This is a genomic window from Ascidiimonas meishanensis (genome assembly GCF_037782385.1).
GTDB classification, from domain to species: domain Bacteria; phylum Bacteroidota; class Bacteroidia; order Flavobacteriales; family Flavobacteriaceae; genus Ascidiimonas; species Ascidiimonas meishanensis.
The window spans coordinates 1-57,671 of the sequence record NZ_JBBEXD010000010.1 but is presented as its reverse complement, the minus strand read 5'-3'; the positions used below and the strand labels follow the sequence as shown (position 1 = coordinate 57,671).

The 57,671-nt window shown below is 35.0% G+C and carries 48 protein-coding genes and 1 pseudogene; 5 read left to right on the top strand and 44 right to left on the bottom strand.

Annotated features, from left to right (window positions below; translation table 11 throughout):
• Positions 1-1,183 precede the first annotated feature (1,183 nt).
• The 9 genes from WBG07_RS15700 to WBG07_RS15660 all read right to left on the bottom strand — a co-directional run bounded on the left by WBG07_RS15700 (position 1,184) and on the right by WBG07_RS15660 (position 13,284).
• The gene (locus tag WBG07_RS15700; RefSeq protein ID WP_340202581.1) at positions 1,184-2,233 is read right to left on the bottom strand and encodes an anti-sigma factor domain-containing protein; all 1,050 of its coding nucleotides are present in this window, start codon (positions 2,231-2,233) and stop codon (positions 1,184-1,186) included.
• Between the two features lies 1 nt (position 2,234).
• On the bottom strand, positions 2,235-2,768 hold the full coding sequence (locus WBG07_RS15695; protein ID WP_340202579.1) for an RNA polymerase sigma factor: 534 nt from the start codon (positions 2,766-2,768) through the stop codon (positions 2,235-2,237).
• A gap of 99 nt (positions 2,769-2,867) precedes the next feature.
• Positions 2,868-3,458, bottom strand: coding sequence for a superoxide dismutase family protein (locus WBG07_RS15690; protein WP_340202577.1), 591 nt, complete (start codon positions 3,456-3,458; stop codon positions 2,868-2,870).
• 46 nt (positions 3,459-3,504) lie between these two features.
• Positions 3,505-4,083: a cysteine hydrolase family protein gene (locus WBG07_RS15685; protein ID WP_340202575.1), complete on the bottom strand. Its 579-nt coding sequence runs from the start codon at positions 4,081-4,083 to the stop codon at positions 3,505-3,507.
• A 3-nt stretch (positions 4,084-4,086) separates the two neighbouring features.
• Positions 4,087-5,301 (bottom strand): bifunctional alpha/beta hydrolase/OsmC family protein, encoded by a 1,215-nt coding sequence (locus WBG07_RS15680; protein WP_340202573.1) that lies wholly within the window; start codon positions 5,299-5,301, stop codon positions 4,087-4,089.
• Between the two features lie 104 nt (positions 5,302-5,405).
• Positions 5,406-6,107, bottom strand: a complete 702-nt coding sequence (locus tag WBG07_RS15675) for a DUF2490 domain-containing protein (protein ID WP_340202571.1) — start codon at positions 6,105-6,107, stop codon at positions 5,406-5,408.
• 60 nt (positions 6,108-6,167) lie between these two features.
• Positions 6,168-9,353, bottom strand: a complete 3,186-nt coding sequence (locus WBG07_RS15670) for a VPS10 domain-containing protein (RefSeq protein ID WP_340202569.1) — start codon at positions 9,351-9,353, stop codon at positions 6,168-6,170.
• Positions 9,354-9,651: 298 nt separating this feature from the next.
• The gene (locus WBG07_RS15665) at positions 9,652-10,599 is read right to left on the bottom strand and encodes a TerC family protein (RefSeq protein WP_340202567.1); all 948 of its coding nucleotides are present in this window, start codon (positions 10,597-10,599) and stop codon (positions 9,652-9,654) included.
• 249 nt (positions 10,600-10,848) lie between these two features.
• Positions 10,849-13,284, bottom strand: coding sequence for a TonB-dependent receptor domain-containing protein (locus tag WBG07_RS15660; protein ID WP_340202565.1), 2,436 nt, complete (start codon positions 13,282-13,284; stop codon positions 10,849-10,851).
• Positions 13,285-13,465: 181 nt separating this feature from the next.
• Here WBG07_RS15660 and WBG07_RS15655 point away from each other — a divergent pair, with 181 nt between their 5' ends.
• Positions 13,466-14,536, top strand: coding sequence for a sensor histidine kinase (locus tag WBG07_RS15655; protein WP_340202563.1), 1,071 nt, complete (start codon positions 13,466-13,468; stop codon positions 14,534-14,536).
• Entirely contained in the window at positions 14,537-15,265 is a 729-nt protein-coding gene (locus WBG07_RS15650; protein ID WP_340202561.1) for a LytR/AlgR family response regulator transcription factor, read from the top strand.
• A 1,501-nt stretch (positions 15,266-16,766) separates the two neighbouring features.
• On the opposite strand, the gene WBG07_RS15645 is transcribed toward WBG07_RS15650, so the two are convergent.
• From WBG07_RS15645 to WBG07_RS15545, 21 genes are all read right to left on the bottom strand, one after another.
• A complete protein-coding gene (locus WBG07_RS15645; protein WP_340202559.1) occupies positions 16,767-18,608 on the bottom strand; it encodes a PLP-dependent aminotransferase family protein in 1,842 nt (613 codons plus the stop codon).
• Between the two features lie 318 nt (positions 18,609-18,926).
• On the bottom strand, positions 18,927-19,646 hold the full coding sequence (locus WBG07_RS15640) for a fibrobacter succinogenes major paralogous domain-containing protein (protein ID WP_340202557.1): 720 nt from the start codon (positions 19,644-19,646) through the stop codon (positions 18,927-18,929).
• Between the two features lie 480 nt (positions 19,647-20,126).
• Complete coding sequence (locus tag WBG07_RS15635; RefSeq protein WP_340202555.1) at positions 20,127-20,468, bottom strand: n-acetylglutamate synthase; 342 nt, start codon at positions 20,466-20,468, stop codon at positions 20,127-20,129.
• A 57-nt stretch (positions 20,469-20,525) separates the two neighbouring features.
• Positions 20,526-21,056: a GNAT family N-acetyltransferase gene (locus WBG07_RS15630; protein WP_340202553.1), complete on the bottom strand. Its 531-nt coding sequence runs from the start codon at positions 21,054-21,056 to the stop codon at positions 20,526-20,528.
• Between the two features lie 76 nt (positions 21,057-21,132).
• Positions 21,133-21,795: a pyridoxamine 5'-phosphate oxidase family protein gene (locus tag WBG07_RS15625; protein WP_340202551.1), complete on the bottom strand. Its 663-nt coding sequence runs from the start codon at positions 21,793-21,795 to the stop codon at positions 21,133-21,135.
• Positions 21,796-21,843: 48 nt separating this feature from the next.
• A complete protein-coding gene (locus tag WBG07_RS15620) occupies positions 21,844-21,969 on the bottom strand; it encodes a Rossmann-fold NAD(P)-binding domain-containing protein (protein WP_340202549.1) in 126 nt (41 codons plus the stop codon).
• Positions 21,953-22,552: a hypothetical protein gene (locus WBG07_RS15615; RefSeq protein ID WP_340202547.1), complete on the bottom strand. Its 600-nt coding sequence runs from the start codon at positions 22,550-22,552 to the stop codon at positions 21,953-21,955. The genes WBG07_RS15620 and WBG07_RS15615 overlap by 17 nt, the downstream gene beginning before the upstream one ends.
• A gap of 381 nt (positions 22,553-22,933) precedes the next feature.
• On the bottom strand, positions 22,934-23,935 hold the full coding sequence (locus tag WBG07_RS15610) for a transglutaminase domain-containing protein (RefSeq protein ID WP_340202545.1): 1,002 nt from the start codon (positions 23,933-23,935) through the stop codon (positions 22,934-22,936).
• Between the two features lie 15 nt (positions 23,936-23,950).
• The gene (locus tag WBG07_RS15605) at positions 23,951-24,631 is read right to left on the bottom strand and encodes a carboxypeptidase-like regulatory domain-containing protein (RefSeq protein ID WP_340202544.1); all 681 of its coding nucleotides are present in this window, start codon (positions 24,629-24,631) and stop codon (positions 23,951-23,953) included.
• Between the two features lie 202 nt (positions 24,632-24,833).
• Positions 24,834-26,261: a S41 family peptidase gene (locus WBG07_RS15600; protein ID WP_340202542.1), complete on the bottom strand. Its 1,428-nt coding sequence runs from the start codon at positions 26,259-26,261 to the stop codon at positions 24,834-24,836.
• Between the two features lie 227 nt (positions 26,262-26,488).
• Positions 26,489-27,757 (bottom strand): serine hydrolase domain-containing protein, encoded by a 1,269-nt coding sequence (locus WBG07_RS15595; protein WP_340202540.1) that lies wholly within the window; start codon positions 27,755-27,757, stop codon positions 26,489-26,491.
• Between the two features lie 202 nt (positions 27,758-27,959).
• A complete protein-coding gene (locus WBG07_RS15590; protein WP_340202538.1) occupies positions 27,960-28,373 on the bottom strand; it encodes an EthD family reductase in 414 nt (137 codons plus the stop codon).
• Between the two features lie 603 nt (positions 28,374-28,976).
• Entirely contained in the window at positions 28,977-29,519 is a 543-nt protein-coding gene (locus tag WBG07_RS15585; RefSeq protein WP_340202536.1) for a DinB family protein, read from the bottom strand.
• Between the two features lie 346 nt (positions 29,520-29,865).
• On the bottom strand, positions 29,866-30,423 hold the full coding sequence (locus WBG07_RS15580) for a YbhB/YbcL family Raf kinase inhibitor-like protein (protein WP_340202534.1): 558 nt from the start codon (positions 30,421-30,423) through the stop codon (positions 29,866-29,868).
• 88 nt (positions 30,424-30,511) lie between these two features.
• Complete coding sequence (locus tag WBG07_RS15575; RefSeq protein ID WP_340202532.1) at positions 30,512-31,351, bottom strand: helix-turn-helix domain-containing protein; 840 nt, start codon at positions 31,349-31,351, stop codon at positions 30,512-30,514.
• A gap of 215 nt (positions 31,352-31,566) precedes the next feature.
• On the bottom strand, positions 31,567-31,989 hold the full coding sequence (locus tag WBG07_RS15570) for a type II toxin-antitoxin system VapC family toxin (RefSeq protein WP_340202530.1): 423 nt from the start codon (positions 31,987-31,989) through the stop codon (positions 31,567-31,569).
• The gene (locus WBG07_RS15565; protein WP_340202529.1) at positions 31,986-32,234 is read right to left on the bottom strand and encodes a DUF6364 family protein; all 249 of its coding nucleotides are present in this window, start codon (positions 32,232-32,234) and stop codon (positions 31,986-31,988) included. The genes WBG07_RS15570 and WBG07_RS15565 overlap by 4 nt, the downstream gene beginning before the upstream one ends.
• A gap of 333 nt (positions 32,235-32,567) precedes the next feature.
• The gene (locus WBG07_RS15560) at positions 32,568-32,996 is read right to left on the bottom strand and encodes a VOC family protein (protein ID WP_340202527.1); all 429 of its coding nucleotides are present in this window, start codon (positions 32,994-32,996) and stop codon (positions 32,568-32,570) included.
• A gap of 406 nt (positions 32,997-33,402) precedes the next feature.
• Entirely contained in the window at positions 33,403-34,458 is a 1,056-nt protein-coding gene (locus tag WBG07_RS15555) for a serine hydrolase domain-containing protein (RefSeq protein ID WP_340202525.1), read from the bottom strand.
• A gap of 408 nt (positions 34,459-34,866) precedes the next feature.
• Positions 34,867-35,475, bottom strand: coding sequence for a hypothetical protein (locus tag WBG07_RS15550; protein ID WP_340202523.1), 609 nt, complete (start codon positions 35,473-35,475; stop codon positions 34,867-34,869).
• Positions 35,472-35,810: a PadR family transcriptional regulator gene (locus tag WBG07_RS15545; protein ID WP_340202521.1), complete on the bottom strand. Its 339-nt coding sequence runs from the start codon at positions 35,808-35,810 to the stop codon at positions 35,472-35,474. The genes WBG07_RS15550 and WBG07_RS15545 overlap by 4 nt, the downstream gene beginning before the upstream one ends.
• A gap of 133 nt (positions 35,811-35,943) precedes the next feature.
• Between WBG07_RS15545 and WBG07_RS19520 the strand changes: the two are divergent.
• A pseudogene (locus WBG07_RS19520) lies at positions 35,944-36,184 on the top strand (hypothetical protein); the annotation flags it as partial.
• An 81-nt stretch (positions 36,185-36,265) separates the two neighbouring features.
• Here WBG07_RS19520 and WBG07_RS15540 read toward each other — a convergent pair.
• The 14 genes from WBG07_RS15540 to nagB form a co-directional block, all read right to left on the bottom strand.
• Positions 36,266-37,312, bottom strand: a complete 1,047-nt coding sequence (locus tag WBG07_RS15540; RefSeq protein ID WP_340202519.1) for a ligand-binding sensor domain-containing protein — start codon at positions 37,310-37,312, stop codon at positions 36,266-36,268.
• 508 nt (positions 37,313-37,820) lie between these two features.
• A complete protein-coding gene (locus tag WBG07_RS15535) occupies positions 37,821-38,708 on the bottom strand; it encodes a hypothetical protein (RefSeq protein WP_340202517.1) in 888 nt (295 codons plus the stop codon).
• Between the two features lie 427 nt (positions 38,709-39,135).
• Entirely contained in the window at positions 39,136-39,486 is a 351-nt protein-coding gene (locus WBG07_RS15530; protein WP_340202516.1) for a hypothetical protein, read from the bottom strand.
• A 510-nt stretch (positions 39,487-39,996) separates the two neighbouring features.
• Entirely contained in the window at positions 39,997-41,586 is a 1,590-nt protein-coding gene (locus WBG07_RS15525; RefSeq protein ID WP_340202515.1) for a toll/interleukin-1 receptor domain-containing protein, read from the bottom strand.
• A gap of 132 nt (positions 41,587-41,718) precedes the next feature.
• Positions 41,719-42,138, bottom strand: coding sequence for a hypothetical protein (locus WBG07_RS15520; protein ID WP_340202514.1), 420 nt, complete (start codon positions 42,136-42,138; stop codon positions 41,719-41,721).
• Between the two features lie 1,446 nt (positions 42,139-43,584).
• Complete coding sequence (gene scpA / locus WBG07_RS15515; RefSeq protein WP_340202513.1) at positions 43,585-45,717, bottom strand: methylmalonyl-CoA mutase; 2,133 nt, start codon at positions 45,715-45,717, stop codon at positions 43,585-43,587.
• A 78-nt stretch (positions 45,718-45,795) separates the two neighbouring features.
• Positions 45,796-47,181 carry a methylmalonyl-CoA mutase subunit beta gene (locus WBG07_RS15510; RefSeq protein ID WP_340202512.1) on the bottom strand — a complete coding sequence of 462 codons (1,386 nt, stop codon included), beginning with the start codon at positions 47,179-47,181 and terminating at the stop codon, positions 45,796-45,798.
• Positions 47,174-47,506 carry an FtsB family cell division protein gene (locus tag WBG07_RS15505; RefSeq protein WP_340202511.1) on the bottom strand — a complete coding sequence of 111 codons (333 nt, stop codon included), beginning with the start codon at positions 47,504-47,506 and terminating at the stop codon, positions 47,174-47,176. The genes WBG07_RS15510 and WBG07_RS15505 overlap by 8 nt, the downstream gene beginning before the upstream one ends.
• Before the next feature lies 1 nt (position 47,507).
• Complete coding sequence (udk, locus tag WBG07_RS15500; RefSeq protein WP_340202509.1) at positions 47,508-48,116, bottom strand: uridine kinase; 609 nt, start codon at positions 48,114-48,116, stop codon at positions 47,508-47,510.
• 59 nt (positions 48,117-48,175) lie between these two features.
• Entirely contained in the window at positions 48,176-49,252 is a 1,077-nt protein-coding gene (locus tag WBG07_RS15495; RefSeq protein WP_340202507.1) for an anhydro-N-acetylmuramic acid kinase, read from the bottom strand.
• A 133-nt stretch (positions 49,253-49,385) separates the two neighbouring features.
• The gene (locus WBG07_RS15490; RefSeq protein WP_340202505.1) at positions 49,386-50,651 is read right to left on the bottom strand and encodes an MFS transporter; all 1,266 of its coding nucleotides are present in this window, start codon (positions 50,649-50,651) and stop codon (positions 49,386-49,388) included.
• An 83-nt stretch (positions 50,652-50,734) separates the two neighbouring features.
• Complete coding sequence (locus WBG07_RS15485) at positions 50,735-52,288, bottom strand: glycoside hydrolase family 10 protein (RefSeq protein WP_340202503.1); 1,554 nt, start codon at positions 52,286-52,288, stop codon at positions 50,735-50,737.
• 306 nt (positions 52,289-52,594) lie between these two features.
• A complete protein-coding gene (locus tag WBG07_RS15480) occupies positions 52,595-53,191 on the bottom strand; it encodes an LURP-one-related/scramblase family protein (RefSeq protein ID WP_340202501.1) in 597 nt (198 codons plus the stop codon).
• Positions 53,192-53,584: 393 nt separating this feature from the next.
• Positions 53,585-55,546: a glucosamine-6-phosphate deaminase gene (gene nagB, locus WBG07_RS15475; RefSeq protein ID WP_340202499.1), complete on the bottom strand. Its 1,962-nt coding sequence runs from the start codon at positions 55,544-55,546 to the stop codon at positions 53,585-53,587.
• A gap of 156 nt (positions 55,547-55,702) precedes the next feature.
• Here nagB and WBG07_RS15470 point away from each other — a divergent pair, with 156 nt between their 5' ends.
• Both WBG07_RS15470 and murQ read left to right on the top strand, forming a co-directional pair.
• A complete protein-coding gene (locus WBG07_RS15470) occupies positions 55,703-56,452 on the top strand; it encodes a DeoR/GlpR family DNA-binding transcription regulator (protein ID WP_340202497.1) in 750 nt (249 codons plus the stop codon).
• 4 nt (positions 56,453-56,456) lie between these two features.
• The gene (murQ, locus tag WBG07_RS15465) at positions 56,457-57,272 is read left to right on the top strand and encodes an N-acetylmuramic acid 6-phosphate etherase (protein WP_340202495.1); all 816 of its coding nucleotides are present in this window, start codon (positions 56,457-56,459) and stop codon (positions 57,270-57,272) included.
• Positions 57,273-57,671 lie beyond the last annotated feature (399 nt).

The window sequence follows — 57,671 nt, the reverse complement described above, 5'->3', positions numbered from 1 at the left end:
GAAAGAACACTAGTTGGTTTTTGTTTGATTGTTTGTTTAAACAACCCTGTTTGCAATAATGGAAACAGGGTTTCTCTAATTAACTTAGTTAACTTGAGCTCAATCTAATTTCAATTTTACATTTTAATCTTAAATAGGGTCTTTGAATTATTAAAGTATGGTATATAAGTTACTTTCGTTCATTTTCTTTGCTTGTCCACCCATCAACTCCGTTCAAGGTTCAAAAACCAACCAAAAGAAAAGACACTTTTTAGTTCATGTCATTTCTATTTTTCATAATGGAATTCATGAATCTTCTATTTCCAGCGGTGTTTTTAGCCGAAAAGGCTAAAACCGCAAGGCTTTGCTAAATTTTAGTTCACTAAGGGCTATTTTCCGTAAAGGAGTTCATGAATTTACATTTCTCCCCCAAACGGTTGGGGCTTTGAAAATTCTTAAAGGAAAATCTTGTTATATTGAGGAAAAAGACAATTTCAAAATTGATTTTAATTCTTATTTAACGTGAATTCGATATAATCTCCATAAAATATAGTTTCAAAATTTTACACTATTTTAATCTAACAATCTTATTTTTAGATTATTACTTTCATTTTCTTTGCTCGCACAGGGGCGAACGTAAAGAAAACAGCTAGTAGCTGTTTTTAGTGAAGCAGCCAGGCGGCGTGGGGAAAACAAAAGAATCCCGAAGGAAGTCGGGAGCACTTTTAGTTCATGTCATTTCTATTTTCCTTGAAGGAATTCATGAATCTTCGATTTCCAGAGGTGTTTTTAGCTGAAAAGGCTAAAACCGCATTCATTTTCCTAAATTTTTTCCAAGGCTTCAAAAATTTTTAACGGAAAAGGCCTGCTACACTGCGGAAAAGAAAAAAATCCATAGAAAAAATAATTTTTTTTACATCGAACTCAGGTTATTTACGATGAACTTACGTTATTTAATTTTTTAAGAGGGTTTGTAATGAATAGAACTTTAAATTATTGAAAAAGGTGCTTTGTTTGTTCTGAATAGGGAGGATATGAAGTAAAATGAAATGTCTTTAGTTTTTATACTATCTTATAAATGGCATTCATTTTTACAATGAATTATCTATTAAAAATATAAATCCATATGTAAGTTCATACATATGGATTTATAGGTTGTATTAGACAGATACTATTTTATTTTTAAAAGATAGATTTTAAAGCCTTAAGTACTAAGAACACCTAGTGTATATAATTTATCCAAGGTTGGTTCTTCACTTCCTCCGGCTGGTTCCAGTGTAATTCCAAACCCTTCAGTAATCCTTGGATTACTATTCTCAATAATAAAAATTTTCTCAATATTATCGTCAAAGTTATCTAAAGTGCCAAGACTTGTAGGGGTGAGAGGATCTAGTTTTAGCGTCCACAACTGATATACTTTTCCTTCTGGGGGTTCAGGTAAACCTTGTACATCTAAATAAATCTTCTTTTCTTCTTTGTTCCAATATGCTTTGGCATAAGACCTAGGAGAAGCTTTTTGCCCAGTTAATGTAACCGTAGTTATTTTTTCATTTCTAATTGCCGTAAATATTTCTTGCCCTCGAAATTTACCAGTATTATCTTGAATAACTTTCTCTAGTTTTTGCTGTAATTTTGCCTCTCTAGCCTCAGACTCTTCAATTTGCTTCTGTAATGCTTCTTCCGCATCCACTATACGCTCATCTAAGATCATGTTTTGAACGCTAACAGCGTTCACTTCTCTATCATATTTTTCTTGCAAAGTAGAATTTTTCCCAACCATCCAGAAGAGTCCTATTGCAAATAAACCAGCTGCAGCCCAACCCATATAAGGAAGCATTGTTAGTACTTTTTTTAGATCTACGGGACTTTTTGGTTTGGTTTTACTTTTTACCTTTCTTTTCCCTTTCTCTTTACCTTCTGCTTTTGGCTGATCATCTGCTTTTGGCTGATCTTCTACTTTTGGTTGATCTTCTGCTTTTGCTCCGTTTTTAGATTTTTTTGGTTCCAATGGAATAAGTGTTTTATTTTCAGTAATAGTAATCTTTTCTTTGACAGATTCAAAGTTTGTTTTGCGATCTTTTGGACTAGTAGCTGCCGTTAGTTGCAAAATACTTGCTTCAATAGCTTCTACTTCTTCTTCAATTTCGGGATATTTATTGATAGTCTCTGCAACTTCTCTGTTTTCTTCTTCAGAAAGAGCTCCAGCAACATACAATTCTAGTATACCTGAGTTTATGTATTCTTTAATATCCATATTATGTATTTAAAACTACTTCTCTCAACTTAGAAATACAACTGCGATTACGAGTTTTTACAGTACCTATGGGTATCTCGAGCTTTTCAGCAGTTTCGCTATGCGTATAACCTTTAAAATAAATAAGATCTATAATTTCAATGCATTTATCTTTTAATTGTAAAACGTACTTTTTGATGCCTATTGCATCTGTCTTTCCATCTAAATTTTCATCATTCTCTATAGTACTTACGAATAAATCGGACGAAAGGTTTCGTTTTTGTGTATTAAATTTTTTTGAACGTGTATAATCAATAGCTGCGTTTCTAGAAATATTTAAGATCCAGGTAAAGAATCTCCCCTTAGAAGCATCGTAACTCCCTGCCTTATCCCATACTTTGATAAAAACATCTTGTAAAATTTCTTCCGAAGCTTCTTGATCTCTAATTACATTATATATGACACCTAGCATGCTTTCGGAAAACATATTATACAGTTTTTCAAAAGCATCAGCATCTTTTTCTTTTAGTTTAGCAATAAGTTGCTGTTGTTGCATATGTACTTAATTAATAAGACAATATTACTAAATTAACCGGAAAATAGGAATAAAAAAATACCTCCTTTTTATGATGTATTTTATTTTATAGGAAAATTACTATTCAATAATACCACCACAGCTTACACGGCCTCCTGCTGCCCCTGTTGGTTGGGTTACATAGTCATCTACACCAGCATGTACAATAATAGCTTTTCCTAAAATATTCTTAGTTTCATCTTCGCATCCAATACACCATTCATCTGTTGTGATACTAATAGCCCCATTACCTTCTGCATCTGCACTAAAATTACCAATGTCTCCCTTGTGATATTTACCATCTTCTGCACCCCATTTTCCATGATCTGTAAAGGTTGGGTTCCAATGACCTCCTGTAGATTTACCGTCTGGAGAACTACAATCTGCTTTTTCATGAATATGGATGGCATGCATACCTTCTTCAAGTCCCATAAGTGAAGCAGTCATAGTGACCATTTTATTTTCTTCGGTAAAAGTAACCATACCCTTAGCGGTACTGCCGCTTTTAGATTCTAGCGGAAAAGAAACCGTTTTTACCGTCACTACTTCTTCCACTGTATTATCTACTACTTTTTCAACTTCCTCTACCACCTCTTCTGTCTTCTTCTCTGCGTTTTTGCAGGCAGTAAAGGTTAGTAAAGAGAGTACGAAAACATATATTAATTTCTTCATTTTTTAGTTTTTTAATTATTCACGAAGTTACGCATACCATCAGAATTTAGCAACTATCTACTGCTCCTAACTGTTTTAATAATTCTTCGGTGCCAAGAACAACAGCAAACTCATCTTTTAAGCTGGCGATAGCAGTATCATGCATAAGTTTTGCCGGATAATTAGTGCCATCAATTCCCTTTTTATTGTAAGTAGCGGTTGCGTCTTCAATCAATAGGGTATGAAAACCAAGATTTCCGGCCATACGGGTAGTGGTTGAAATACAATGATCTGTAGTTAAGCCTACAATAATAAGCGTATGGATACGCTGCTCTTTTAGCTGTTCTTCTAAATTGGTGCCTATAAACGCACTGTTCACTTCTTTTTCTATAATAGATTCTCCCGGTTGGGGATTCACAAAATCTTGAAGTGCATTCCCAAAATTAGATTTGTGTAGTGGAGATGCCTTATTGGTAGAGCAATGTTTAATTATATAAACAGGAAGCTTTGCCGTTCTCCAATAATGTAGAATTTGTGCTATTTTCTTTTCGGCATCAAGGTTGTTACGTTCCTCTCCCCAATACCCTTGTTCTTCAAATCCTTTTTGTACATCAACAACCAATAATGCGGTACGTTCAAATATCATAAGTTAAGTAATAAGTTGAGTTTCTATATTAATCTCGCTATGCAGTGTTCTGTGTACGGGACATTTATTTGCAATTTCTAATAATTTTTGTCGTTGTTGCTCATCAAGATCTCCAGTTATTTTTATTTCTCTGGTAAAGGTATCAATCTTGGCAGTGCTCGATTCACAGTTTTCACAATCATGTGCATGTTTTTTATTGTAACTTGTATGAACTTCTACATTCTTTAGATCCCATTTTTTAAAGGATGCGTACATCTTAAGGGTCATAGCCGTACAGGCTGCCAATCCTCCAGAGACCAATTCATAAGGGGTAGGGCCAAAATTATTTCCACCAATACTTTCGGGTTCATCACTTGTAAAAGTATGATTCCCTAATTTCATTTGAGTGGTAAAACCATTTTCAGTATCCAAACTGGCTACTACTTGGTGGTTTGATTTTATTCCGTTTTCTTCTGGAATTTTAATGTAGCGTTTTGCCCAGCTCGCAATTACTTCACCTACATAAACGGAATCTTCTTTTTTCATCAATAAATGATCTGCACCGTCTAAAGAAACAAAGCTTTTAGGATGAAAGGCAGCATCATAAATTTCTTTTGCATTTGCAATTCCAACTGTATTATCTTGCGGAGAATGCATTACCAACAAAGATTTTCTCATTTCTTTAACTACTTCCGGGAGTGATTTGGTTTCTAAATCATCAACAAATTGTTTTTTAATAGTAAAATCTCTGCCAGCCAAATTAACCACTGCTTTTCCTTCTTCTTTAATTTTTTCTAAACTGCTTTTAAATAAATGGCTCACATGTTTAGGGTTAGAAGGGGCACCAACAGTTGCTATTGCTTCTATGCTTTCTATCTCTGCCGCTGCAAAAATGGCAGCAGCTCCACCCAAAGAATGGCCTACCATAAGGGAGGGTGATTTATAATTTTTATCAAGAAATGCTGCCGCCGCAAGAAGGTCTTCTACATTCCCTGAAAAATTGGTATCTGTAAAGTCGCCTTCGCTTTCACCTAATCCAGTAAAGTCAAAACGCAATACCCCAAAACCATTATCAGTAAGTGCACGGCTAATATTTCTAACAGCACCCAGATTTTTATTACAAGTGAAACAATGTGCAAAAATGGCAAAGTTATGTGGATGTTGATCTATGGGTAGTTCAAGCTTGCCAGATAAATTATACCCAGTTTTATTTTGGAATGTTACTTTTTCTGTACTCATAATTATAGGAATAAGAGGTCTTGCATATAAATTAATCACTCATGTTAATCACTGAGTCGGAATCTCATTAGGAAACTTTCAACGGGTCTCTTTAATTGAATTTGTTATTTGGAGACAGTTTTCTTGCGAAGATCTGTATTCCAAAATACCGCGAATTGGAGTCGGTCAAAATTACTATTGGTAAAATGATTTTTTAAGTATCCAAATTGAAGACTTAAATCTTCATTAAATTGATAACCCACTGCTCCATAGAGTCGGTTTTGACCAAAAATAGGCGCTTGTAAGTTTATAAAAACTTCGTCATACCAGTTAAGAAACCATTTTGCAGAAAGGGGGTAAGTAAGTTGTAATCTATATCTGGCTCTGTGTTGGGTGTCTGATGCTAAGCTCGTCTCAATAAAACGTTGTTCTAACCTATACCTGTGCTCTACTTTTAACCGTCCTAATTTTCCTTTCATAATTAATTGTTGAAAAATTCGGTGTTCTTTAACATCGTTTTCTACAAAAGGGCCATCTGCCAAAGTCAGATCTGTAAAAGTTGGGTCTGTGTCTATAAATGCATACCCCAACGTAATCATTGTTTTTTGATCAAAATCGTAATTTAATCCAGTACGTAACAACAGCTGATTAAAATTGGAGGTGGCTTCATAATATCTGAATTGGGCTTCTGTATGGATACTAAATTTTTCTGCAATTCTGTTAGAGCCAAAATACATATACCAAGCACCAAGATTATCTTCTCCTGTTTGTTGGGCCTTACTTGTAAAACAAAGTAAAAGAATAAAAACAATTGTATATTTCTTCATAATGAGTAGGATCATAAAATTATCAGGTTGCTATTTCTAAGATAACAACCTGATAAAATCTTATAACTTAAAAGTTTTGGTTTCTTTAAACTTAGACAACTCTATTTTTTCCATAGTTTCTTGGTAGACCTTCCAATTGGTAGTAAAGAAACTATTTGTTTTCTCAATAGCTTCCTTCAAGTTTTCTTCTGCATGTTTGATGAGTTGTCTCTCTGTATTAGTAATTCCTGTTTTTCTACTTTTAACATAGGAACTTGCGGTTTGAATGCGCTGATTCACATTAGGAGCTGGATTTCTGGTAATGCCCTGTCGCTTATCTTCTTTTCCTATATAAAGTGCGATGATGCTATCTATCTTTTTTGAAATGTCTTTAGATGCCTTAATGGCGTCTTTGTATTTCTCTTTGTCCTGTTCTTTTAAACTTCTTTCAAATTCAAGGGCTACTTGTTTGCTTTCAACTAGTTGTTTCACGGCATCGGCACTAGTTTGTTGAAGTTTTTGAACTTTTTTACCGTGTTCATACACTTCTGCAATGGCTGTTTGAGAAACTTTCAATCGCGGATCTGTTTTTACGGTAACTGTAGTTTCATCTGTTAAATCGCCAAATTGAATTTTCACCTTGTAGGTGCCGGGTTTAACTAAAACACCACCTTCTTCTTTTGGATTTTTGTTTTTAGAAAGTTTTCTAGAAGGTCTATCGGCTCCTTTTTCATTCATTCCCCAATAAAAATGATGTATTCCATTTTCTTTGGGTGTTTTTATTTTGAGGGTTCTAATAAGTCGTTCACCCTCATAAACAGTTAATTTTATGGAGTCTTTTGTGAGCTTTTGATTCTCTTTTTCATCTTCAGAGATTTCTGGTTTCTTCGGATCTTCTTTTTTATTCAAATAGAATGTTATTTTAGCGCCACGCTTTCTGTTTTCTCCATTAAAAATAGCATCTGCACCAAAACGGCTTCCCGTAGGTTGTTGATAAGCAGCTTGATATGCTATTGGAGGATCAAAGATTTTGATTTCTTTTGTTAAGATAGATTTATCTTTTGCAATGGCTCTTAACGGACGAATATCATCTAAAACCCAAGCGGCTCTTCCAAAAGTGCCAATCACCAAATCGTGTTCTCTGGGATGAATCACTAAATCTTTGGTAGATACAGTTGGAAAACCTTCCGTCCATTTGGTCCATTTCGTACCAGCATCCAGTGAAATATACAAACCATCATCAGTACCTAAAAATAGTAAGTTCTCATTTTCAGGATCTTCCACAATACTTAAAGCATAACTTTTAACATCTTTAGTGGCTACAATTCGCTCCCAGTTATTTCCATAATTGGTGGTTCTATATACGTAGGGGGTATAATTAAATCTTCTATAATCGTTCACTACCACTAAAGCTTCTCCTTTCTTTTTATTGGAGGCTTTTATTTGTGCTATCCAACTTCCTTTTGGAAATCCTTTGATTTTAGAAACCACATTGGTCCATGTTTTACCACCATCTCGGGTAATTTGAATATTACCATCGTCTGTACCTACCCATAGTACCTCTTTTTCTAAAGGAGAGGGTTCAATAACTAAAATAGTACAGTGATTTTCTGCTCCGGTGGCATCCATAGTGAGTCCGCCACTTTCACTTTGTTTTTGTTTATCAGGATCGTTGGTTGTTAAATCTGGGGAGATCACTTCCCATGTAAGCCCTTTATTGGTGCTTTTATGTACAAACTGACTTCCAAAATATACGGTAGAATTATCAAATGGATCTTGTCCAATCCCTGAATTCCAATTGAATCTTAGTTTGATATCAGGATCTGAATGGGTAGGACGAACAATATAATTATTTCCAGTTTTCCAATCGTATCGTGAAACAAAACCTTGCTGACTCATGGCGTATCCATATCTAGAATCATCTAAATCTGGAACTACATCAAACCCATCACCAAAAGCAATTTCCTGCCAGTAATCATTTCTAATACCTTGTGCTCTCCAAACATAGGCAGGACCTCTCCAAGAACCATTGTCCTGCATACCGCCGTATACGTTGTATGGAAATTCATTATCGGTACTAATATGATAAAACTGAGCTACCGGAAGGTTTCCAATAAAACGCCAACTGTTTCCACCGTCATAGGTAATATTCATACCTCCGTCATTCCCATCAATCATAAACGCTCCATTATTAGGATGAATCCACCAGGCATGATGATCTGGATGTACTCCCTTGTCTGTATTATAGGCAGGCATTAATTGCTTGAAATTCTTTCCGCCATCTTCAGAGACATTTACATAGGTAAAGACAGAGTATACTCGATTTTCATTTTCAGGATCAACAAAAATATCAGAATAGTAAAAAGGACGGTTACCGATATCTGATTTTTCATTGATTTTTTTCCACTTAAATCCGCCATCTTCAGATTTGTAGAGTGCATTCTTTTTAGCCTCTATAAGCGCATAAATAATATTAGGTTTGTTTGGGGCTATAGCAATTCCAATTCTACCTAACGCTCCTTTGGGCAATCCATCTTTTTCTGTGCGTTGCTCCCAGGTTTCCCCTTTGTCATGACTAATGTAAAGTCCGCTACCTTCACCACCAGATTTAAAGAACCAAGGGTCACGTTTATGTTCCCAAAGAGCGGCAATTAGTTTATTTGGATTTTTAGGATCTATTACCAAATCTGCTACTCCAGTTTTGTTATTAGCAAACAGCACTTTGCGCCATGTTTTACCACCATCAGTAGTTTTAAAAACCCCTCTTTCTGGGTGTACTCCCCAAGGAGATCCAATGGCGCCTACGTACACCGTGTTTGGATCTGTAGGGTCTATGATTACCCTGTGAATATGTCTGGTTTTTTCCAGTCCCATCAATTGCCAGTTCTTTCCACCATCTAAGGATTTGTAGACTCCGTAGCCGCCATTCAAGCTATTTCTAGGGTTTCCTTCTCCCGTTCCCACCCAAATAACACTTGGGTTTGATTGCTGAATTGCTACGGCACCAATAGAAGCTGTAGCCTCTTTTTCAAAGATGGGTTTCCAGGAAACCCCTCCAGATTCCGATTTCCAGAGACCGCCAGAAGCAGTTCCCACGTACATTACATTCGGGTTAGAAGTCACCACATCAATGGCAGTTACCCTACCGCTCATTCCTCCGGGTCCAATATTACGAGGTTTCATTCCTTTTATGGCCTCCATAGAGAAATCTTGGGCGAATACCCCCATACTTAAAAAGGCTATTAGGAAAGTGTAATAGTATTTCATAAAATTATTCTTTGATTAGCTATCGTTTTATTTGTTGTTCAAGATTTGTAAAAAAATGCACTTTTGGAAATTTTTTCGGCAAAGATTTTAAACCCACTGGCTTTATTAGTAAAAGTATTACAAACAGCTACAAGTATGTTTTAATTAGACATTTTTTTAAAAAGCAGTTTCCTTTTTGCGAACTATAGAGAACGCAAACCAGAAAGGGCGCTAAGTTCTTCATAGGGTGGTTTCCAAGAAGCTTAAAATTACACAAAACACATTTAGAATCTCTTAAAGGATTGTTAATGGGGGTGGGTTATGCTTTAGGAGGATCTTTTTTTAGATAGGAGTAGGCAATACCTGCTGTTAAAGATATAAATATAACTACTAAAGATACCCATTCTGGAAATTCTATGTGGTGGGAAAGAATCAATTTGATCCCTACAAAAGAGAGAATAACCACCAAACTATATTTTAAAGCTTCAAACTTTTGAAGCATATTTGCCAGAAAGAAATACATAGATCTAAGCCCCATAATGGCTAGAATATTAGAACTAAAGACTAAAAAAGGGTCTGTAGTGATACCAATTACGGCTGGGATGCTGTCTAGCGCAAAAAGAACATCGGTGATTTCAATAATAATTAATGTGATAAAAAGGGGTGTTGCTGCGGTTAAGTATTTTCGCTTCACAAAAAAATCTTGACTTTCTACCACATTTGTTACCGGAAATATTTTACGAATATTTCTATATACGAAAGAAGTCTTGGGGTCAAACTCTTCTTCCTCATTAGAGACCAACATTTTAAAAGCGGTGAATAGAAGAAATGCTCCAAAAATATAAATAATCCAACTAATACTATTTACCAGCGCTACTCCAAAAAAGATCATTGTGGCTCTAAAAATTATTGCACCTAATATTCCCCAAAACAAAACCCTATGTTGAAATTTCTGCGGTATTTTAAAGGAGGAAAAAATAACAGCGATCACAAAAATATTATCAACACTTAGTGATAGTTCTACCAGATAACCTGTAATATATTTAACTGCCGCATTAGAAGGAGTAAGTGCTTCCGGATTCTGAATCCATTCTTTGGAATAGATTACATATACCATGATGGAAAAGAGCAAGGCTAAAGAAACCCATACAGACGTCCAAATAGAAGCTTCTTTTACGCTAATAACATGTGCCTCTTTATTGAAAATACCTAGATCTATTAAAAGAAAGACAATAATGGTAGCAATAAATATGATCCAGACGGTCATAATAGTTTTAAATTTTCAATTGCGAATTTAAAACATTAGGTTGATTATTCTTACCCCTTTTGTTATAAGTGTTATTTATAAATTTTTTGAGCAGGAAAAATAAAGTCTAAAAAAATTCTTGAAAAACTAGCGTCTTATAAGGATCAAGAGACCTGTAAAGTTTAGTATTCTTATTACCCACTAAATCACAAGGTAATAAGTGTAGACTTCCCTTTTTAGGATACTGCTAAATTCAATAAAAGCTATCATTTAATCAATTCTATTCTTTTCATTCTCAATTCCAGTCTTTCTTTTTCGGGCGGCTTTTACTTCTTTTCTGCCAAAGTTATAGCTAATATTGATGCTAAACTGTCTACTATCATACCCCCCGTTTCCTCTGATAAATAAATCTCCAAACTGGGTATCGCCACGCCAGGGCGCTGTAAAAAAGAGATCGTTTGCAGCAAGGCGAACGGTAAATTTATTGTCAAAGAATTTTTTCTGAAGCGCCAGATTAAAAGACCCCAGACTTTTAGTTTGATAAGTGCCGCCCCAAACAGAAGGGGAACTGTACCAACCAGAAACTTCCAGTTTAAAATTCTTAGGAAGAGAGAAGGTATTTTGCCCATAAAAGCTTAAGGTATTCTGTGAAAGCGCTATAAAATCATTAGTAGTAGCTTCATAAATGCTGCGATAGGCATTCAAATTAAAATACACATTCCACCATTTGGTAAATTTGGTAGGATAGGAAATGCTGAGGTTGATGACCTTCTGATTGGCTACATTACGTGTACTAATAAAATTTTGATCGTTGGGGGCTGCTTCCGTAATCTGTGCAAAGAAATCGCTAATAAAACTATAACTCAAGGAAGTGGTAAGACGGTAATTATACGTATGCGAAAGCTTTAGATTATCTGTGTACTGTGGTTGTAAAAATGGATTGCCCTGCCGGAAAGATAATTCATCTATCCGGTATTCAAACGGATTCAAACTCTGGTAGTTGGGGCGTTGAATTCTACGACTGTATAACAAGGCAAATGCATTTTTTTGATTGAGTTTATACGTGATTCCTCCACTTGGGAAGAAATTAGTATAGTTTCTTTTTACTTGGTCATTCTCATTTGCTGTTGCACTTTCCAAGCTTCCGGTAGAACGGGTTTGCTCCATTCGTAGTCCAAACTGAAAGCTGTATTTTTTCCACTGTCTGCTGTAATTAAAATAAACAGCATTCACGTTTTCATCATAAGCAAAGGTATTACTACGGCCTAGATTTAGGATATCTTCCCCATTAATCCGATCAAAAAAATCAAATTGATTCTCGGTTTTTATATCCGATATTTTAAATCCGAGTGCCAGCGTACCTTTATGAAAATTTTGTTCGTAATCTGCTTGTAGTGTGAGAATACGAATATCAATAGGGGTGATCATATTAAAGATAGACTCGCTAATCACTTCGGTTTCCTCCCCATTAAAATAGGTGTTGGGCTGAAAGTTAAATCGGTCACTACTATAAACTCCATAATCAAAATCTGCATTGATCTTATGCCCCAGGGTGTCTTTAAATTGATAGTTGAAGTTCGCAAAAAGATTGTTGGAGGTGTTTTGGGTATTACTCTCAGCCCTCAGTACCTGTTCTGGAGAGGTATTTCCAGATGGAATAATAGGGGTTCTGGAATTGGTATCTCCAAAAGAATTATTAAAATTTCCATTTACTAAGATCCCAAAAGTACTTTTGGAAGTTGCATACACATCATACCCCAATTTTATATTGTTGCTATTGTTGTTACCAATAGTTTCAGACCTAGCATTAAACTGGGTATTATTCTGTGTTCGCAGTAAATTTAAGAAGCTAGCACTTTTACCAAAGCGATTGCTATAACTTCCAAAAAGACTGGTTGTCTTGTTGCGGCTGTTAAAAGAAACGGCATTGTTATAGCGCGCAAAATCACCAATCGTGAAACCAGAGGAGACAGAACCATTTACCCCAAGACTTTTATCGCGTTTAAAAATAATATTTACAATGCCTGCATTTCCGGCAGCATCATATTTGGAAGAAGGCTGGGTAATAATCTCAATGGATTCAATATCAGAAGACTGAATGGTTTTTAAATAGTTGATTAAATCAGTTCCATTGAGCGGAGAAGGTCTGCCATCTATGAAAATTTGCACCCCATTTTTTCCTTCTACCATTAGGTTGTCATTATTATCTATTATAACCCCCGGTGCTTTTCGTAGCAATTCAAAACCCGAAATTCCAGAGGCACTAATACTGCTTTGTACATTAAAAATGGTACGGTCTGCTTTTACTTCTACCAAGGGCTTTTCTGCAATTACGGTGACGGCTTCCAGTTCTTCTGTTCTGGTTTGAAGGATAATTGTTTTTAAATTCACGTTCGTATCCTTTATTTCAATTAGGGCTGTTCTATAGGTACTAAAACCTAGGCTGTTGATCTCTAGGATTAGCTTACCGGGTTTTAAGTTTTGAATGATAAACACACCGGCATCATTGGTAATGGCCGCTTTGGTAAAGGTATTTTCTGGTTGACTAAAGGCAGTAACTGTTACTGCGGTAAGCGCATTTTGTTGATTGTCTGTAACCGTGCCGTTAATACTGTATTGACCTGATGCTACAAACGAAAAACCCAAAAGTGTCAACAGCAAGATGAGCAGTTGTTTAATGATGAAGGGAAGGAAATGTATTTTCATATCTTCTGATTTTAGGGTACAAATATGTACGCTTCCTTTGGAGGATTCATTTTAAATCTGTTGAGTGGACTAATAGCTTGATGAATACACCCAAGACCATTCGTCGATCTATAAGACGACTCGTCTGTATCACTCGCTAAATATGCGTAACTATTAGTAGCTTTGTTAAAAGCGTATACGTATGTATAGAAATTTGCTTAACCGAAAAATTTTAGGAGTTCGTTTAGACGAGTTACTTGCCTTTCTTGCTTTCTATTTGTTTTTTGCCCTTAGCTATTATGTTACTTTATGGATTAATAGGCTTGGTTTTCAAAGAGCAGATGATCCGTTATTTAGCGTGAACAGTTTTTTTGATTCTGGGGGATTGGATTATCTTTTAAAGTTACTTTTAACAATTCCTCTTTGGTGGTTAATTTTTAGAAAGCTCAAGCATTGGCGCATAAAAAATAGACTTTTGTTGCACATTTTTTTTCTTCCTTTTTTTGTAATAGTCTGGCAACAAATCTATTATGCGGTAAGTGATTTTTATGGATTGGGGCATCTCAGAGGAGCTTTTAGCGTCTGGGATAATTACATACCCGGTTTGTTCTATGTGCTTCAATTTGGGATTCTTCATGCATATAATTATTTTAAGGAGAATCAAAGAAAACTGCTTCTTGAAGGCGAATTAAGGCAGGCAGCTTTAAAGAGTGAATTATCGGCTATTAAAGCCCAGTTGAATCCTCATTTTTTATACAATATTTTTAATACGATTAATGCCAGCGTTCCTCCAGAACAGGAAAAGACGCGAAAGCTCATTGCAGAGTTGTCTGACCTGTTTCGGTATCAGTTACAAGCTTCCAGAACAGAATTGGTGCCTTTGGAAGAAGAGCTTGCCTTTGTAAAAAAATACTTAGATCTTGAAAAAGAACGTTTTGGGGATAGGCTTTCCATCAACATTCAGGTAGACAAGGAGGCGATGGAGGAAAAAGTACCGCCCATGATTTTACAACCCTTGGTAGAGAACTCTGTAAAGCACGGTTTGGCAACACTTATTGAAGGGGGAGAGATTGAAATTAAGATTCAAAAAAGAGGAGGGAAACTTTGGTTTCAAATTTCTGATACAGGTATTGGTATTCAAGACAAAGAAACAGCCCTTAACAGTGGGGTAGGACTTTCTAATACGCGGTTGCGATTGGAAAAAATGTACCAGAGTAAATTGCGAATTTTAGACAATACTCCCAAGGGGTTAAAAATAGAATTCAGTATTTAAATGAAGAAAGTTGTAATTATAGACGATGAGGCCGCAGGGCGGAAGTTAATTAAGGAATACCTTACGGGATTTCCAGAGCTGGTGCTCGTAGGTGAAGCCAACAATGGGGTAGATGCGGTAAAATTAATGAATGAATTTAGACCCGATTTGGCTTTTATGGACATACAAATGCCCGGAATGACGGGCTTTGAAGTACTAACACATCTAGAAGAAGTGCCCCAGATTATTTTCTCCACTGCCTATGATCAGTATGCTTTAAAGGCATTTGAAGTACATGCAGTTGATTATTTGTTGAAGCCTTATACGTTAGAGCGTTTTACGGTAGCGGTGGAGCGTCTTTCTTCTGAAAAAGATATGCAAGGTTTATTGCCTTTAGCACAAAGTTTGATTAACGATAAACCGGAATATCCAACCCGTATTCTGGTGCAGCTAGCCAAGAAGTTGGTTTCTGTAAATACCAAGGATATTATTCGTGTGGAAGCTTATGGGGATTATTCTAAGTTAATTACTACTGAAAATACATTTTTAAGTAATTACGGAATCTCCACGCTAGAAGAAAAACTGGATCCAGCTATTTTTTTAAGGGTACATCGCTCTGCCATGATAAATATGCACAAGGTAAAAGAGCTGGTAAAATATACCAAGAGTTATGATGTAGTGATGCAGAATACAGATGTGGTTCGCGTGAGTAGAGGCTATATGAGTAATCTGAAAAAACTTATCTTTTAGCGAGATTTTGTATTCGAAGCACATAATTCTATAATCTTTTCAATACGTTGCTGCCTAGAGGTTTCTTTTATCGCTTGGTGGAGCTAGTATCAAAAGTTTTGCGATAACTAGGTCTAAACCTTTGCTAAGGATCACCAGATGCATTTTAATGAGGTTTGTTATGGTTGTAGTACTATAATATCAGGGTTGTTTTTTTGATAGTTAGTAAATGTACGGGGTAGGTTTTTATATTTTGTTAATCTTCATCAAGTACTGTCATTTCGAACTCTCTGCGTAGCGGGGTGAGAAATCTGCCTGATTTATATTTTTTTGCTCAATTGTAGGTTTATAAGTTGTAAACTGGCGGGAGCAGGGGATTTTTTATTTTTAAAACTAATACCTGAATGTTAAAGGGGAATTTTCCTTAGGAAAAATTATATAATTATTCTTTCTTTACTTAAAAATTAATCTTACACATTTTTTATCATGAAAAAAAGAAATCTTAAATCATTAAATCTTAACAAAAAAACTATTTCTCTAATTACTCAAGTTGGAATTGAAGGAGGTAGAACAAGTTATACTTCGGGAGGTCTATCTTGTATTGACCCTAGCCCTATCACCTTTCCTGACTCATTCGGTTGCGTACCTTCAAAAAATACATTATGTATTGAAATATGTAAATAAATAAATTTTAAAATACCTTTAGAATGTGTAAATATTTTTCAAAAATGTATTTATAGATTTTAAATATCGATATAAAAAGTTCGATTTTAGAAAATTTGGGGCCACTACTCAAACCACCAGTAAAACCCTTAAATCCATATGTCAAGGTTAAAAAACAACCGCAAACTATTTGTTATCAAAGGTTTGCGGTTTTATGTGTTTTCAACTAAATTGGTGTTGATCAGGACACTGTTATGAAAACACTTAAATCTTCTCACATAAGCCCATTTGGGTATTTAAATTTTGTTTTAGACGAATTCGAAAAACAAAATATAGGCTCTTTATTACAAACTTGTTTACCCGTATTACTTTCTCAAAACAAATATTCTTGGAAAGATAGATATATTGTATTCTTTTTGGTCTATTTATTTTTGTGGAGGAGATTGTATTGAGGCGGTAACTTTCAAGATCATCTAAAGGACAATCTTTTTTTGAATGTACCGAGTCCAGATAGGGTTTTGAATAGATTTAAGAAATTATCTCTTCCCAAGGAAGTATTGAAAAGCCCTTGGGGGAAAAGCTTACATCAATTTAGTATTAACGAGAAGGTCAATATTTTAAACTTGAAGAAACTCAAATCATTAGAAGAGTTTTCTGATCTAGAATTAACCTTGGATTATGATAATACTATAATTTTTAACAATAAGGGCGATAGTACAAATACTTATAAAAAAGAATATGGATATTGTCTAGGAGTAGGTTTGATAGGTAATCATCTTGTTACTTTTTACGCGTTTCATTTTTTAAAAATTACTCCATCTTAAGATTCTTCTTAGATTGTTCACTATCTCTTGCGTACTTATATATTTTCAACAAAATTTAGAAAAACTTTTTTATGGAGTTCAACATCCATATCATGTGAAAGTGCCACCCTAACAATATAATCTTTATCACCTTCTTTGGTTGTACCTTGGGTAGAGGTCGCAGGGATGGTCCAATAACAACCTTTTAACTGTCCGTAGCTCACACAAAACTTACTTTCCTGTGGGATTTCTTTAATCATTAAATTGATTAATTGGTAGTTCAATGCTCTTTTGTAGGCTTCTCTTTCCTCTTCAGTAGATCCTTTGGTGGGCAGATCTAATGAGAATACAGATGGGATAAAGCCTTTTTGCGCCAGTTCTTCTGAAACAAAATTGATCTTGGCTTCTGGCAACGTATCTTTAATGAAGTTTACAAATTCACGGGTATTCTTATAGGCATCCTTAATTCTTTGGTTCATGGAAGGGAGTTGTCTGGCTAGTATTTCCATTTGATGGTTTGTTGCCTCATTATCGCAAATTTTTAAATGCTTTTCTATGTAATCCATCAATGCTTCTCCTTTTTTGTTGGTTGCACAGTACCCCGCAGTACATAATCCTCCACTGGGAAATTTAGAACCACTTACATAAGAAATAGTCTTTGTGCTAGCAAGTACATCCTCTTCTCCCAAAAAATATACATTAGGACAAAAGGTTTGATCTAAAATAAAAACAGGATCAATAGCCAATGTTCCGGTTGCTGTTTTACGGGGTCTACTCAAAACCGCCTTTAATTGGATGAGGTCTGGAACTTCTACTCTTGGATTGGTTGGGATTTCTGCTATAATATAGGGAATCGCGTCTTCATAAGCCACTTTCTCTAAGAGGTAATCAATACTTTGCACCATATCATGATCGCCATCTACCAGTAAATCTAAAATTTCTACCTTATCAATACATGCAGCAACTCGTCTTGCCTGGTCATTAGTTCCACCATAACAATTGGGCGGTACAATTATTTTAATGGGTTTTTGTGGATGCTTTTCCAACGCATCATGAATAAGCCCCATCATTATTGCATATTGCATGGAGAGTCCGCTAGATGCCACTAATGCTTTTGTGTTTGTTCCCGTTATGGTTTTAATAGCATCTGTAACGAGTGCTTTATTGTTTTTGTGATTATTTTTTTTAGGATCAAAAGACTGTTTGGTAAGAAGTCTTAGGCTGGCTAGACAATTGGCGGGGGTCATTGCAATAGTCTCTCTCCTTCTTACATGTTGTATTTCTGAGATATAGTCTTCATTTCTTTCACCATTTACTAATAAAATACTGCCATACTGGGCATGTAAATGTACCAAAAAGTCAATATTGGCGGGAAGAGCAATAGAATCTATTTCATCTTGCGCAGTTATAAAAACAGTAGTCCCTTTAAATTCGGGAATCTCTTCGCTATTTTTAATCTGAGTAAGCTCAAATGTATAGCCATAAATTTGCCGAAGCACAGCTATATCAAAAAAATCAGGGAGCGTGTCTGTATAGATGATTTGCGTGTTTTTGTGGGCTAACAAATTCTTTCTTAGAATGGCTAAAATGGGAATTGTTTTTGAGGCAAAGCTGATGACATTTTTTGAATTTAAATGGTGTAAGTTGGCAATACTCCACTCTAGAATACAAGATAGGGGATGCCCCAATCTAATATAGTCATAAGCAGTAGGCAGGTTACTAAGTGCGGCAGACGCTGTGTTATTTTTGTTGAATAAGGCTTCAAACTGCGTTAAGAATTGAGTTTTAGCCAATTTTTCGTCATAAATATCTAATCTATGTGTGGTAAGACCCAGCCAATCTGCGGGCATATTTTCTAATACATCTTTAATATAATTTAGCATTTTAGTGTCTTTCATAATAGTAAGCATTACGCGTCTGTACTGATTAGATTTAATGCAAAAGGAATTGTAAGATACCTTATGCCAAGCAAAAAGCGTATGTTCTTTTATACACTCCGCTTTACGGCTTCAAATATATAGAAGTTGTTTTTTTGATGAATAGAAAAATCACCTTTTTATAAAAAAGCTTTGCAATCACTTTATAGGGTACGTTTTAAAATAGCGGTTAGCTATTTCTATATCTAGGTTGAATGCTTTTTGTAATTGCCAAGATAAATACTACTTTCAAAGGCTTAGACGAGTGCTACCTAAAGGGAATTTTAGGTTGTTAAATATTTATTCTTTAATGCATCTTATTCCAGCACCTATTCGTATCGAGTTATTGTTATAAAGTATAGTGCCTGCATTAAAAAGTTGTACCATTACTCTTGTGCGAGATCCTAATGGAAGCGCTGTATTTACATTGGTTGTTGCCCAAGTACAAATAGCTTGCCCTGCGGTGGGACCGCCAAATGTATTGACATATCCATTTGGCAAACCGTTAAAACCCAATTCATCTGTTCCGTTTCCAGAAGAAGGTAACCATCCGGTAACCGATTTCAAGGCGATTGCCTCATTACCTTCAAAACCATTATTAGACAAATAATTTTCCAATTCCTCAAAATCTGCTGGAGTAGGGATTCGCCATCCGTTAGGAGCTAATTTTCCACTTTGGATAGCCCAATGGTTGTACATGGCTCCATAGAAATCAAAAGGTAATTCCTCCTCGACAACATTATTCAGATCGCTAGTATCCGCCCATTGGTATTGAGGTGTTTCATCAGGTAAATCTCCCCAGTCCATTCCAAATTCGTATTTCTCAATAGGTGTTCCATCGTTAAAAGTGGTTGTCTTGAGATTCTCAAGCATCCATGTTTGATTTCCAATCTCTAAGGTGTGATATACATTTCCTTCTATGTCGGTGACGGTGGATACAGGTTCTATTCTATCTTCATCACATTGAAAAGCCATTAGAAAGGGAAGTAAAACCAACAATTTGACTACTGTTTTGCGCATAAATTTTTTATCAGGATGTAAATATACCTAAAAGATTTTGAAGTATTAGCTAATTTTAAAAGGGCTTAAGAGCTAGTAAAGAGCGTGTTAGAGGTAAGAATTTACCTAAAAAAAGAAATTCATATTGAAGGTTTTGGTTTTTTGAAATGGTATGGTTGAAAGAGTGAAAATCTATGTTTATACTATTTGGAAAGCGCGATGATACTCTTTTTAACGACTAATTTCTTTCACCTACTCCCATACGCTCTCCAATTTGCAACTGGAGGGGGTTAACTTACATATTATTAAACCCAATGAAAGCAGGATTTGTTGCAGAAGCAATCGCTTAAGGATATAGTAGTGGAGAAAACTTTGCAGAAAATATTATTATTTTAGAAAATAGATGAGTTTGTTTTTATGGAGTAATACTGCTGTCCTTATTAGGATAGCAAAGCAACCAGTTACCAAATGGCGGCAGCGGATTTGATTATTTATAGGTATTTACAATTCTTCTAAAATGGATTCTCCTTTGGATTTATCTTTTGACGTCCATTGCCAGTTCTCATATAAACGAAGCTTTCCATTTGATTGAATCTCTGGTTTGGAAAAACAGATTCCAGTCATAAACTCTCCTTTTGTGTTGATTTGATGATAGCGCATTTCAATATTTCCATCTTCATCCACTAATCCAATTAAATGTCCTTTTTTAATGTGTCCACCCTCATATTCTGAGGTTAAAATTTTACCGTCTTGTTTATACTCAAAAATGGTTTCCTCTGTTGTTTCCCCATTTTCAGTGTTCTTGATAGGTCTAAATTTCTTATTGTTATAGTTTATTTTCAAAATGGTAGTGATTTCTGTTTCTTTTTAAGAAGCAACATCATTATTCTTTCTTTACATTCATACGCTATGTTTGCCCTTATTTTTTACTTTTCTTTGAAATAAACAAACGGGTCCTTCACTATAGTGTTTGGGTAAATTAGTTACATTATCAAGTTCCTTTGTTCCTAAAAAAGTAAAACCAAGTTTCTCATAATGTTTAATTAGCCCTTGATTTAGACCAACCGTGTCCATTCTTATATAATCTAAGTGGTGATTGATACAATAATTGTCTGCCCAACGTACAATTTGTTTAACGAGTTTTTGTCCACGAAAATAGGGATCAGTCGCAATTCTGTGAATGTATACAGAAGGGTCTGTGTTTTCCTTTCCCCAGATTAATTCGTCCTTTAATGTAGTTGCCCAAATACACGCAATTTTACCGTTTATTAAAAGCTTCCATTGCCTTAAATCTTCAATTTCTTCAATAATTAAGTCTCTGGAAAATTCAGGCCAGGCAACTTGATTTTTTGATTGCATAAAATTCGTTGCGATGTGATACAGCTCAAAAATTTTTGGTAAGTCGTTCAAAACACTATTTCTTATTTCCATAGGGTTCCATTTTCAGTTTGTATTTGTTCACAGTTTCATTAAAATTAAACTATTCAGGAACTGATTCGCATTTTTTCTATTCTTTATTCTTTTGGTAATATGCTAAAATGTGTTCTGGAGTTTCCATCTTCTCAGGCAATCCCTTATCTGGAATGGGATAGTCTGCTACTTGCCTTATAGGAACCAATCCTGCCCAAATATTTAAGTCATAATCTTCTGGCTCATCTTCAACGCCAACATCTCTTATTTTAGCAGAAGCAGTTTCAATAGTCATTTCTACCACTAAAGTTCTCTTTAATTCTTCTGGATACATTGGCCTTATTTCATCCCAACGTCCTTTCATCATATGTTCCATAAAACAAAACAGAGCGGCATCTTTTTCTTTAGGGTTTTCTATTTTTTTTACGGAACCAAATAGCGTTGCAGATCTATAATTTACAGAATGGTGCAATCCAGATCTAGCTAAAACCAAAGCATCTAAATGCATAACTGTAATACTCATTGTTTTAGCTTCTAATAAAGTGAGTAACATTCTGTTTGCTTGAGAACCATGCAAATAAATTTTATCGTCTTTTCTGCCATATGCCATTGGCAGCGTAATGGCTCTTTCTTGATATGTATAACTCACATAGCCAATAAAGCCAGCGTCTAAAATGGCATTTACTTTTTCCACATCATACGTGGCTCTATTATTTCCGCGTTTTACAATGTTTAGTTTTGATTTTGAGTATTCTTGCATGGCTCTATTTTAATTTTTTAATTATAATTTCTCTATTTCCATTTCCTTTTACACTTCGTATATATTTATTACTTTATTCATGGGAATAGAGTTATGTATGAGAAAACAATCCTTATCATAAGCATCTTCTACCATTCCAGAAGAAACCACATTTACGCTAATTTTGTTTTCCATTTCCAACACTTGATTTTCTATTTTGATACAGCGCTATGGCTTTTAGGTATTTTAAACCACCTGCCTCGGTTTGGTCGTATATAAATCTGTTTAAATCTGGATGATTTTCTTCCATCCAACTTAAAAGAGCCTCTCTGTTTTTAACAAATTTGGTATCATTAAAAATTATATACTTGGTGGTTTCAATGCTGATTATTTTATCGTGGTCAAACCGGATCACTTGACGAGTAACAACGGGTTCTTCATGAAGAAAAGAGATTCTTTTATCTATTTTTGAAATCGTTGCTTTAACAGCTCCATTTTCTTGTTCTATATCTAGAATTTTGTAAGTTGGTTCAAATACGGAGTCCCATTTTAACCAGTCTATATATTCTTTCTGTGAAAATTTCTGTTCATAGTCAGCTTCCGTTTCTATGGTCAAAATACTATCTTTTATGAGTGTTGCCATACCAGCATGATCAGAATTGTCAAGAACCTGGTAGTATTGTTTTGCAATTTCAAGTTGGTCAATTTCTTTTTTGGAATTTTTGCAGGAGCTGAATGCAATGATCCATAATAAGGCTAGCATAGAAATTTTACTCATTTGTAATTCTTTTTGCGTTAGATGGCACAACCTCTTGTGTATGATTAGTACTATTATTATCGCACTGAATTTAACAAATAAAAATGGAATAGACAGGAGTGAAACGAACTGTGCCGCACAAAAATCTGCGGACAAAGATTGCTACTAATTGAAGACTTACGGGAGTGAGAATTCCTGGTAAGGAGCTAAGCGGTGCGGAAGCCTGCTTTATTTTTAATTTAGAAAGGGTCTTACCAGAGATCTATCTGTATTATAAGCCTTGAGTTTAGCGCATACTATGACTGTTTAAAAACAGAAAAACCACTTAAAAAGCGGTTTTAATATGGTGTCTTTAGTGAGAATAAAGATTTGTGCAACGGTTCTTTATGTTAAAAGTAGTTCTTATTCTACTTTCATTACATAGGTTGCAACAATTTCATTATTTGTTTTTAAGTGTACATCAAATCTCCCCTTGTATTTAAATTTATTCTTAAAGGTAGTTAACGCTCCTTCTGTTTTAAGATCATAAATTTTATACTTTTTTTCTTCATTTCCAATAATTCTTATAATGGAAACCTGATCTATAATGGTATCATGTAATGATTTAAAGCTAAATTTTACTTCTGTATTTTTTTTTACTACTACATTCATTTTATCAGGAGACATGGGAATCACTTGATGCTTGTAGGCTTCTCTATAGATTAATGGAGTTTCCACAAAACTGGTATTGATTAAGGTGCTATCTAGCAGCCATTTCTCTTGCAGAGGGTGGTGACTTTTAGCAAACATTACTGGATCTGTTAAGAAATACCCTTCATTGTATTCTTTTCTAAAAATATTACGACCATCTACATAACCACTAGACCACGTTGGATCGCACAAATACCATTTTTCATTTAATTTTACAGCATTCCATGAATGATTGGCAAGCTCTAATTTATCAATATTGGTAAAAACAGATCTTCCATAGCCATCAATAATTTTACATTCAATATTAGCCAGAAAACACAATTCTTTAATCAGATAAGCGTACCCTGTACACATGGTCTTTTTATGTTTCAGCAGCTTTTTAAAAGCAATTTTTTTGTACTCATGATTCCATTTGAGGAAGCTTATACTATCGTTTTTAAAACCTCTGCGCTTTCTGCTAATTATTCTCTCTTGCTTGGGATCATTTTTTATATTGGTACAGACCCAGGTATAGATAGCTCTAAACTTTTCAACCTTTGTAGGGAGGCTATAGGTAAGCTTATGAGCAAGCAGGGACAAATTATCTAAACTCATCCCTTCATTTAGCTTAGCAACCTTATCTGCTCTTGAAAAGTCAATGGTTTTAAAATCTGACCTTTGAGCGTTAACATTGGTTGCAATAAAAATTAGTAAGAGTAATAGTATTTGTTTCATAGCAGTGGAGAAGGATTAATTTTTTTTAGATTGAAATACTTTTTTAACGGCAATTTCCCCCAATAATATATGCGCATCCATGGTCATGCTTATATTTAATTTGGTTTTTGAGGCGGAGTTCCCATCTCTTATGACTACCTTTTTAGATTGAAAACCCACATAACTAAATACCAAAACATCTCCTTTCTTAAGTTTTTTGGGAAAGGTGAAATTACCATCAAAATCGGTTTGTATGCCTATTGTAGTGCCTTCTAAAACTACAGACGCACCTGGAAGTGGTCCAGAATAATCGGAAACAGTTCCATTAACCAGTATTTCTTTTTCTTGCTTCTGATTTATTATTTTAGAAGGATCATTTTCTAAAGTGCCTGCTTCTTTATTATTGTCTTGCGCCTGCGTTGTATTAAAGCTAAAAAGTGAAAGAAATGCGAAGCCAATGCCTGCTAAAAAGCCAAATCTATTATTGCGGATTTCTGAATGCTGATAGGTTTTTAATTGATGGTTATAAAATTTTCCACACGTATTTTTTTGATCATGCGTTTTAAAATAGTGCATGGTTTCTTGCGCATTCATTTTTGTGAAGTCTATTACTTCTTTTTGGCAAGAATCGCAAAATCCACCTTTTGCTGTTTGCTTAAAATTGTTAAAATTTTCTGAGCAGGGTTCTTTAATTTCTAAATTGATTTGTTCTTTCATGATTCAAGATTTTAAAATTAGTTTTCATCAAAATTAGATGTCATCTGAATCATAAAAAACGGGCATCTCGTAAAGTATGGGGTTTAATACGTAAAAGATGCCTTTCAATGAGTTAACAGGTTTCAGGTTTTGAATTGTAAAGCCAAAAAAAGGCTTCTTGCTTATAGAAAGGGCCTGTTACTCTCAAAACTACGCTATATTTTTATTCCACTTTTATTTCTTTGATTACTGTTTCAATAGCATCATCCCCGTCAGTCACATCGTTTAAAAGATATTCGTAAAAGTCTTTAGATTTTACAGGATAATCAAGTTTATAATCTGGTGTAATTCCAATTTCTTCATAACTAACTCCATCCGTTGACTGGTATATCATATTTGATAATCCATAAGTCCAACCATTTGGAAGTTTTTTTCGTAAAATATCTGAAAAAACACCTTCTGTGGTTGCGCCGATAATTTTAGATTGTGGAATTTCTTTACTTCCTAAAACCAAGACTTCTGCAGCACTTGCTGTTTCGTGGCTGGTGAGAATAAACAACTTACCATTAAATGTTTTATTGGATGGAATTAAGTAGAGTGATTGCTTTTCTGTAAATCCATCACCCAACCTTACTTTTTTTGTAGCAATCTTAGTCTTTTTATGTACAAAATGGTTGAGTATTTCAATAGAAACATCATCAAAACCACCTCCATTAAACCTTAAATCAAGAATATATGCTTTTACATCTCCCAGGGAGGTAATAATGGAGTCCATTATAAAATTTGTGCCTTCTTTGACGTCATTATGATAATTGTCTGCCAAATTGAGTTTTTTCCACCACTCTTTCCAAAATTCACGGGTTGCTAAGGTGTCTGAGATATTATAATGTGCCCAACTAACCATATTAGATGTTTGTAGGTATGCAACATCCTTATGGACCAATCCCCATTTTAATTCACCTTGATTAAAGCTACCAACATTTTTCAGGTGTTTTTTTATAATTAAGTCTTTTACTTTTTTCTCTAATCCGTTGGGGATTTCTTCTTCTTTGTTGGTGTTATCTTGGGTTACTTGGTTTTCGTATGCTTCTTCTATCTCGTCTGGTAAATCTACTGAAATATGGCCGTCATTTATTTCTCTAAGCATTTTCTCAAATAGTAAATACAGTTCCAATGGTTTTGTATCTGATTTTACTTGAGGTTCATATTTTTTGTAAATAGCATTCCAGTCAATATTTCTCTCTTTAAAATAACTGTATTGTTCATTAAATGTATTCCAAAGGATTTCAAAATTGTATTTTGGGTCGTCTGCTAATTTTTCATTCACGTTTTTCTCAAAATCTTGGTTACTTCTAAAAAGTTTAAACGTTTTCACTCCATCCTTTAGAAGGATTGTATCGTTAGATAACGTATCAACTGTATAATAATTGAAAAAATCGGTTGCTGAATTGTCTGAGGTTCTAACATTTCCGGCAGACGAAATATGATAGCTTTTTACAATACTGTCTCCAATTACTTTTGCTTTTCCAAATCCGAGATATTCCCAGTGCCCGTTTAGATTGATTTCTTTTTTGTCTATTTTTTTCTTTTCGGTGGTTTGACAGGAAATAGTCAAAATTGATATCAGAAGAAGTAAAATCAGTTTATTCATTATAGTTTAGTTTCTAGTATAGAGTGGTCATGGTAATGATTGTTACAGTTTTTGTTGTCCAGTCACTGTAAACAGAGATACATTTAGGCAAATTACACAAACATTTCTTCTTCAAGTACAAAGAAAGAGGAATTAATAGCTTCAGGATAAGGGAGATAGCTTGGTTAAGTAGCAAGGCAAGCATGGTACAGATTTCTTAATGGTTGCACTCTTCTTAATGATCCCTATTATTTACTCGTTTCTTCTACCTTAAGTTTATCAAAATATTCATTCATTTTATCCCAAATAGCATAGTATTCTAATTCTTTGGCGCGTTCATCATTTCCCATATCTGTATTTATAACAATGTATCTTCCCGTTTTTTTCTCTTTGTCAAAATACATCCAAGTACCCACGCCTGCATCTCCTCCTGAATGTCCTACATACCCCAAAGCACTATGGCCTATAAAAATTGCGGGATTGTAATCACCATTATAAGGGTTACTGGAATTGCGTGATTCAAAGTTTTGTGCTGTTAATTGTTCTTCAAATAGTTCTTTATAGCTTTCTTTGTTAAGCAGTGTGCCTTCTCCACTATACCCTTTAATCAATTCTAATACATATTTAGCCATATCACTGCTTGATGAGATTAACATTCCATCAGGATAGGTGATGGCGGTATAGAATGGTAAAACGGAATTATCATTTCTGTATAACCTAGCATGTTTTGTGATGTCTACCTCTGCTAAGAACCAAGCTGTTGAATTCATATTCAATGGCTTTAGGATGTATTCTTTGGTAAATGAATCGAAAGATTCACCGGTTGCTTTTTCAATAACCAAGGCACATAAGGTAGCTCCTATGTTAGAATAGTTATAGCGTTCTCCTGGTTTGAAGTTGAGGTAATTTTCTTTTTGATAATAGGCTCCCTCTGTTTGTAAATACCCCTTAAGGTATATTTCCATGGGAATATCTTTTTCTGATGGGTTCAATTGTTGTTCAGGGTAATCTGTTCTTACATTGGTTAGATCTTGGTTTTTGGTGAGAATCCAAGCTCGGGCCATATATTGTTCCGTATCGTTAATTCCAGAAGTATGGGTAGCTAATTGTCTTATGGTAATCGTATCATTGGGATAATTTGGGTTACTTACGTTAAAGGGTAGATAATCCTGAATGGGATCGTCAAGTTTTAGTTTTCCCATTTCTTTGGCTTTCATTAAAGCAATACCAATGAGGGTTTTAGAGACCGATGCAATGTGCTGGATGGTATTTTCTGTATACTTTTCTTTGGTTTCCCTATTAGAAAATCCAAAGCCTTTTTCGTAGAGCACTCCGTTTTGATTCACCATAGCAACCGCAAATCCGTTTATTTGTCCGCTTTTCCAAATAGAATCCAATTCTGCTGTTAAAGAGTCTTTTGTAATTTGGTTTTTAGTGATAGGGTTTTTATCGTTTTTATTTTGATTACAAGCTAAAAATGTAATACTGAGGATACTTAGTAAAATTATTTTTTTCATTAGTTGTTTTGCTTTCCTATAAGGATTAAAAGTTTGCGTTTTGTTACAGTTTTAATATTTTTTGCTCGTATTTTTCAACCAAACATACCCAAAATCTATGGTTTTTCTTGTAAAATAGTCTCAAAACCAACTGATAAGGGGGTAGTACGGATTAATTTAAAATTCTTGGAGTGGGATAAAAAAAATGGCTTTTAAAAGGGTTCTATTCTACTGTTTGCACCTCACTAACTTGCACCACGGGTTGAATATTGGTGTAGTTTGGAACATCTTCTCTAAGTTTGGCAGCATGTAATTTCATAGCATTTTGAAAAGAAGTCATGGTATCAAAATAAAAGTACCCAATGGCTATATATGGAAGAGGCCTATCTGGTTTTCCGTTTGCGAGTCCCTTATCAATGGACATTGCCTTTAACGCATCTCCAAATAAACGGGCCGCCATGGGCATGTGTTTGTTAGCATAATAATCCATATTGAATGTTTTTCCTTCTCCGTTGGGATAAAAGATGGCTACTTTAATCATTCCCTTTTTTATTTTAGTAGGGTCTGAAGGGGTTTGTTGTTGACAACTCACTAAAACACAGAAAGTAATAAGTAGCGCACTAAGTTTTGTTTTCATATTTGATTAATTTTTAATAAGCTTAAAAATATTTATAAAGTTAAATGGTTTAGATAAGATAAGAGGAAGACTCTTTAGTTTCCAATAACTAAAAGTAAATCAACATAAGTTCAATATAATTTTCATAAAATAAAATTTTGAATTCGTTACAATACTTCGGTTAACTAGGATGTTTTTAGATTCGTATTTTCATTTTCTTTGCGCGCACAGGGGCGAACGTAAAAAAAACAGCTAGTAGCTGTTTTTAGTGAAGCAGCCAGGCGGTGTGGGGAAAACAAAAGAAAGTGCGCTTTTTCCTGAGGTGTTTTTAGCCGAAAAAGCTAAAACCTCATTCATTTTCCTAAATTTTAGTTCACTATACTCTATTTTCTTTAAAGGAGTTCATGAATTTACATTTCTCCAAGGTTTCAAAAATTTTTAACGGAAAATGCCTGATACACTGCGGAAAAAGAAAAAATTCCATAGAAAAACTAATTCTTTTAATATCAAACAAAGAGGTTAAATTAATAATTTTATGATTAATTACTATTTCGTTGTTTTTCAAGAAATCTTACGTTTTTCAAAAATTCTCGTTGATTAATTTTTAAAGTCAATTTAGTTGGCTTATTGAAACAAAACATATCTGGGTGGCACGAGTCCGTTGAGTCTCATATAAACAAGCATTTGTCCTCGGTGATGTGTTATATGATCTGCAAGTAACAGGAAAATTTGACGCTTGGTTCTACTCAATCCAAAGTAGTCTAAGGTGTCATTAAATTGAGTAGTATCAAATTGTTCAATTAATGTGATGCATTCCTCAAAGGTCTTATTAAGGGTTGCTATCATTTCTTTTTTAGATTTGTTGGTAGCCTTATAAATAGTGTCCGTTTTCCAGACTCTTGCTTCGCGTCCGCCTAATAAGGACTGGCTGTGCCAATCTATAGCAAATCCTATATGCATTAAATTTTCGGCAAAGGTTAAAGACTCGGGTGTCGCTTTAAAGTCATATTTGTCTTCAGGCATTGTTTCTGCAACCAGCAGTAAGTACTTCCGAGAATTTTCCAATCGCTCTAAATAGTCTTTAATAAAATTATCCTGTTGTGAAAACACAGGTGATGTTACCGCGCTAAAGAACATAATGGTTAGTAAAACGAGAAAGGGTTTCATAGTATTTGTAATTCATTTTTTATAAAAATAACAACTTCTCAAGTAGTTTTAGTTCTTTACAGAAGTTTTGTTGACCTGAGAAAAGATATTTTACTCTAAAAACACCTTTCTTTTTATTGATGCATCGTCATTTCCAACGCCTTGCTTAGCTGGGTGCCTGATGTGTGTTTCATTGTTAAACCGTTGTTTTTAGAAGTTGCAAACTGGCGGGAGCAGGGGATGGTTTTATTCATACCAACCCCTACAGTAATAATAGAACCAATTGGGTTCAGTCAACCTTGTGTTCATGTTAGAATCTAACTACCACATCCTGCCTTGATAATTGGGGGAACGCTTTGTTATAGTTTTACTTCTCACCCCTTTTATAATAAGAAACAATACTAGCTTTTGCCAGTGTATTATTCCAAAGATAATAGCCAACTACAGCAGGGTTTGTATTTTTGTTCAACCCCAGTTTATCAGTTTTTAGAGCGTAAACGGTAATTATATATTGATGTAAACCGTGATCTTCAGGAGGGCAAGGTCCGCCGTATCCATTGGTTCCGTAGTCTGTGATACTCTGAATAACTCCATCGGGTGTTAGGTTTAATGCTGTATTGCCCGCGCCAGAGACTAGTTCATTAGTAGTAGCCGGAATGTCAAAAACAACCCAATGCCACCATCCACTTCCAGTGGGTGCATCAGGGTCATACATGGTTACGGCAAAACTTTTAGTTTCCTCAGGCGCATTTTGCCATGATAATTGTGGAGATTGATTTTTTCCGGTACAGCCAAAGCCATTAAATTCTTCATTAACTGTAGCTTCTCCACCTAAATTGTTGCTTGATAAAGTAAATGTATTTTGCGCAAACACATTACTTGCTAAGACGATTAGAATCGCTAAAAGGATATTTGATTTCTTCATAAGAGTTGTTTTTAGTTATACCTACAAAATTAGAAGAGAATTCAATAGGTGTGATACTTAATTCAGTTCAAAAAGTATTGATAAAAGTTCAATTTAATTGATACTGTTTTGGTGTGACACCATATTTTAGCTTAAAAGCCTGAATAAAGTTTGATAGGTTCTCATAACCTATTTCCTGAAAAATATCTGAAGGTCTTTTTGATTCTTTTTTTAATAAAAAAGCAGCATGTTCAAGTCTCTTATCCTGAAACCATTTGCTAGGAGAACTGTGAAAATTTTTCTCAAATTCTCTTTTGAAAGTGGAGACACTCATATTCGATAGAAATGAAAGTTCTTTTATGGTGAGTTTGTTTAACCTATTACTTTCAATGGTTTGAATGAATTTTTGGTTAAGATCGTCATTATTATAAGTTAAAGAATAAAGAAAATCTAACCCATTTAGTTCTGTTAGGTAGAGCATTATTTCCTCAAACTTTGTTTTTAGAATGTTTTCTTGAAACGATTTTGAAAGCTTTGAGATATCTAAGAGGCTATCCACAAATTTTTTTATAAATGAATCATAGTTAAATGAATAGGTTGAGTAGTATGTATTGGAATTAGCAATGACTAATTTAAATTTTCGTATAAATTCCATCACATCTTGGTTAGAAAAGAAAAATAGAATACTTCGGTAATATTCTGAATTCTTTGAAAGCTTTTCGGTCATTAAACAATGTCCAGACTTCATCAAAAGAAATTGTGAATTATCTATTGCGTAGGTAGCATTGTCAAAAAACACTTCTTTTGTTCCTTCTTGAAGAAAGCTTAACGTATTTTTATTCAAGAAGATTTGTTGTTTGGATATTTCAGTAGTACTTCCATAATTATAAACCACAATTGACATTGAAGAATTCAAATTTAATTCGTCTGGTAAGGTAATGGTCTTCATTGGTTTTCAATTGTCTCTAAGGAGTTTGGTTATGATTAGTTACGTGGTTAAGCAACTAAATTAGTAAATACAAACCGAATAGAGAATCTGGATGCCTCAACTTTTTTAGGAGTTGTAAACCTTCAAAACCTCAGAATTGAGAGAATTCTAATTTTTTTCATGTTATTGAAGCATAATCATTTCTAAAGCCCTGCGCAAAGGGGAGCGGGTAGTAGTTATACAGTATTTAAAGATTTTAAAAACTCGTCTGCTGTCATTACAGGTAATACCGATTTTTTAAAGTCTTTTCCATTTCTTGTTAGTATAATTTCACAGTCTGATTCTGTAGCACTAAAATATTGCAAAGCATCTTCAAAATCCTTAATAGAAGAATTAAGTGCTTTTTCAACAGTTTGTTCGTCTAAACTACATATTTCGCTAATTATTTTAAATTTGCGCAGTTTTTCACTCGCAATTTTTCCACTCTCAAATTTTGCAAGAAAATAATTTACGGTTGCGAATGAAATAGGAGAAACCACCATGGTTAACTTCTCTTTTTCGGCTAGTGTAGCAATTTTGGCAATAGGTTCATAAAAGGGTTTTCGTTCTCCTAACAAGTCTAACATGACATTGGTGTCTATAAAAATCCTTTTGATCATTTATACTTATCTATTAAATGGTCAGTATATTCTTTTTTATAGTCTAAATCGGCTGGGATTTCAGTTCCCGTTGCAATGCTTTTTACGAAAGGTGAAATCTCAAATTCATCGGTTTCATTTTCCGTAATCAAAGATTGTAAGTAGGCTTCAACAATTCTAGAAAGACTCATTTTTTTACTGGAAGCATATTCCTTTGCTTTCTCAATAACCTTTTGATTAAGTTTTAAAGTCAACTTTGTGTCCATAAGCTTTATTTGTACGTATAAATATACAAAAATTACCCGTATAGCTAAATTTTATTGACTTTAGACGGGTATTTTTACTTTATCATCTCTTTGTTTTTATGATGTTTTAAGAATATGTACAGCCTTTTTGATATGGTTTCTTTTATTAAAAAATGATCATTTTGAAAGCCCTGCGCAGCGGGGAGCCTGATGTATTTTTACTTTTTTGTTTATGGTGAAGGTTACGCCCAACCCTGTTGATGCGGGGAACAATTAATTACTGGCAGTAGCTAGTTTTATATATTCCATCTTATTTATTTCTCTAAGGAGGGCCACTTATAACGTACTTTAAATTTATTCTGAAAGGTTAAGTTGCCATGAAATACCGTATTTATCTGCACACCATCCAAATTTTTTACCAAAGCCGTAATCTCCTGAACCTTCGTAGTTGTCTAGAGGAACCATAATTTGGCCTCCATTTGAAGAAAGTTCTTCAAATAAAGTTTGGATCTCGTTTTCAGAGTTGCATGCCACAAAAAGTGATACCCCTGGCGTAAAAGTCCAAGCGTGATTAAAATTACTTTCAGAAACCATATACGCTGTGCCATTTAAGGTAAACACTCCATATTTGATAAGTTCTGGTGTTCCTCCAGCTTCTCCTTTTGCGTATTTTAGTACGCTTTTAATTTCAGCGTTTGGAAATATAGAAGTGTAGAAATTTATTGCTTCTTCTGCCTTTCCGCATTGATCTCCCACAAATGTTAGAAATGTTGTTGTTTTCATTTTTTTGAAATTAAGTTAACATGAAATTTTTAGTATTTAAGCACTACCAAAGGCAGTTTATCTCAAGACTACCAAAGATTTAGATTAAAAATACGTATTTCTGTTTATGATTGGAAGTATTTTTAAGTGCCCCACAAATTGATTACTTGTTCGTGCCTAACTTTTCCACGGCAATCATGTTATCTAAATAAGTGGAGTAAGGGGGTGAGTTGGCTGTGGGACTGTCCTTTTAAATATTCCATCCTTTACGTTCGGATTATGTACGAGCCGTGTTTTTATTTTTTCTATTTACTTTTTAATTTTTAAACATACAAAAGTAAAAATTTGGCAGACTTAATAAATAAGCAAAAACCTTTTGGAAACCCTGTAATAGCTATGTTTTATATACGTTATTCACAAATGTTTTTTATCCCAATACTTGTTTGTAAATCGTATTAATCAACTCTCTTATCAAATCGGAATTTTTGTGATTTATCATTATCACTATTCCCCAATTTGCTTTCTTGTCGTAAGCAAAAATAGAGGAACAGGAAAATGTGTCACCTGCTTTATAAAAGAAAGTATCATTTCCGTTTCGTTCTATTTCTTGTCCGAAACCTATTTCCATTTGAGTGTTTTTATAGAAGGTTTTTTCTGTTACTGAAGTTGCCTTCCCAGTTTTGCCTGTATTTGATAAAAGTGTTTTTAATAATTTAGACATGTCAAATGTGTTGGACTTTAGCAAACCTGCTGGTGCAAATAATGAATTCCAAACAAAATAATCTTGCGGTACTCCATTTATATCGTGTCCAACAACTTTGTTCTTAACATTAAAGTCCGTTGTCAAAGTAGTATTCATTTTTAATGGAACAAGTATTTTTTCCTTTACCAAGTTATCAAAACTTTTTGAGTAGATATTTTCTAACATAATGCCCATTAAAACATAACTTATATTTGAGTATCTATAAGTACCATAATCTGATAATTTTGTACTGTCGTTGATAATGGAATGAATAGCCTCTTTGCTTATGTCTAAAGGTTGTTTAGGATTCAATTTGATAAGTTTACCAAAATCAAAATCCGGCAGACCTGATTGATGGGAAGCTAAATCGGAAATTTTTATTTTGTCTTTTATTTTTTCAGACAATAGGTATTCTTTCGGTAAGTAGTTATCTATAAAGTGGTCAATTTTCAATTTCCCTTCGTCTTGGGCTTGTACTATTAAGTTAGCAGTCAGCAATTTTGTAATAGAACCAATTTCATAAACTGTATTTTCGTCCACTTTCAAATCACTTTCCCGACTGATTTTTCCATAATTGAAGAAATATTCTTTTCCGTTGTCTATAAATCCGATACTAATTCCGATTTCAGGGTTTTTATTTTGAATAGCCTGACAAATTGAATCAATTTTTTTCTCTCGGGATTGCCCAAACACAAGTTGACCTGATATTACTAAAATTACTACACTAATAATGATCTTCATTTGTTTTCCTATAAGTTGGCAATATTTAGTAATGGTACAGAAATGTTGTTTTTAATGTTTCCTAATGGCAGTTGGTCTCAAAACTACCAAAGATTTGGGTTAAAATACGTATTTCTACTAATGATTGGAAGTATTTTTAAGCGCTCCATAAATTGAGTACCTATTTGTGCCTATCTTCTCCATGGCAATCATGTCATCTAAACAAGTGGTGTAAAACGTGAGTTGAGTGCGGGATTTTCTTTTTAAATAAGATCGGAATAGTAGAAAAGCAATCAAAAATAATACGGTAAAACTATGGTTAAGTTTTGAGATAGTCTGACGCTTCGGCTAAAAAGCGTTGGTGTCCTGAAGTGCAGCAATGATTTTTTAGCCAATGTTACCGGCTTTCTATTTTTCTATTCAACAATGCTAAGAAACTGATTTCTTATACATGGTAAAGAAGTAGAAAGGTAGAAATCCAAATGCAAATACAAATGCCCCTAGCATCAATAGTAAATCTGCTCCTTGCAAATGCATTAACTTGAATAGACCAGAAAGACCTGCTACAACTGCGGCTACAACCCCTAAAATTAATTTCAATTTCACAGAAATTGCTTTAGATAGAGAAACCTTATATCTATCAATGGCGATAAGAGGTATGAAAATTAAGAGAAGTGTCAAGAATCCTACCGTAAACAATTCTGTGCCAAAAGGTATTCTAAGTAGCTTAAATGTTACCCCAGCGGTCAAGGTAATTGATCCAATAAATCCAATTAGGTACATTAATTTTTTCATCATTAGTATTCGTTTAGAGTTTAGTAAAAAAATTGTTTTGTGTTGAATTTCAATCAATCCGTTTGGTGCTAAATCCATTATGGCTTTATCTAACAATTGCTCGAATGATTTACCCTTCCCCAACTCACTTTCAACCACACAGCACAAATGGTCTATTACATCATCACGGAGCGTTTGGATTTTTAGTCCTTGGCTATCCACAAAATTGGTGATCCTATTTTCTTGCTCAGTGGTTAATTTCATGTAATGTTGAGTTCAGGAAAAACAAGTTTATTAAGAGTTGCCAAAAAGTCTTTCAACTCTTCTAGATATCGTACTTTTTCCACTTTACCTTTGGGTGTGAGAAAGTAGTATTTTCTAACTCTCTTTCCTATATACTCTTCTTTATAGGAAAGAAGACCATCCTTGGTCATTTTTTGCAAAGCAGGATATAATGAGCCATCCTTAAGTAAAATTTTTTCATCCGTAAGTTCTTTTACCCGCTGAGAGATTTCATAACCATACATCTTTTCATTTTCTGCCAATAAATTAAGAATGATTGCAGAGAGTGTTCCTTTAAGTAGTTCTTTTGAATACATAGAACAAATATACATAGATTATTAATATATCATAATTCTATGTATATAATTTTGAGGATATTTTCAACAATCACTGTAATTCAGTTTGATTTTTGGTTAAGCTACGATGTAATCGGATTATTAAAAATGGACTATGAAGGGGAAACGACAAAGTACTGTAGCGCTTGTTTTTGGCACGTTAACTCAGTTTATGGGGCTAAGCAAGATCAAGCTTGTGCTTAGTTTATTGAAGTAACCATTGGAATTAGGCAGACTAATAAGTGCATGCAGCTATCCGCAATCGCCTATACCCTTTCGACGAAGTGCTTAGAACAAGCCTCCAAAAAAAGTTAAAATTCACTCAAAATAAGGTGAAAAATGGGGTGGGAAGCCTTCTCTTTCTGCGAATTATAAAACAAATGCGCGAAGGCTTATGCAACAGTTGTCGGTGTTAGCGGTAGCTCTTTTTTCCTTCGTTATTTTGTAAATTTTTCAAATGTTTTTCCATTAAATTTATACGCTCCGTTTTCGTGCGTCCCAAGCCAAAGGTGGCCTTTGTTGTCTTTGTATATGCTAAATAAAGCAATCTGTTTGGATTTGTCTTGAACGGCATAATGTGTAATTTTTGTTCCATCATATTTCCAAACACCATCAAGATAGGTGACAAACCACAAATTGTTATTATGATCTTTTACGGTTGATAGATACTCGTCTAAATTGCTGTTCTTTTTCCCATCTAAACCGCCTATGCTTTGATGTCTTGTGTAAAATTTATTGCTTTTTAATGTTGTGCTGTCATAAACACCATATCTATATTCGGTATTGAACCAAAAGTCGCCATTTTTGTCTTCCGTAATTGAACGTACTCCGTTTGCACCTTCGTCGCGAAATTCGGTTACGTCTTCTTCTGTAATCCATTCAAACGATTTTCCATTGTACCTACAAACTCCAACAGGGTTTGTGCCAAACCAAATGTTTCCTTTACGGTCTTTATAAATGCTGTAGATTTCAAAAGAATTGGGAAGCTTAGGTGGTTTGGGTAATTGCAATTCATATAGGGTACTTCCGTCATACCTATATACTTTCTCATTTCTAAAAGCGTGTTTAAACCACAGATCTGTAGGTTTGAGTTTCCAATCATTACTCGAAATTGCCGATAATGTTGTAAATGTATTTCCATCAAATTTAACTATGGTAGAAGTTGGGTGACAACTTGTGAAGTAGAGGTTGCCAGATGTATCTTCTTTTATTTCATCAATTCTATTGTTAGGCAAACCGTGCGCTGTGGTATAATTAATCAATGTTTTGCCATCGTATGTATACACTCCTGTTTTCCAACTACCAAACCAATAAACATTCTTCCTGTCTTGATAAACAACCATGATATTGCTACCAAGCTTGGTTACAATCTTGCCTTTTACAGGGTTGTCTGTTTTTAATGGTTGTTTTGAGGTCTGTCCGTTACAAGAGGTCAATAAAATTAATGCGTTGAAAAATATAAATAGATATGGTCTTAGGGTCATCTGATTGAAATTTGTACGGTCTTCATTGCGTTACCGCTTACTGCAGTTGGTCTCAAAAACTACCAAAGATTTGGTTTAAAATACGTATTTCTGTTAAGGATTGGAAGTATTTCTATGCGCTCTATAAATTGAGTAGGTGTTGGTGCCTAACTTCTTGATTGCAATTATAGCATTCAAACAGGTGGGGTAATGGGTGAGTTGGGTGCGGGATTTTCCTTTTAAATATTCCATCTTTAAGATCGGAATATTAGAAAAGATATCAAAACGAACAAAGTAAACCTATCGTTAAGTTTTGAGACAGTCTGACGGCTACGTATATGAAAAGTAGCGCTGAAAATAAGCGGTTTCTTTTCGGATGAACACAAGCCAGATTTTTAAATTTTACTATTTATCTTTTTACTTGGAAATCGTCAAATTTAAAAATTTGGCGACTTTCCAAATGTGCCCAAACCATAGTGTTAGCAACGACTTGTGCTATTTTTTATATACATTGTTGGGCACAGTAATTTTAGTTAATCTTGTTCAATTGGTCAGATATTAATTTATTCTTTTTTGCTTTTTCTTTTTTATCAATTTGTTCATCTAGTACTATTTCAATTGCAGTTCTTAATATTGGAAAATATCCTTTGCATTCATCCTCATCAAGTTCGTGGATTCCTTTACTTAAAACTGAATAAATTTTACCGTTTTCCACAAGAAAAGCAGGTAGTTTGTCTTTTGCTAATTTTATTTTTTCTTTAAAATCAGATTTCGAAATTTGCTCATTGGTTAATTTTCCATCAGCAACTAATTCTTTGATTGCAGGATAAACAATATGTTTTTCTATAATTCGTCTTAAATAAACGAAAGAGCCAATTCCAATTCCGTGAGTGGAAAGTCCAACAGCTCTATTTAATTCAGAATATATTTCATCATTAAGTTTACGATATTTTTTTAATCCTTCTTTTGACAAATCAGCTAATGTTGGATGTTGTCCTATTTTAATCATTGTAGTACCAATCACTCGAAAAACGAATATTTGACTATGAGCTGAATCATTCGGTTTTCGTGGACAATTAAATTTCCTTATGAAGATACATTTCTTTTCTAATTCTTCAATCAGCGTGATTTTTCTTTCGTCTCCAGGAAATCCACTATACATTCCAGCACTCATAAGTAAATCACTCAATTCTTGTTGGTCAATTTGACTTGAATCTTCACTATTAAATGTAGTATGTTTTTTGCAAATTGTACAGTAGGAATCAATTATTTTAAGATTGTTATATGCATCTTTATCATCTGCATAAAACAAAAGATTAAGCAATTCCATTCTGTCAACATCATTTAAAATATACTCTGTAAAAAGAGGGTCTTTTAAAAGTATTTGCTCATAATTGATAGAGGATTCTTTGTTCATAAGGTTTTTTCGTTATTGTGCCCAACTAGTTAGTAAACGCAATAGCGTTTACTTCTCTTATATTTATTTTTGTAATCAACTTAAAATCAATACGATATCCGTTTTTAGTTGGTTGTAAACATTTAGAAATGGCTAAGGTGTATTTAGATTATCCATTCAAACATACCAAAAACCAATGGTTTTTCTTATAGTCAAGCTACAAACACGTATTTATTCGTAAGAAAATAATAACAATATTTCTTATGCCTGCGGCAAGATAAAGAAGTGGGGTTTAAAAAGGGTACGGGAATCCGTAAGGGTAGGAGTGAGGTTTATTGTTTTGGTTATTGGCATTTTGGTAATTTTCTAAAACCTCAATCCTTCTGGGCGTTCATGTTGGGTCATACCGACCACAGCCTGTCCTGGGAATACGGGGAACGCTTAGTTATTATTGTAAGTTGTTTTTATTTATTTTCTTATCAATTTGATACAGGCATTCCCACGTTCCAATTGTTCCTAATGCAAAAAAGACTATCAAGTCCCAAAATCCGTAATTGTCAATATTCAACTGAACATCAAAGTAGATTGGTATTATTGTTACGGCAGTTGATATAATTGCCGCAATAATTCCATATATGATTTTTTTCAAAACCGTTCCTCTCAATTGGGTCAATGAAAATGACAGGTGAATCAAAACAATTGAGGGAATTGCAAAATTTTTCATCCCTGTAATTCTGTCACCTGAAACCATAATAATTATCATAGTGAGCAAGAAAGGAATTACAATGGCTCCTATCATTAATATTAAATATTTGATTGCTCTGTTTTGTATCATTTGATAATAACTTACAACGTCAGTCTGTCTCAAAAACCACCAAAGATTTTGATTAAAAATACGTATTTCTGTTAATGATTGGAAGTATTTTTAAGCGCTCTATAAATTGAGTAGGTGTTGGTGCCTAACTGCTCCATGGCAAACATGTCATCTAAACAAGTGGGGTAAGGGGGTGAGTTGATATACATCTGGCTGCTATTAGATATAATCCTTGAACAAAATTCTCAGGGCAAGCCTCCAAAACACTTGAAATTCACTAAAAATAAGGTGAAAAGCAGCGCGAAAGGCCTCCACTTTGTTCAAATCATGAAATCATGGCTTCAAAACTGTTATTCCGCCTATTTAAAACCTGTTAATTTGACAATCTAAAACAATAAACTAAAATAAAAAAACCCTTCTGAAGGGCTTGAAATAATTAACTTTATAATCAATTATTGGCTTGTACAACGACTACTATTGTTAGGCACAGTATTTTTAATTATAATATTCGTACTTGTCAGTATTTAAATAGTATTCTAATCTTCGCTGCATTACTTCTTCACAATAAAAGGGTAAATTATCAACATCAAACCTCATCATTTGAGTCTGTGTCAATCTTTGGTCACTTTGAAGTGCATCATCCTCAGTCATATCTAGATACATAGTGATAATTTTTTTTCCCATAAACCAGGCAGCTCCCCATTCAGTTGTAACGTATGAACTATTTTTACTGCTTTTAGAATATAACAAACATACCTCTCTACAATTGTTTAGTCCAATTCTAATTTTTTCATTAAACAAATCGCCAGACTTCATTTCCTTATCAGCTTTAAAAACTGACAAACCATTTTCTTCTAATTTTTTCCTTATTCTTTCAGCGTGTTTATCATCTCGACTTGAATAACTTATAAAAACATCTTTTTTTCTATTCTTTAGATATTCTCTTTGATCTTTAAAGTGTTTTCTTATGTAGTTAGGATAAACAGGCAATATTTTAGGCCAAAACTGAATGTGTTCAAGTTCTTTCGGTTTATTTTCTTTATTCAGTCTTACTATTAAATTTTTGAAGTGTTCCATAAATGATATTTGGTCATTGAAATTTTTAGGTGTTTCTATAAACATATTTATACGACCACTACCATAATTATCACGACACTCATAAAGTTGATTGTATGACATCCAAACTTTAACACTAGAATTTAATTGATTCATAAGAAAGTTTAAAAGACCTCTAGTAGTACTTGATGAAGTTCCCTTTCTCTCATAGTAAATTGATATTTTATAAATAAATGTTAGTTTTTCTCGAGGAATAATTCTAATCCTGTAATTTAAATAATGAGATTCTGACTCTATAAAACCAATTGTAGGAAGCTGTCTTTGATTTTCATCTCTTTTATCTGCAATAGCTAAAATATTTCCTATTTTTTTACCAGAATTCGAGACTATATTACCATTTGTGTATCTTAAGCTGAATGGTTTATAAAGAGTTTGCGTGTCTAAATCTTTTGCATTTTCTATTCTTTTATTTGTTATGTTATGAAAAAAGTGTAAACCTGTATTAACACTACTAATGAGAGGGTTTATTAAATCAATATCTTTTTTATCAACCCAGAGCAATTTTTTCCCTTTATCTCCAAACTCATTTACAAGTAATTTGGATAGTTTACCCATTTCAAAATATGTCTCTTCATAATAAGATTTGTTATCGAGATAAGTAAGTTCCTTGTTTATTAATGAGTCAAATGATATATGTAAATCCCAAGTGCTATACCTATGTGCTGAACGATTTGAAACTGAATGCGCTATTGAGATGCCATTTTGTTTTAAAAATTCAGTAATAATTGGAATTGAAGTTGACTGTTTTTCTAATTTCATTATGAGCCTACCTGTACATTTCCAATGTTTGAAGGGAATTGGGGTAATCATAAAATCAGTCTTTTCTATAGATTCGTCATCACTTTTGGAGCGAGGATAATATATTCCAAACAATATTGAACCATCAAATACTGTTTGGCTTTCAATAATATTTTTATGAAGTTGAATTACTCCATCGCTATTAACATAAATTATTCCACTTGTTCTCATAGTTGGTTATATTGTGCCTAACGGTCTCGTATAACCGTCAGTTACGGGTTAATATGCGTTAATTTTCGGTTTGGCACTGACGTTAGCAATTCCGAGTGGATTCGGACGTAGTCGAATCCGCCGTAATTGCGGTTATACATTGTTAGCAAATGGCGTTTTTTCAGGTGGTAAATTCAGTTTCGCCAATACTTTATTCAATTCAGTAAGCGAATCTTTTTCAATCAATTCAGTATTGATTTTTAATTCTTTTTTTTCTGTTTTTAGCGTGTAATCTCCAGCAAACTTTTTAATCCATTTTATTTCATTCAGATTTATTTTTTTCCAGTATCCATAAAGTCCATTTTTACGAATAGTTCCATTTTCTATAGTCAGATATTGGTTTGTCAAATCATATAAATAATGTCCAATGTATAAAATTCCGATGACTAAATATCCATATTCAGTCCACCGAATTTCATCATCAGTTGCAATACTTAAAGTTCCGAGTGCAATCCAAACTATTCCGAGAATTAAATTCACACGTAATCTTTTCTTTTTGAATTTTATTTTCATTTGCGTTTCGGTTTTTCGCTTTTTGCTAACTAGTTAGTAAACGCAATTGCGTTTACTTCTCTTATATTTATTTTTGTAATCAACTTAAAATCAATATTTTATCCGTTTTTGGTCGTTTGTAAACGCTTGTAAACATTTAGAAACGCTTAAGATTTCCATAGATTGCTAATTCAAACATACCAAAAATCAATGGTTTTTCTTATAGTCAAGCTACAAACACGTATTTATTCGTAAGAAAAAATAACATATAATTGGTATGCTTACGGCAAGGTAAAGAAGTGAATGTTAAAAAGCGTACGGGAATCCGTAAGGGTAGGAGTGGGTTGGAAATTGAATAACCCTTTTTGCTTTAAAAGTATTTTACCAGATCTGGTGAGCGCTTGGTTGTTAGCGGTAGGCTTGAAATAGCTTGGTACGTTTATCAGTGGCTATGGTATACTTACTTTTCATTTTCACCCTTCGGCTCCGCTCAGGGTTCAGAAACATAACAAAGAATTCCGAAGTATCGGAAGAGGCTTTCCCGGAGGTGTTTTTAAAAGTCTATCAACTTTTAAAACCGCAAACGCCTTCCTAAAAAGTCTCCAAGGCTTCGACTTTTTCTAACGGAAGGTATTTGCTACTCTTACGTGAAAGAATACTTTCTAAAAAGGATTTTTCACCGCGTGGGGCTTTTTGATTTTACTTCTTTTATTAAAGAATGATCATTTCGAAAGCCCTGTTTGATGTATTCTTACTGTTTTTGTTTATGGTTCATGAGAGCTAAACTTGCGATAGCTTGGTACGTTTATCAGTGGCTATTGTATACTTGCTTTTCATTTCTTTTACCCTCCACCCTTCGGCTCCGCTCAGGGTTCAGAAACATAACAAAGAATTCCGAAGTATCAGAAGAGTCTTTGTTTCTCCATAGGGCTTTTGCACTTCGAGTACTTCGAGAGCCTCAGTGCCCGAAGTAGTCTCAGTGGGCGGGATGCCTTAGGTGTGGAAAGATTTGTAATGAAAACATCGTATTTCAAGGGGTTTAAAGGGGCTTGGCCCAAAACCGTTTGTAAAATATTGCGTGGTTTTTTGCCTTTGCTGCTATTCTCAAAATGCATCTAAAGACCTATAAACTATATCCGTCAGTATAAATTATACTTCACAAAGGGGATTTCTGAGTAGGGCTAAGGCATATCAAAACCCCTTTTTCAGGAGGGTTTTAGTAAAACATGCGGAGGAAAGCGTGCAAACCTCCGCAGAAAAGTGTCTCAACATGCGGAGGTTTTGATCCAAACATGCGGAGCTTTTAGTCGGTTCCTGCGGAGGTATTTTTAAAACATTCGTTTTAAGCGTGTCCTTATTTTTTTTGATACTAAGACCTCAAAAGCGTGTAAAGTATAATCGATATTTTAAAAGAAGTGGTTTTAAATCAGTTTTGCCTTGCTGCCTTGCCGTTTGTTGTAGCAAGGCTTATGCTTCGTCTATTAAAATGGTGAGTATTTGTATGGCGGCTTCACTGATCTTGGTACCGGGGCCAAAAACAGCCAGGGCGCCTGCATCAAATAAAAACTGATAGTCTTGCTGCGGGATGACGCCTCCAACAATCACCATAATATCTTCTCTACCGTATTGCTTTAAGGCATCAATCACTTGTGGTACCAGTGTTTTATGCCCTGCGGCTAAGGAAGAAACGCCTAGAATATGCACATCGTTTTCAACGGCTTGTTTGGCGGCTTCTGCCGGGGTTTGAAACAAGGGGCCTATGTCTACATCAAAACCTACGTCTGCATAGCCTGTGGCCACTACTTTGGCGCCTCGGTCATGACCGTCTTGTCCCATTTTGGCAATCATAATTCTAGGTCGGCGGCCTTCCTTCTCTGCAAATCTGTCTGCCAGTTGTTTTGCGTTGGCAAAGCTTTCGTCATTTTGAATTTCTTTTGAATACACGCCGCTAAAAGATTGAATTTTTGCTTTATATCTGCCATAAACGGCTTCCAGCGCATCACTTATTTCACCAAGGGTTGCTCTTTCTCTGGCCGCAACAACGGCTAAAGCTAGTAAATTTTCTTCACCTGATTTGGCGGCATGGGTAAGATTTTTTAAAGCGGCGGCTACTTTTTCAGTATTTCTATTCTTTTTAATCGCCTTTAATTGGGCTACCTGTTGCTTGCGTACGTTTTCATTATCTACTTCTAAAATATGCAGCGGATCTTCTTGCGCCAGTCTGTATTTATTCACGCCTACTATAATATCTCTGGTGCCATCTATCTTGGCTTGTTTTCTGGCGGCGGCTTCTTCAATTCGCATTTTAGGAATGCCGGCTTCAATAGCTTTGGTCATTCCGCCAATTTCTTCTACTTCTTCCATAAGCGCCCAGGCTTTTTGTGCTATCTCATGGGTTAAGCTTTCTACATAATAACTTCCCGCCCAAGGGTCTACGGTTTTGGTGATGTTGGTTTCTTCCTGTAAGTAGATCTGGGTGTTTCGGGCTATCCGTGCCGAGAAATCCGTAGGCAAGGCAATGGCTTCATCTAACGCATTGGTGTGCAAACTCTGGGTGCCTCCAAAAGCGGCGGCGGCGGCTTCTATACAGGTTCTGGCTACGTTGTTAAAAGGGTCTTGTTCTGTAAGGCTCCATCCGCTGGTCTGGCTATGGGTACGCAGGGCTAAGGACTTCTCATTTTTTGGGCTGAATTGTTGTACCAGTTTTGCCCAAAGCATTCTTCCGGCTCTCATTTTGGCAATTTCCATAAAATGGTTCATACCCACCGCCCAGAAAAAGGAAAGGCGGGGTGCAAAATCGTCTATAGACATGCCCGCTGCCAAGCCAGTACGTATGTATTCCAGTCCGTCTGCCAGGGTATAGGCCAATTCAATATCGGCAGTAGCGCCTGCTTCTTGCATATGGTAGCCAGAAATACTAATGCTATTGAATTTAGGCATGTTCTTGCTGGCATATTCAAAGATATCTGCAATAATCTTCATGGAAGGAGTAGGTGGGTAGATATAGGTATTTCTTACCATAAACTCCTTTAAAATATCGTTTTGGATGGTTCCGGATAGTTTTTCCGGAGAAACGCCTTGTTCTTCTGCGGCTACAATATAAAAGGCCATAATAGGAAGCACAGCACCATTCATGGTCATAGAAACAGACATTTTATCTAACGGAATCTGATCAAACAACACCTTCATGTCTTCTACAGAATCAATAGCAACACCTGCCTTGCCTACATCGCCCATCACGCGTTCATGATCTGAATCATACCCCCGGTGCGTAGCTAAATCAAAGGCAACGGATAATCCTTTTTGGCCGGCTGCTAAATTTCTTCTATAGAATGCATTGCTCTCTTCTGCGGTAGAGAAACCCGCATACTGCCGTATGGTCCAGGGTCTTCGTACATACATGGTGCTGTAAGGGCCTCTTAAATAGGGGGGAATGCCTGCCGCAAAATTCAAGTGCTCCAGATGCGCGGTATCTTTTTTATGATAGGCGTTTTTTACCTCAATGCCTTCAGCGGTTTCAAAAGGGGCTTTTGAAATGCTCTCAGTAGGTGTTTCCTGCGCTGCTATTTTTAGATGTTGAAGTTGCTTACGTGTACTCATAATAGGCTCTTTTAACTATTGGTTTGAAGCGTTTGATTAGTGCCTAACCCTTGCTTCTTACCATAGGTATTAACGATATTATTTTTCTTTTGCCAGACGTTGCTGTTCCCAATTTTCTGCCAATCTTTTTTCAAGAATAGGCTCTATAATGGTTTTTCGGGATTTTTTTTCAGGAAAAGGCGATTTCTCTAAGGAATCTTTCATCTGGTCTTGCGGATTCTCATACTTATTGGTTCCTACTAAAACCCGCTTTCCGCTATCAAATAGTTCTTGTTCCAGTGCCGCATTTTCCTTTATTTTACGCTGGATGTTGTGTTCTTTAAGCTGATTTAAAAACCCGCCCCCTTCTTCAATCTGTTTGAATAGTGAAAGGGCTTTTTGGGCTAATTGCCTGGTGAGCTCTTCTATATAATAGGCACCGTCTGCCGGATTGGCTACTTTATCAAAATAACTTTCATGCTTAAGAATGAGCAATTGATTTTTAGCAATACGGTCTCCAAACTCATTGGATGGATGGTACAAACTATCATAAGGTAAATTACAAATGGCATCTGCGCCTCCTAAAACGCTACTCATACATTCCGTAGTGGTACGCAACATATTTAGGTTGTAATCATAAATGGTTTTATTTCTTTTAGAGGGTTCTGCCAATATATAACAGTTGGTTGGAATGTGATATGCTTCGGCAAGGGTCTTATATAGGATGCGAAGGGCCCGCAATTTGGCAATTTCCATAAAGTAATCATTCCCTACGGCTACTTTAAAGCGTAAAGGGTTGTTTTGCAATATGTCTAGCCGCTCATTCTTTTCTAAGAAATTGAGATATTCATTGGCATGTGAAAGGGCATAGGCAAGTTGCTGTACCGCATTGGCTCCTGCATTTTGATACAGGGTGCTGTCTACAGAAATAACACTGACATTTTTGAGGGATAGTTGGCTAATGCTTGCCAGCTTTGCGTGATCTTTTTCAAGATTTTCATACCAATTGCCCGTTCTTGCAAGCTGTGCAATGAAATCTTGATCACAAAAGACCGTGCTGTTTTTGGCAGATGCTACCTCATTCAACTGTTGCACAAATGCTACGGATAGAAATTGAGGACTAAAGTAAAGCTGAATTTTTTCAGTGGCTATATTTTCTAAAAGGGTTTGAAGGTTGATGGTAGGAGAGTTAATGATAAAATCCAATGCTTCAACACCGTCTTTGATGGCGTTAAGTGCTTTTTTATTGGCAGTAACTTCATCAGTAACTTCTATGCGTTGTGCTACTTTCCAGGGGGTGTTTGAAATGGCTACAGCTAAGGGGTCTACCTCTTCACTGTGGTAAAAGGGTTTAATATCTATCCCTTCCAGTGTGCGGGTAATTAAGGTTTCATTATAATCGGCACCTTTTAGGTCAAACTGAATCTTTTGCTTCCACTGTTTTGCAGAAACTCCAGAAAACTCATTAAATAGTGGATTACTCATTTTCTTTAATTTTTAGGCTGTCCTCGTCCTCAATAATATAAATGTCTTCGTTTTCTTTTTTTAGATAATATTCTTCCCGGGCAAATTTTTCAAGTCCGCCAGCCTCATTTAGTTTTTTAATTACCTTTTTATCGCTCTCTATCTCCTTTTGTAAATGCTCTTTTTGTTTTTCCAGTTTTTTTATTTCTTGATTTAATTCGTGGTGAAAAAGGATAGAATTGGTGTCAAAAAATAACATCCAGACCGCAAATATGGTGAGTACTAGTACATAAATACTACTAAAGACTTTAAACCATTTATTTTTTAAAAGTTCTTTAAATGTCATCTTATTGAATGCGATTATTAATAATGGTACGTACAATATCTACGGCTACCGTATTGTATTTATTATTGGGAATAATAATATCTGCATACTCTTTCATAGGCTCAATAAATTGATGATGCATGGGTTTAAGGGTAGTTTGATATCTTGTAAGTACCTCTTCTATATCTCTTCCTCTTTCTGTAATATCTCTTTTAATACGTCTGATAAGTCTTTCATCTGAATCTGCATGCACAAAAATCTTAATATCAAACATATTTCTTATTTCTGCATTAGACAGAATTAGAATTCCTTCTACAATCATCACTTTTCTGGGATGCGTAAGAATGGTATCTGTAGTTCTATTGTGTTTTACAAAGGAATATACGGGTTGAGGAATAGGATCTCCTTTTTTTAATTGTGTGAGATGTGCTCTGAGTAAATCAAAATCAATCGCTCTGGGATGATCAAAATTTATTTTGGTTCTTTCTGCATAAGAGAGATGAGAGGTTTCTTTGTAGTAGGAATCTTGAGATATTACGCCTACCTCTTCCTCGGGGAGTTCATTTATAATTTGATTTACTACCGTTGTTTTGCCACAACCGGTTCCTCCTGCAATTCCAATGATGAGCATCTAAATTAATTTTAGCAAATTTAAGGATTGCAATTGAAACTCTTTATGACTTTAATCATCTATATAGGCTCATACAGAACACCGGAAGAAGAGTTTCTGGAAGCGCCTGTAACAGAGCGCAGTACATTTGTTTCTTTTTCTAGTCTTAACACGCCCATTAGGGCAAATACCAACGCTTCTTTAAAGTCTATAAGTACCGTTTCCGGGACTACTATTTTACTGTGGTTTTTGAGTTTTTCCTGCAATACCTCCATAAAAAAGCCATTTTTTGCGCCACCACCGGTGACTAACATCTGCGTGTCTGCACTGGAAAAAACCATTTTTGCATTGGCAGCAATCTGCGCTGTAATATGATGCACGCAGGTATGCAATACATTTTCTATGGTGTCTTGCGTTTCTTCAATAATGGGAACTACTTCTTTTAGAAACCATTCATACCCCAAAGACTTTGGAAAAGGAGCCTGGTAGTAGGGGAGGGCATTTAGTTTTTTTAATAAAGAAGGGTTTAAAGCACCACTTCTGCCGATACTTCCATCAGCATCATAGGGAAGATTAATTTTATTTACGATATAATTTAGGAGCATGTTTGCGGGTGAAATGTCATACGCAAGTCGTTCTCCATTTTTTTCAAAAGAGAAATTGCTAATGCCTCCTACATTCAAACAGAAATCATAGTTGCTAAAAAAGATACGGTCTCCAATAGGTACAAAAGGCGCGCCTTGTCCGCCCAAGGTAAGATCATTACTTCTAAAATCACAGACCACCTTCACACCACAGCTATTTGCTAAATGTTGACCGGAACCTATTTGATAGGTGAATCCTTTTTCTGGTTGATGAAAAACGGTATGCCCATGCGATGAAATAAGCGTAGGCTCTAATTTTTCTTCTTTTATAAACTGAGCCACCTGTTTGCCTAACCAACTCCCATAGCTGTTATGAAGCATAAGTAATTTTTCTGCACTTAGGTGTACCGCATTTTTAAGTTGGGCGGCAAAAGCGGGATCGTAAGCAACACTCCTAGTATTTACTATTTGAAAGTCCCAATGATTATCTTTCTTATAGATATGTGTATACACCATATCCAATCCATCTAAGGAGGTGCCAGACATTAATCCTATTACGTAATATGTACTCATTTGTAAGCTTCGTTTAACATAAAAATACCAGCAATTGGTTGCTGTTTAATATGAGTTATTTTAACTGTTTTTTAGCGCTATTTCTTTACTATAGCATTCAACCTTCAAAATATGGGCAAGGCAAGGCCTGTTTTTAGCCAGTTGCTTTTTTACCGTATTCATAGGGGAAATCTACTTTTTTTATTAGTATGATTGCTGGAATTGCTGCCAGCAATACCCAAACAAAAAAGAACGGATATCCTAAATATTCCTGTATGTAACCACTAATCATTCCGGGGAGCATCATTCCTAAAGCCATTAAACCAGTAGCAATGGAGTAGTGGGCGGTTTTAGAAATGCCTTCCGCTACATAAATTAAATACATCATAAAGGCCGTAAATCCAAAGCCATACCCAAATTGTTCTAAAATCACCACTGCCGCCGCTAAAATAACGGAGTCTGGCTGTGTAAACGCCAAAACAGCGTAAAAAGCATTGGGAATGTTAAGTGCCAGAATCATAGGTAACATCCATTTTCCCAATCCGTCTTTAGAAATAAGAATCCCTCCCAAAATCCCACCAAGTAACAAGGCAATAACCCCAAAAGTGCCGTAAATGAGGCCATGTTCTGAGGTGGAAAGCCCTATTCCGCCTTCTTGTGGGGTATCTAATAAAAAGGGGGCTGCCATTTTTACTAATTGCGATTCTCCCAGGCGGTACGTAAAGATAAAAGCAATACTCATCCAGATTTGTTTTTTTTGAAAAAAGCTGGTGAATACTTCTATAAAACTAGGTTTCTCTTCAAGGGCAACATCTTCATCTACTTCAGAAGTAGTAAGCATATTAATACAGGTAACCAGAAGCATAAGCCCCGCAGTAACCATCATGGTAACAGACCATGCATTTTGAGGGTTTGAATAGTGTTCTTCCATGAAACCTGCAAAAACTACAATGAGTCCTTGCCCTGTAATCATGGCTAATCTGTAAAATGTACTGCGTACTCCTATAAAGAAGGATTGTTTGTCTTGAGTTAACCCCATGAGGTAATATCCATCTGCAGCAATATCATGGGTAGCAGAAGCAAAAGCAGCCATCCAAAAGAAAGCAAGGCTTAAAATGAGAAAGGAGTTTGTAGGGAGCACAAAACCAATAGCCAAGAAAGCGAAGGTGATTAAAAGTTGCATGGCTAAAAACCATCTGCGTTTGGTAGATTTAATGTCTACTAATGGGCTCCAAAGTGGTTTAATGACCCAAGGGAGGTAGAACCAACTGGTATACAAACCAATGTCTGCATTACTTAATCCTAATTTTTTGTACATCACTACCGAAACGGTTATGATGATTACATAGGGCAAGCCTTCTGTAAAATATAGTGAAGGAACCCAAAACCAGGCATTTTTATTTTTTTTTGTTTCCTTCATACTTGTTTTTGTATCATATAATTGTAACGATTGCTTTTTGATGTGCCTATATTTTACCCAGGAATACTAGAGCATCCTCACTACTATAAAGGCAAATTATAGATAGAAAGGCTACCGTCTTTCTGCTCCTTAAAAGTAAATAAAAATGGCTTGCTTTCTTGACCATACTTATTGAGGTAAGAAATGGCAAAAATCTTTTTATGTTTTAGTAAATTTTGATCTAAAATAAGCTCCTTTTTAGTATCCAGGTATGTTTTAGTGAGGATGTTCTTTCCCGTTTTTAGATTGATGGCTCTCTTAGATTTGAATCCGTAGAAAATCAAGTACGGAGTTTCACTGGTGGTATGGGTTAGGGTAATTCTATAGTGTCCATTTTTTAAGGATGCCTTTTTTATGGTGGGGGCATCAAATGCTACAGGATCTTTCTTTTTAGGTGGGGTGAGGGCAGGATATTTATAGTATTTTCTTTTTAGATGTTTCACCACATCCTTGTTTTTTTCGGTTAACGATTTGGCACTAAAAAAAATATTCCCATCTACTTGTGCCGTGGTTCTAGCAAGACTTAATTGTTTAGGCAATTCCTTTTTCTTTTTCCATGCTTTATCTGCATTGTTTCTTATTTTGTACGGACCATTACCAATATACAATTGGGTGTCTTTTGTATTTTTAGACCACCAGTCTATAAGTTTAGAATGGCTTGCGGGAGGGTAATGCAGACTCCAGTAGAGCTGCGGAGCAATATAATCAATCCAACCATTTTTTATCCATTTTAAAGCATCTGCATAAAGATCATCATAGGTGGTTTGTCCTGCTCTGGTATCAGACCCTAAAGGATCTTTTGAGGCATTACGCCAAACACCAAATGGACTTATACCAAATGTTACCCAGGGTTTCTGAGCTTTTATAGCGGCGTGCGTATTTTTAATAAGTATATTTATATTGTCACGTCGCCATTCTTCAATGGACATACCCTCACCTGCATAATTCTGATAGGCTTCAAGATCATTAAAAACTTCACCTTTTATAGTATAGGGATAGAAGTAATCATCAAAATGAATTGCGTCAATATCATAATTCTCAACCACTTCATTAATGATGTTGAGAAGATGGTTTTGTACGTCTGGTAAGCCCGGATTGTAATAATATTTTTTTCCGTATTTCACCATCCATTCTGGGTGGGTATTAAAATCATGTGTGTCGCTTAGGATGTTTGTATTTAAGTCAAATGTAGCACGATAGGGGTTGAGCCAGGCATGAAACTCCATTCCGCGTTTATGGGTTTCCTCAATCATCCAAGGCAATAAATGCTCATAATCAGGTGAAGAAGCGCCTTCTTTGCCTGTTAAAAATCGGGACCAGGGTGCAAATTCTGAAGGGTAAAAGGCATCTCCAGCAGTTCTAATTTGAATAATAGCCGCATTGAAATGAAGTTGTTGATAGAAATCCAGCAGTTTTAAGAAATCCGTTTTCTTCTTAATGAGATCATCGGCACCGGAAGCTGGCCAGTCTATATTCACTACGGTAGCAATCCAAACCCCTCTAAATTCGGTTTTAGGAGCCCTTAAATTTTCAGGAAGTACACTCCCACAAGAAATAAAAATAGAAAGTAGACTAATTAAAATTAGTTTTTTAAACATGAGTGGAGATAGTTTTTATAAAAAATGCACGCTTTATGGTACTTGTGAAATATAATATTTTAGTTAGTTCTAAAAGAAAATATTGAGGTGATGCCTTATACAGATATCCTTAAATAAAGTAACTTATATGTAATTTATTTAATAATTCAAAGACCCTGTTTAAGATTAAAATAGAAAACTGAAATTAGATTGCACTCACATTAAATAGGGATTTAAAAGTATAAATGTACCAAAGAAAAAATGGAGTCTACTTTTAATTTCAGGGTGCATATCAATTGTTTCTGGAATCTGTAGGGCAAATCAATTTTAACCTCTTCTTCTTTCCAATAAGATCATCATCATAAGCCCCAGCATTATTCTGTCATCATCATCGTTATCAATATTTTTTAATTTGGTGACTTCAAACTTTCTGCCAAAAAAGGAGGCCTCTTTTTTTAGTCTCACTATAATTTCTCCCTTTTTATTGGTAACCGCATAAGAGGGATTAAAGAAATACCCTGAGAATATTCCTAAGATGGGGATTCCACCAAGTATAGAATCCAGCACTTTTACCCAGGCGTTTTCTTCTTTAATAAGATATTGGCTATTGGCAGATTCATCTATCAATTCATATTCTGCTTTCCAGATGGAGCGCCATCCTTTTCGAACCACTTTGCCGAATTCTGTACCATCTGTATCAAAAAAACTAAATGCTACGGAAAAATCCAGCCAACGGTCTGCTTTAATTCTATAGTTTATTTTAGACTTAGAGGTATCTGAATAAATGAGAACATCTTCTTTAAACTTGAACATCTTTTGTCTTACGTAAGCAACCATTTTTCCACGAGCATCTATTGCTGTGAAGTCGTTAGAAAGCGTACTGATTTTAAAGGTGAATTTAATTGGGAACTGTAAATTTTGCATGGATAAAAGAGCGGATTTAATTAAATATTGGTTGTACCCAAAAATATAGAAAAATTTCTAATGGGATTTAAGACTTTTATCCTGCAAGCCGGGTAAAGGTATTTTTATTTCAAATACGTTATTGCTAATAGGTATTTTTATCACATTTAGGGAATAAATATTCTTTAAAGAATGCTTTTTTTGTAGTGCTCCTATTTAAAAACTAGACTTTGGTGCGTATTTTGAAGCATAAAAAAGCCTACTTTAAGGGATCAACTCAAAGCAGGCAATTCTTGACTAAACCAAACCAATACTAAATAATTTACATGTAAGAACGTTAAAGGGGGTATTATTGTTTGTCACCAATTTTATAGTGTAGCATGTCACTTTTTTTAACGCTTTTTTCTGGTGAGATTAAAGCTTATTTTCTTCAAATTTATACCTTACAAAACCTTCAATAGCTTCATATTCTGCAAGGCCTAAATTATTATATCTATCTGCGGTATCTTTATTTCTATCTTCTGCCCGCTGCCAGAACTCTCTTTCATCACTTCCGGGGAACATAGCGCTATCTTTTTGAGACTGATGCTTAAAAATGGCATTTCGCTTTCTATTCATATCTTTGGGCCCAATGGGAACCGCCATTTCCATATCTGAGATATCCCATTCTTGCCAAGCTCCGCGGTATAACCATACATAACAATCTTTAATCCAATCAACTTTATCTTTAACCAATCTATCTATAGCAGCATAAACCACTTGTAAACAAACCCTATGGGTTCCATGGGGATCTGATAAGTCACCGGCAGCAAAAATTTGATTGGGTTTTATTTTATTTAATAAGTCGTACGTAATTTGAATATCTTCTTCACCTGCAGGTTTTTTCTTGATGGCTCCAGTTTCGTAGAAAGGCAAGTTTAAAAAGTGGGCATTTTTTTCGTCTACGCCACAATATCTGCAGGCAGCTAGTGCTTCTCCTTTTCTAATAAGACCTTTAAACTTTTGAATTTCTGGTTGGTCTATATCTCCCGGATGCTTTTTCTTCATAAACTCCCTCACTTTTTTAGCTAGCTGATCCATTTCTGTCTCTGCTTCATTTGAGCTTACAATTTCTTTAGCAAAATCTAAAAATCTAATTACCTCGTCATCAAAAACTGCAATATTTCCTGAGGTTTGATAGGCTACATGCACATCGTGTTGTTGGTCTACCAAACGCAAGAGGGTTCCTCCCATTGAAATTACATCATCATCTGGGTGCGGACTAAATATAACAGAGGTCTTTGGAAAAGGGTTTGCTCTTTCTGGTCTATTACTATCATCGTGATTAGGTTTGCCACCTGGCCAGCCTGTAATGGTTCTTTGTAATTGATTAAATACTTTTAAGTTAATTTCTTCTGCAGAACCTATTTCGGCAACCAAATTACCCATTCCATATTCGTTATAGTCTTCATTGGTAATCTTAAGAATAGCTTTGCTTAGTTTTTCAGATAACCAAATCACTGCTTTTTTTATCAGTGTATCATCCCAACTACATTCTGAGACTAACCAAGGCGTATTAATTCTGGTTAACTTAGAAGCAGCAGCCGTATCAACAATAAAAGTACAATCTGCATGATTTTGCAAGAAAGTAGCTGGAATAGATTCTTTGATTTTTCCCTCTACGGCTTCTCTGATGATGGAAGCTTTTCCTTCACCCCATGCCATGAGAAAAATTTTCTTTGCAGCCAAAATGGTTCCTACCCCCATGGTTATAGCACGAAAAGGAACATTTTCTTCTCCAAAAAAATCGCTGGCAGCGTCTAGTCTTGTAATCTTGTCAAGTCTTATTAAACGGGTTTTACTATTCACAGAAGAACCAGGTTCATTAAATCCAACATGCCCCGTTCTGCCTATTCCAAGAATTTGAATATCAATACCTCCATGCTCCTCAATACGTTTTTCATAAGATTCACAGTATGCTTTTACTTCATCAGGTGCCAAAGTACCGTCTGGCACCATAATATTATTTTCTTCAATATCTACGTGATTAAAAAGGTGCTCATCCATAAAGCGCCGGTAACTTTGCATGGCCTCTGGATTCATTGGATAGTACTCATCAAGATTAAAGGATATAACATTTTTAAAACTAAGCCCTTCTTCTTTATGAAATTGGACTAAATAATCATAAACTTTAGTAGGACTAGATCCCGTTGCCAAACCTAACACGGCATATTCCCCTTGCAACGTTTTTTCCTTAATACAATCTGCAATTTGCTTTGCAATATAAAAAGAGGCCGTTTGAGAGTTATCGTATACAAGTGTTTCAATCTTCTCGAATTTTTTAGATTCCAGATCAAACGTCATACTTTTTCCAGTAGTTTCTTGATTATTTTGCATACCCTTTATGTTTAAAAAATTATCTTTACTAAGCTTAAATCTGTGTCAAAGTACGTGTAAAAAATTCTAGTTTGCAATTTTTTGCAGTTTTTTTTGCAGTTTTTTTCTATTTATAGCGATTAGCTATGTTATATTTGCAACTATTAACTGTTTTATATGTTAAAAGAAGAAAGACATCAAGTTATTTTAAATGAAGTGCATATCCATAACAGGGTTTTGCTGCCCGATATTGCGGAAATCCTCAATGTTTCTGTAGATACAGTACGAAGGGATGTCAAAGAATTGCACGGTAAAAAGAAACTTAAGAAAGTACATGGAGGAGCGGTTTCCTTAGGTTTTAATATCTATAATTACAAAGAGGAAGATATTTATCTGCATCCTAAAAAAACCATTATCGCGCAAAAAGCAGTAAATCTATTAAAAGATGGTCATGTGGTATTGATAGATGGTGGTACAACGAATCTTGAAATTGCAAGAATGTTACCTCCTAAGCTTAAGTTAACTTTTTTTACTCCGAGTCTTCCAGTTGCTATGCAATTATTAGCACATCCTAATTCCCGGGTAATTTTTATAGGAGGCGAACTTTCAAAAGATGCACAGGTGTCTATAGGAGGTACTGCCATAACAATGCTAGCAGATATAAGACCAGATATATGTTTCCTTGGAACAGGATATCTTGATCCAGTAAGAGGTCTCACAGAGTTTGATTGGGAAATAATACAGTTAAAAAGAGCCATGATTAAAGCCGCTAAAAAAACGGTGCTTTTAACTATTTCAGATAAATTAAACTCATCTCAACGATATAAAACCTGTGATCTTGATAGGATGGATACACTTATTACCGAACTGAATCCAGACTCTGAAGAATTGAAACCATTTAGAAACGACACGACTCATTTCCTGTAAGCCTATGAAAAAGCATAGAACAATCACAGAAGAAGCTTCTTTGTATAATGAATTAGAATCTATGGCAACCATGGATATTCTTTTGAATATTAATAATGAAGATAAGAAGATAGCAGACGCGGTATGCAGTGTTACTCCTCAAATAGCGAAATTGGTAGATATGCTTGCAGAACGTTTTGAAAATGGCGGCCGATTATTTTATATTGGAGCAGGCACCAGTGGTAGGCTAGGGGTACTAGATGCTTCAGAAATTCCTCCTACGTTTGGCTTGCCACATGACCGCGTTATAGGATTAATTGCTGGCGGGGATGGTGCTATTAGGAAAGCAGTAGAATTTGCAGAAGATGATACATTACAGGCTTGGAAAGATTTGTCAATGCATACTATTAACAAAAATGATACGGTGGTAGGTATTGCAGCCTCAGGCACTACACCATACGTATTAGGAGGTGTTAAAGCGGCCAGAGAACATGGAATACTTACAGCAGGTATCACTAATAATCCCGGTTCACCATTGGCAAAATCAACAGACATACCTATAGAAGTAATGGTAGGTCCGGAATTTGTTACAGGAAGTACCCGGATGAAAAGCGGGACTTCTCAAAAGTTGGTCTTAAATATGATTTCTACCGCACTCATGATTAAAATAGGTCGTGTAAAGGGCAACAAAATGGTGAATATGCAACTTAGTAATAATAAGTTGGTAGATCGCGGTATTCGTTATATCATGGAAGAATTGGAAGTCTCCAAGGAAGAAGCGGGGATTTTATTAAAAAAGCATGGTTCTGTTAAAGAAGCAATTACAGCAAAAAATAAGTAAATTCATTAATTTTCACATCTTTTTCCTTCAAATTTGTTGTTTTAATAATTTGAATTTTAGACATCTACAGTATTTAAGCTAGGTATCAAATGGTCTGTAAGAGCAGATTTAATTCGTTTTTAGCGTAGGCGAAAATCATATTCTTAGAATTTTACAACAAAACTACCTGTACTTACAACACTTTTTTTATAATTACCACTTTCTCCACTATCTTGTAGTTACCAAATTATGAATATTAAAAAGCCCTTATGGTGTGAATACTAAAATTTAGTGTTTCACACTTTTAACCTAAATAGTAAAAAGGTAATTTTTTTGACGTAGCTACGTATAGCTAAAAATTTGTTGGAAACTTTACCTTATACAGATAACCTTATGCGACCTACTTATAGAATACTGAAA

Excerpts from the sequence above, each read along its gene's own strand:
- WBG07_RS15700 (WP_340202581.1), bottom strand. The coding sequence starts at position 2,233 with ATGGATATTAAAGAATACATAAACTCAGGTATACTAGAATTGTATGTT.
- WBG07_RS15695 (WP_340202579.1), bottom strand. The coding sequence starts at position 2,768 with ATGCAACAACAGCAACTTATTGCTAAACTAAAAGAAAAAGATGCTGAT.
- WBG07_RS15690 (WP_340202577.1), bottom strand. The coding sequence starts at position 3,458 with ATGAAGAAATTAATATATGTTTTCGTACTCTCTTTACTAACCTTTACT.
- WBG07_RS15685 (WP_340202575.1), bottom strand. The coding sequence starts at position 4,083 with ATGATATTTGAACGTACCGCATTATTGGTTGTTGATGTACAAAAAGGA.
- WBG07_RS15680 (WP_340202573.1), bottom strand. The coding sequence starts at position 5,301 with ATGAGTACAGAAAAAGTAACATTCCAAAATAAAACTGGGTATAATTTA.
- WBG07_RS15675 (WP_340202571.1), bottom strand. The coding sequence starts at position 6,107 with ATGAAGAAATATACAATTGTTTTTATTCTTTTACTTTGTTTTACAAGT.
- WBG07_RS15670 (WP_340202569.1), bottom strand. The coding sequence starts at position 9,353 with ATGAAATACTATTACACTTTCCTAATAGCCTTTTTAAGTATGGGGGTA.
- WBG07_RS15665 (WP_340202567.1), bottom strand. The coding sequence starts at position 10,599 with ATGACCGTCTGGATCATATTTATTGCTACCATTATTGTCTTTCTTTTA.
- WBG07_RS15660 (WP_340202565.1), bottom strand. The coding sequence starts at position 13,284 with ATGAAAATACATTTCCTTCCCTTCATCATTAAACAACTGCTCATCTTG.
- WBG07_RS15655 (WP_340202563.1), top strand. The coding sequence starts at position 13,466 with ATGTATAGAAATTTGCTTAACCGAAAAATTTTAGGAGTTCGTTTAGAC.
- WBG07_RS15650 (WP_340202561.1), top strand. The coding sequence starts at position 14,537 with ATGAAGAAAGTTGTAATTATAGACGATGAGGCCGCAGGGCGGAAGTTA.
- WBG07_RS15645 (WP_340202559.1), bottom strand. The coding sequence starts at position 18,608 with ATGAAAGACACTAAAATGCTAAATTATATTAAAGATGTATTAGAAAAT.
- WBG07_RS15640 (WP_340202557.1), bottom strand. The coding sequence starts at position 19,646 with ATGCGCAAAACAGTAGTCAAATTGTTGGTTTTACTTCCCTTTCTAATG.
- WBG07_RS15630 (WP_340202553.1), bottom strand. The coding sequence starts at position 21,056 with ATGGAAATAAGAAATAGTGTTTTGAACGACTTACCAAAAATTTTTGAG.
- WBG07_RS15625 (WP_340202551.1), bottom strand. The coding sequence starts at position 21,795 with ATGCAAGAATACTCAAAATCAAAACTAAACATTGTAAAACGCGGAAAT.
- WBG07_RS15620 (WP_340202549.1), bottom strand. The coding sequence starts at position 21,969 with ATGGAAAACAAAATTAGCGTAAATGTGGTTTCTTCTGGAATGGTAGAA.
- WBG07_RS15615 (WP_340202547.1), bottom strand. The coding sequence starts at position 22,552 with ATGAGTAAAATTTCTATGCTAGCCTTATTATGGATCATTGCATTCAGC.
- WBG07_RS15610 (WP_340202545.1), bottom strand. The coding sequence starts at position 23,935 with ATGAAACAAATACTATTACTCTTACTAATTTTTATTGCAACCAATGTT.
- WBG07_RS15605 (WP_340202544.1), bottom strand. The coding sequence starts at position 24,631 with ATGAAAGAACAAATCAATTTAGAAATTAAAGAACCCTGCTCAGAAAAT.
- WBG07_RS15600 (WP_340202542.1), bottom strand. The coding sequence starts at position 26,261 with ATGAATAAACTGATTTTACTTCTTCTGATATCAATTTTGACTATTTCC.
- WBG07_RS15595 (WP_340202540.1), bottom strand. The coding sequence starts at position 27,757 with ATGAAAAAAATAATTTTACTAAGTATCCTCAGTATTACATTTTTAGCT.
- WBG07_RS15590 (WP_340202538.1), bottom strand. The coding sequence starts at position 28,373 with ATGAAAACAAAACTTAGTGCGCTACTTATTACTTTCTGTGTTTTAGTG.
- WBG07_RS15585 (WP_340202536.1), bottom strand. The coding sequence starts at position 29,519 with ATGAAACCCTTTCTCGTTTTACTAACCATTATGTTCTTTAGCGCGGTA.
- WBG07_RS15580 (WP_340202534.1), bottom strand. The coding sequence starts at position 30,423 with ATGAAGAAATCAAATATCCTTTTAGCGATTCTAATCGTCTTAGCAAGT.
- WBG07_RS15575 (WP_340202532.1), bottom strand. The coding sequence starts at position 31,351 with ATGAAGACCATTACCTTACCAGACGAATTAAATTTGAATTCTTCAATG.
- WBG07_RS15570 (WP_340202530.1), bottom strand. The coding sequence starts at position 31,989 with ATGATCAAAAGGATTTTTATAGACACCAATGTCATGTTAGACTTGTTA.
- WBG07_RS15565 (WP_340202529.1), bottom strand. The coding sequence starts at position 32,234 with ATGGACACAAAGTTGACTTTAAAACTTAATCAAAAGGTTATTGAGAAA.
- WBG07_RS15560 (WP_340202527.1), bottom strand. The coding sequence starts at position 32,996 with ATGAAAACAACAACATTTCTAACATTTGTGGGAGATCAATGCGGAAAG.
- WBG07_RS15555 (WP_340202525.1), bottom strand. The coding sequence starts at position 34,458 with ATGAAGATCATTATTAGTGTAGTAATTTTAGTAATATCAGGTCAACTT.
- WBG07_RS15550 (WP_340202523.1), bottom strand. The coding sequence starts at position 35,475 with ATGAAATTAACCACTGAGCAAGAAAATAGGATCACCAATTTTGTGGAT.
- WBG07_RS15545 (WP_340202521.1), bottom strand. The coding sequence starts at position 35,810 with ATGTATTCAAAAGAACTACTTAAAGGAACACTCTCTGCAATCATTCTT.
- WBG07_RS15540 (WP_340202519.1), bottom strand. The coding sequence starts at position 37,312 with ATGACCCTAAGACCATATCTATTTATATTTTTCAACGCATTAATTTTA.
- WBG07_RS15535 (WP_340202517.1), bottom strand. The coding sequence starts at position 38,708 with ATGAACAAAGAATCCTCTATCAATTATGAGCAAATACTTTTAAAAGAC.
- WBG07_RS15530 (WP_340202516.1), bottom strand. The coding sequence starts at position 39,486 with ATGATAGGAGCCATTGTAATTCCTTTCTTGCTCACTATGATAATTATT.
- WBG07_RS15525 (WP_340202515.1), bottom strand. The coding sequence starts at position 41,586 with ATGAGAACAAGTGGAATAATTTATGTTAATAGCGATGGAGTAATTCAA.
- WBG07_RS15520 (WP_340202514.1), bottom strand. The coding sequence starts at position 42,138 with ATGAAAATAAAATTCAAAAAGAAAAGATTACGTGTGAATTTAATTCTC.
- scpA (WP_340202513.1), bottom strand. The coding sequence starts at position 45,717 with ATGAGTACACGTAAGCAACTTCAACATCTAAAAATAGCAGCGCAGGAA.
- WBG07_RS15510 (WP_340202512.1), bottom strand. The coding sequence starts at position 47,181 with ATGAGTAATCCACTATTTAATGAGTTTTCTGGAGTTTCTGCAAAACAG.
- WBG07_RS15505 (WP_340202511.1), bottom strand. The coding sequence starts at position 47,506 with ATGACATTTAAAGAACTTTTAAAAAATAAATGGTTTAAAGTCTTTAGT.
- udk (WP_340202509.1), bottom strand. The coding sequence starts at position 48,116 with ATGCTCATCATTGGAATTGCAGGAGGAACCGGTTGTGGCAAAACAACG.
- WBG07_RS15495 (WP_340202507.1), bottom strand. The coding sequence starts at position 49,252 with ATGAGTACATATTACGTAATAGGATTAATGTCTGGCACCTCCTTAGAT.
- WBG07_RS15490 (WP_340202505.1), bottom strand. The coding sequence starts at position 50,651 with ATGAAGGAAACAAAAAAAAATAAAAATGCCTGGTTTTGGGTTCCTTCA.
- WBG07_RS15485 (WP_340202503.1), bottom strand. The coding sequence starts at position 52,288 with ATGTTTAAAAAACTAATTTTAATTAGTCTACTTTCTATTTTTATTTCT.
- WBG07_RS15480 (WP_340202501.1), bottom strand. The coding sequence starts at position 53,191 with ATGCAAAATTTACAGTTCCCAATTAAATTCACCTTTAAAATCAGTACG.
- nagB (WP_340202499.1), bottom strand. The coding sequence starts at position 55,546 with ATGCAAAATAATCAAGAAACTACTGGAAAAAGTATGACGTTTGATCTG.
- WBG07_RS15470 (WP_340202497.1), top strand. The coding sequence starts at position 55,703 with ATGTTAAAAGAAGAAAGACATCAAGTTATTTTAAATGAAGTGCATATC.
- murQ (WP_340202495.1), top strand. The coding sequence starts at position 56,457 with ATGAAAAAGCATAGAACAATCACAGAAGAAGCTTCTTTGTATAATGAA.